Annotated in this window: 43 protein-coding genes and 1 tRNA gene (2 of these 44 cut by a window edge); 19 read left to right on the top strand and 25 right to left on the bottom strand. The window is 43.3% G+C overall.

Features of this window, described 5'->3' with window-relative positions:
* The 11 genes from JMX82_RS09455 to JMX82_RS09405 form a co-directional block, all read right to left on the bottom strand.
* Positions 1-102, bottom strand: partial view of a hypothetical protein gene (locus tag JMX82_RS09455; RefSeq protein ID WP_201540359.1) — the beginning only. The gene continues 396 nt to the left of window position 1, outside the view; the window shows 102 of its 498 coding nt (coding positions 1-102); the start codon lies at positions 100-102; its stop codon lies off the left edge, out of view.
* A gap of 1 nt (position 103) precedes the next feature.
* Positions 104-1,051, bottom strand: coding sequence for a CBASS oligonucleotide cyclase (locus JMX82_RS09450; protein ID WP_201540358.1), 948 nt, complete (start codon positions 1,049-1,051; stop codon positions 104-106).
* A gap of 24 nt (positions 1,052-1,075) precedes the next feature.
* Positions 1,076-2,602 carry a phosphorylase gene (locus tag JMX82_RS09445; protein ID WP_201540357.1) on the bottom strand — a complete coding sequence of 509 codons (1,527 nt, stop codon included), beginning with the start codon at positions 2,600-2,602 and terminating at the stop codon, positions 1,076-1,078.
* Between the two features lie 1,113 nt (positions 2,603-3,715).
* Positions 3,716-5,398, bottom strand: a complete 1,683-nt coding sequence (locus JMX82_RS09440; protein ID WP_045446305.1) for an NAD-dependent malic enzyme — start codon at positions 5,396-5,398, stop codon at positions 3,716-3,718.
* A gap of 453 nt (positions 5,399-5,851) precedes the next feature.
* On the bottom strand, positions 5,852-6,571 hold the full coding sequence (locus tag JMX82_RS09435; RefSeq protein ID WP_201540356.1) for an ABC transporter ATP-binding protein: 720 nt from the start codon (positions 6,569-6,571) through the stop codon (positions 5,852-5,854).
* 76 nt (positions 6,572-6,647) lie between these two features.
* Positions 6,648-7,922 (bottom strand): ABC transporter permease, encoded by a 1,275-nt coding sequence (locus tag JMX82_RS09430; protein WP_227676558.1) that lies wholly within the window; start codon positions 7,920-7,922, stop codon positions 6,648-6,650.
* Positions 7,919-9,160, bottom strand: coding sequence for an efflux RND transporter periplasmic adaptor subunit (locus tag JMX82_RS09425; protein WP_201540355.1), 1,242 nt, complete (start codon positions 9,158-9,160; stop codon positions 7,919-7,921). Before JMX82_RS09425 ends, JMX82_RS09430 begins: the two co-directional genes overlap by 4 nt.
* A gap of 317 nt (positions 9,161-9,477) precedes the next feature.
* Positions 9,478-10,335: an ABC transporter ATP-binding protein gene (locus JMX82_RS09420; protein ID WP_201540354.1), complete on the bottom strand. Its 858-nt coding sequence runs from the start codon at positions 10,333-10,335 to the stop codon at positions 9,478-9,480.
* Between the two features lie 15 nt (positions 10,336-10,350).
* The gene (locus tag JMX82_RS09415; protein WP_201540353.1) at positions 10,351-11,337 is read right to left on the bottom strand and encodes a FecCD family ABC transporter permease; all 987 of its coding nucleotides are present in this window, start codon (positions 11,335-11,337) and stop codon (positions 10,351-10,353) included.
* 47 nt (positions 11,338-11,384) lie between these two features.
* Entirely contained in the window at positions 11,385-12,242 is an 858-nt protein-coding gene (locus JMX82_RS09410; RefSeq protein ID WP_265089316.1) for a heme/hemin ABC transporter substrate-binding protein, read from the bottom strand.
* A gap of 150 nt (positions 12,243-12,392) precedes the next feature.
* Positions 12,393-13,526, bottom strand: coding sequence for a ChuX/HutX family heme-like substrate-binding protein (locus JMX82_RS09405; protein ID WP_201540352.1), 1,134 nt, complete (start codon positions 13,524-13,526; stop codon positions 12,393-12,395).
* Between the two features lie 476 nt (positions 13,527-14,002).
* Here JMX82_RS09405 and JMX82_RS09400 point away from each other — a divergent pair, with 476 nt between their 5' ends.
* From JMX82_RS09400 to JMX82_RS09380, 5 genes are all read left to right on the top strand, one after another.
* Positions 14,003-16,183, top strand: coding sequence for a TonB-dependent receptor plug domain-containing protein (locus JMX82_RS09400; RefSeq protein WP_201540351.1), 2,181 nt, complete (start codon positions 14,003-14,005; stop codon positions 16,181-16,183).
* 102 nt (positions 16,184-16,285) lie between these two features.
* A complete protein-coding gene (locus tag JMX82_RS09395; protein WP_201540350.1) occupies positions 16,286-17,551 on the top strand; it encodes an HmuY family protein in 1,266 nt (421 codons plus the stop codon).
* A 347-nt stretch (positions 17,552-17,898) separates the two neighbouring features.
* Positions 17,899-19,038 carry a siderophore-interacting protein gene (locus JMX82_RS09390; RefSeq protein ID WP_201540349.1) on the top strand — a complete coding sequence of 380 codons (1,140 nt, stop codon included), beginning with the start codon at positions 17,899-17,901 and terminating at the stop codon, positions 19,036-19,038.
* 340 nt (positions 19,039-19,378) lie between these two features.
* A complete protein-coding gene (locus JMX82_RS09385; RefSeq protein WP_201540348.1) occupies positions 19,379-21,667 on the top strand; it encodes a TonB-dependent receptor in 2,289 nt (762 codons plus the stop codon).
* A gap of 112 nt (positions 21,668-21,779) precedes the next feature.
* On the top strand, positions 21,780-23,492 hold the full coding sequence (locus JMX82_RS09380) for a multidrug ABC transporter permease/ATP-binding protein (protein WP_201540347.1): 1,713 nt from the start codon (positions 21,780-21,782) through the stop codon (positions 23,490-23,492).
* A gap of 121 nt (positions 23,493-23,613) precedes the next feature.
* Here the strand turns inward: JMX82_RS09380 and JMX82_RS09375 are convergent, their stop codons facing one another.
* Entirely contained in the window at positions 23,614-25,128 is a 1,515-nt protein-coding gene (locus JMX82_RS09375; protein WP_201540346.1) for a PepSY-associated TM helix domain-containing protein, read from the bottom strand.
* Between the two features lie 356 nt (positions 25,129-25,484).
* Here JMX82_RS09375 and JMX82_RS09370 point away from each other — a divergent pair, with 356 nt between their 5' ends.
* Positions 25,485-27,698, top strand: a complete 2,214-nt coding sequence (locus JMX82_RS09370; RefSeq protein WP_201540345.1) for a TonB-dependent siderophore receptor — start codon at positions 25,485-25,487, stop codon at positions 27,696-27,698.
* A gap of 105 nt (positions 27,699-27,803) precedes the next feature.
* A complete protein-coding gene (locus tag JMX82_RS09365) occupies positions 27,804-28,547 on the top strand; it encodes a siderophore-interacting protein (protein ID WP_201540344.1) in 744 nt (247 codons plus the stop codon).
* Positions 28,548-28,740: 193 nt separating this feature from the next.
* On the opposite strand, the gene JMX82_RS09360 is transcribed toward JMX82_RS09365, so the two are convergent.
* Positions 28,741-29,409, bottom strand: a complete 669-nt coding sequence (locus tag JMX82_RS09360) for a cupin domain-containing protein (RefSeq protein ID WP_201540343.1) — start codon at positions 29,407-29,409, stop codon at positions 28,741-28,743.
* Positions 29,410-29,534: 125 nt separating this feature from the next.
* On the bottom strand, positions 29,535-30,398 hold the full coding sequence (locus JMX82_RS09355) for a universal stress protein (RefSeq protein ID WP_201540342.1): 864 nt from the start codon (positions 30,396-30,398) through the stop codon (positions 29,535-29,537).
* A 298-nt stretch (positions 30,399-30,696) separates the two neighbouring features.
* Between JMX82_RS09355 and JMX82_RS09350 the strand changes: the two genes are divergently transcribed.
* The 10 genes from JMX82_RS09350 (at position 30,697) to JMX82_RS09305 (ending at position 41,379) form a co-directional block, all read left to right on the top strand.
* Complete coding sequence (locus JMX82_RS09350) at positions 30,697-31,230, top strand: DUF2058 domain-containing protein (RefSeq protein ID WP_201540341.1); 534 nt, start codon at positions 30,697-30,699, stop codon at positions 31,228-31,230.
* A 377-nt stretch (positions 31,231-31,607) separates the two neighbouring features.
* Positions 31,608-32,012 carry a hypothetical protein gene (locus JMX82_RS09345; RefSeq protein ID WP_201540340.1) on the top strand — a complete coding sequence of 135 codons (405 nt, stop codon included), beginning with the start codon at positions 31,608-31,610 and terminating at the stop codon, positions 32,010-32,012.
* 271 nt (positions 32,013-32,283) lie between these two features.
* A complete protein-coding gene (locus JMX82_RS09340) occupies positions 32,284-34,470 on the top strand; it encodes an FAD-dependent oxidoreductase (RefSeq protein ID WP_201540339.1) in 2,187 nt (728 codons plus the stop codon).
* 51 nt (positions 34,471-34,521) lie between these two features.
* The gene (locus JMX82_RS09335; RefSeq protein WP_201540338.1) at positions 34,522-35,841 is read left to right on the top strand and encodes an ABC transporter substrate-binding protein; all 1,320 of its coding nucleotides are present in this window, start codon (positions 34,522-34,524) and stop codon (positions 35,839-35,841) included.
* Positions 35,838-37,625 carry an ABC transporter permease gene (locus JMX82_RS09330; RefSeq protein ID WP_227676553.1) on the top strand — a complete coding sequence of 596 codons (1,788 nt, stop codon included), beginning with the start codon at positions 35,838-35,840 and terminating at the stop codon, positions 37,623-37,625. The genes JMX82_RS09335 and JMX82_RS09330 overlap by 4 nt, the downstream gene beginning before the upstream one ends.
* 99 nt (positions 37,626-37,724) lie before the next feature.
* Positions 37,725-38,381: an ATP-binding cassette domain-containing protein gene (locus JMX82_RS09325; protein WP_201540337.1), complete on the top strand. Its 657-nt coding sequence runs from the start codon at positions 37,725-37,727 to the stop codon at positions 38,379-38,381.
* A gap of 64 nt (positions 38,382-38,445) precedes the next feature.
* Complete coding sequence (locus JMX82_RS09320; protein ID WP_201540336.1) at positions 38,446-39,081, top strand: CDP-alcohol phosphatidyltransferase family protein; 636 nt, start codon at positions 38,446-38,448, stop codon at positions 39,079-39,081.
* Positions 39,082-39,105: 24 nt separating this feature from the next.
* Positions 39,106-39,915, top strand: a complete 810-nt coding sequence (locus JMX82_RS09315) for a sterol desaturase family protein (RefSeq protein WP_201540335.1) — start codon at positions 39,106-39,108, stop codon at positions 39,913-39,915.
* Positions 39,916-40,154: 239 nt separating this feature from the next.
* A complete protein-coding gene (locus tag JMX82_RS09310) occupies positions 40,155-40,709 on the top strand; it encodes a carboxymuconolactone decarboxylase family protein (protein WP_201540334.1) in 555 nt (184 codons plus the stop codon).
* Between the two features lie 28 nt (positions 40,710-40,737).
* Complete coding sequence (locus JMX82_RS09305) at positions 40,738-41,379, top strand: DsbA family protein (RefSeq protein ID WP_201540333.1); 642 nt, start codon at positions 40,738-40,740, stop codon at positions 41,377-41,379.
* 194 nt (positions 41,380-41,573) lie between these two features.
* Here the strand turns inward: JMX82_RS09305 and JMX82_RS09300 are convergent, their stop codons facing one another.
* The 6 genes from JMX82_RS09300 to speB form a co-directional block, all read right to left on the bottom strand.
* Complete coding sequence (locus tag JMX82_RS09300) at positions 41,574-42,185, bottom strand: TetR/AcrR family transcriptional regulator (protein ID WP_201540332.1); 612 nt, start codon at positions 42,183-42,185, stop codon at positions 41,574-41,576.
* Between the two features lie 185 nt (positions 42,186-42,370).
* Positions 42,371-43,897, bottom strand: a complete 1,527-nt coding sequence (locus JMX82_RS09295; protein WP_227676537.1) for an aldehyde dehydrogenase family protein — start codon at positions 43,895-43,897, stop codon at positions 42,371-42,373.
* A 181-nt stretch (positions 43,898-44,078) separates the two neighbouring features.
* Positions 44,079-45,485: a YjiH family protein gene (locus tag JMX82_RS09290; protein ID WP_201540331.1), complete on the bottom strand. Its 1,407-nt coding sequence runs from the start codon at positions 45,483-45,485 to the stop codon at positions 44,079-44,081.
* A complete protein-coding gene (gene dld, locus JMX82_RS09285) occupies positions 45,466-47,271 on the bottom strand; it encodes a D-lactate dehydrogenase (protein ID WP_201540330.1) in 1,806 nt (601 codons plus the stop codon). The genes JMX82_RS09290 and dld overlap by 20 nt, the downstream gene beginning before the upstream one ends.
* 50 nt (positions 47,272-47,321) lie before the next feature.
* Positions 47,322-49,046, bottom strand: coding sequence for a 5-guanidino-2-oxopentanoate decarboxylase (locus JMX82_RS09280; RefSeq protein WP_201540329.1), 1,725 nt, complete (start codon positions 49,044-49,046; stop codon positions 47,322-47,324).
* 123 nt (positions 49,047-49,169) lie between these two features.
* Positions 49,170-50,138 (bottom strand): agmatinase, encoded by a 969-nt coding sequence (speB, locus tag JMX82_RS09275; RefSeq protein ID WP_201540328.1) that lies wholly within the window; start codon positions 50,136-50,138, stop codon positions 49,170-49,172.
* A gap of 233 nt (positions 50,139-50,371) precedes the next feature.
* Between speB and JMX82_RS09270 the strand changes: the two genes are divergently transcribed.
* On the top strand, positions 50,372-51,271 hold the full coding sequence (locus JMX82_RS09270) for a LysR family transcriptional regulator (protein WP_060491318.1): 900 nt from the start codon (positions 50,372-50,374) through the stop codon (positions 51,269-51,271).
* Positions 51,272-51,303: 32 nt separating this feature from the next.
* On the opposite strand, the gene JMX82_RS09265 is transcribed toward JMX82_RS09270, so the two are convergent.
* The 3 genes from JMX82_RS09265 to JMX82_RS09255 all read right to left on the bottom strand — a co-directional run bounded on the left by JMX82_RS09265 (position 51,304) and on the right by JMX82_RS09255 (position 55,493).
* On the bottom strand, positions 51,304-53,079 hold the full coding sequence (locus JMX82_RS09265; RefSeq protein ID WP_201540327.1) for a potassium/proton antiporter: 1,776 nt from the start codon (positions 53,077-53,079) through the stop codon (positions 51,304-51,306).
* 214 nt (positions 53,080-53,293) lie between these two features.
* Complete coding sequence (locus JMX82_RS09260; RefSeq protein WP_227676529.1) at positions 53,294-53,629, bottom strand: GlpM family protein; 336 nt, start codon at positions 53,627-53,629, stop codon at positions 53,294-53,296.
* A gap of 193 nt (positions 53,630-53,822) precedes the next feature.
* Entirely contained in the window at positions 53,823-55,493 is a 1,671-nt protein-coding gene (locus tag JMX82_RS09255; RefSeq protein WP_201540326.1) for an alpha-keto acid decarboxylase family protein, read from the bottom strand.
* Positions 55,494-55,754: 261 nt separating this feature from the next.
* On the opposite strand from JMX82_RS09255, the gene JMX82_RS09250 reads away from it, so the two are divergent.
* Positions 55,755-55,829 (top strand) — tRNA-Gly (locus JMX82_RS09250).
* A 290-nt stretch (positions 55,830-56,119) separates the two neighbouring features.
* Here JMX82_RS09250 and JMX82_RS09245 read toward each other — a convergent pair.
* Together JMX82_RS09245 and JMX82_RS09240 are read right to left on the bottom strand one after the other, a co-directional pair.
* Positions 56,120-56,833 (bottom strand): DUF6977 family protein, encoded by a 714-nt coding sequence (locus JMX82_RS09245; protein ID WP_201540373.1) that lies wholly within the window; start codon positions 56,831-56,833, stop codon positions 56,120-56,122.
* Positions 56,834-56,977: 144 nt separating this feature from the next.
* Positions 56,978-57,671, bottom strand: the 3' portion of a protein-coding gene (locus JMX82_RS09240; RefSeq protein WP_201540325.1) for a hypothetical protein. 47 nt of this gene lie beyond the right edge of the window; 694 of the gene's 741 nt are visible here — the last part of the coding sequence; its start codon lies off the right edge, out of view — the gene reads right to left on this strand; it ends in the stop codon at positions 56,978-56,980.

The following is a 57,671-nucleotide window of genomic DNA, read 5'->3' as shown; positions in this document are numbered from 1 at the left end:
ACTAGCTATCATTACTAAATCAGCTTCGATACTTCTTACAACTTTTGCAACATCAGCTATCGTATAAGAACTGGTTACAGTGCTTGAATTAGATACACTCATTTTAACCCTCTACTTTAAAGGTATTACCGAATAATTCTTTCCATAATTTTAAATCTCCTGTTGTGGAAGCATAGTTTGCTAACTCCCAAGCTTCTTCAGCTTTTTCAACAATCTCTTTTCTTTCAGAATCAGTTATCCGTGATGCTACGTTATTTTGATGGTTAGCAGGGTCAACGATTACTACAGGATCATAGAAAGATATCTGCGTTTCCGAACTATTTTCCTTAAAATCAATACGTTCCTGTAAGTTACTCTGAGCAATATATAATAAGAAGGCTCGAAAACGTTCCTCTATGTTTACAGTTGGTCCTTTATTATCTTGTATAGATGCTAATATTAATTCGATATGGAAAGACTTTAGCCCTTTTGGTTTAGCCCTATTCTTCCAACGTTTAGCCATACGTACCAATGTTCGGTAATGCTTATCTTCATCCTTTCTATTTTGTACAAATTTTATATGACATGGTGCGCAGGTAAGACTTTTACCTCCTGTATTTAGGTCATATTGCCATCCATAATCCAAATTATTACTATCTTGAATAACAGGCACAACATCAACGTCAAGACCACTACCAACAAAAGATATGGAAGTAGCTCTTGTCTGAATTTCGAAGTCTTCTACTGATTTAGTCGGATAAATTTTTATTAAAAGCTCTTGAATGAGCTCAATCAATTCCTTAAATGAGTCACTATTGTGGTTCTCATCATCAATATAGAAAACTAGATCAACGTCAATCTGATCCTCATTAGTTTTCTTTAATATTGTATATTTGGCAAAAGAACCCGCTTTTACTACTCTTACAATTCTAAGTTCAGATTGATTTTTAATCTCTCTACGTAGATTTTTTATCAAATTATCAACTTGTTCATGATATTTTTTTCTTCTATCTTCTTCTAAGCGAAGGATATTACTATCGTAGTACTGAAGCTCTTTATTCAATAATGGCATTTTACTTCCTATTAAATTTATTATTTAAACGTTTAAACTTAAACCGTGTTTTATAAAATCTTTAGCAACAATGGCTGCGGCTGTAGCTGCTATATTATGATAATCATCATTTTTATTATCGTTACCATTATCGCTTATGCCACGAATCATTAAAACAGGCGTGTCATTTTGTTCGCAAGCAGTAAATACTCCTTCTCCTTCCATTTCTACTACAGCTACTCTTCCATGTATTTTTTTTAGTTCATTAAACTTTTCTTCATCTCTAAAAAGCTTATTACCACTAGCTATAGTAGCTAGCTTGGGGGTTATAGTTTGGGATTTAGCATCTTGATTATTTATTTTAATATTATGAAACTCTCTTGCATAAGTTAACCTCTCACTTAACTGGTCATTACTACCTATGTATGCATTGATATCTTGTCTGATACTTGTTCTCAAGTTATAGTGTTTTGGTCGAGGCTCTACTTGATTATCTGCAATTAAAGCGGCACCTTCGTATCCTATTATTAATTCAGCAAAAACAACATCTCCAAGTTCAAACTTACCAAGCATTCCCCCAGCAATCCCAAGCATAATTATATTTTTAGGTTGTAACGCCTTTATTAGTGTAGATGTAACTGATGCTGCATTAGGAATGCCTGCCTCACCTAAAATGGCCACAGCACACTTTATTTCTGATGCATCGGCACAAATTATTTTGGTATCCCACACATTTAAATTATTATTCACTTTATTAGCTGCGGTGCTGTCGTCAATATCTAACACTCTCTTTATAGCGGCGAGCTCGACACCAATAGCAGTGATAATCAGCACATCGGGCGGTAAGCTTTCAATCTGGGCTATTTTTTCATTGTAAAATATATCAATAATTCTTTGTGCAATACTTGAATAAGACTGAACACAGTACTCTAAGGATAAAGAATCTAAAAATTGTAAAACCTCAGCACCAGTATGAGGTAAGTATTTTTCAGGATTTTCTTGGAACTCTTCAAGCACATCAAGTGCGCCATTGCCATCATCACTAAGTCCACCAATTTCTAAATCAAGCGCTATGACAGGCAGTGAGCTATCTGACATCTTTGTAGCTCTTCCAAATACGCCTTTACCACCTCCTAGACACACCATTTCAGTGCAAATATGAACCTGTTCATCAACAATGGCTCCTCCAGTTAATTTTTTTCTTTCTATATGAACTCTGGATGCTAGCCCCCTGTTAACCATACTACTAAGTAACCTTCGTTGCTCAGCCGTCGCTTTCTCTTTTAATACCTTATCAGAAGCCACTACTTTTAATCGTACTTTCTCACTTGCATCTGGCAATAATCTGTCGATTATACTTACTATACTCCAATCAAATAGAAGAGGTTTATTATTAATATTTAGACATTCACCCGATAAATAAACAACAAACCCTCCTCCAAACTCAATAACATTTTCTACAAAATTTTCTACAAAATTATGAGCTAACTCAATCTTAGCGTTATCAGTTTTAGACGATATACTACCTGCCAATAGAATATAACTATCCTCAAGCTTGTTAGAACCCACCATTCATCTCCCCTACACACTGAATTGTTTCTAATCCTTACTTAATAGGGGGTTTTTTGTTATTTACAATGGGCTTTTGAAAATATCTTAGGTTAATATTTTATGTGTAATACCAAATAATATAATAAGATACCTAAATTGATGCTCTAAACATCAAAGGCTTTCTGATTCTATTGTTCAATATGCTGGATGCTGATATTCATATACTAATATAACGGAGAACTTAAAAACGATTAGCTTCACTTTATGTTGCTCAATTCAAACTCGTTGAGATATAGGCGATCCGCTGTAAAATGAACACAGAGCTACTGGTATTAAGTTTGCGCAGCCTCTGTCTGCGTAGGCACAGCAAGCAAGGAAAATGAATACCAGTAGCGCATTATAATACTTGTACTTATTTTATTTAGGACTGACTATAGTTAAAAAGCGAAGAACTGTGATCGATTAATATCAATGAGATTGGTAGAACCTTATCCGAGAGCGACGGCAAAATTATAAGCTACCCAATTGAGTTTGATGATGATAATCATTATGTAATAATTCTGGCATGATGTGTCCTCATTGTCCCCTTTGGAATTATTATTTAGGGGTGACAACTATCCTGCCATAGGGGGCTATATTACTTCTCTCTAAAATACTATTAGCTTCTAGACTGATAATTAAATATTAATGTAGCTCTATCTTTAAAAAGATCAATTTTAACCAAATATTACAATAAACTTTCAAATAAAACTCATCTAACTAATGGGATTTATTTAAACTGCATCCTGAATTTTTTGTTGGTATAACCGTTGGTATAAGATAGAATAACATAAAATATTTTATTATAAATCAATAACTTAATATTGATATTTGGTTGATACTGGGCCCACCAAATTCAAACCCTTACAGGCATTTACTTGTAAGGGTTTTTTGTTGTCTAGAATTTAATAGAAAACAATCATTGAACTATGCTGAAAAACTGGTAAAAGTAAACTTGCTAATCTAATAGATTGGATAGCAGTAAAAAAGGTTGCCAACACTATATGTAATATAGCGTTAGCAACCTTTTTTCATTTAGTGTTTTACTTCGATAATGTGCTTAATATTAGAATTTGTTATATCTAATTTCTAACATTAGAAAGAAGTACGGCGATAATTACGATATTCAGGCAACCAAAAATTCGCTTTTAATCGACGTTGTAAATTCTCCGCTGTGATAGGTAGTGCTAGCTTATCTTGAGCCGCTTGCAATGCCACTGCATACGCTATTTTTTCACTGATCTCTCTGATGACTTTAATAGGCGGTAGGATGGCACCAGGTGCTTTTTCGTATTCCATTGAGATATCTGCAAGGGCTTGGCTTGCCGCCATGAGCATATTATCGCTGATACCCGTCGCCCGTGCTGCTAAAACACCCAGACCAATACCGGGGAAAATATAGCTGTTATTACACTGAGAAACCTCGAAAGACTGACCTTCAAAAGTGGTATGAGGGAAAGGGCTACCTGTTGCAACAATTGCCTTACCCTTGCTCCAATTAGTCACTTCTTGCGGTGTTGCTTCCACACGAGACGTGGGGTTTGAAAGTGGTAATACAATAGGATGCTCAGTATTAACACACAAAGATTCGATCACCTCTTGGGTGAACAGACCTTTTTGTCCACTGACGCCGAATAATACGGTTATTTTTGCTTGTTTAACCACTTGCGCTAAACCGAGTTTCTTACTTTTATCCCAGCTTTCAATAGCGGATTCTTTTTGTACTAACGGTTCTTGGAATTTTTGTAGCTCCGTCATGTTATCAGTAAGCAGGCCATAGCGGTCAACCATAAATACTTGGCTGCGAGCCTGCGCCTCCGTTAACCCTTCACGCTGCATTTGGCGAATAATATGCTCAGCAATACCACAACCAGCAGACCCTGCGCCTAAAAATGCTATTTTTTGTTGGCTAAGCTTCTGACCTTTATTTAAGCACGCTGCAATCAAGGTACCGACTGAAACGGCAGCAGTACCCTGAATGTCATCATTAAAACAGCATAATTGGTCACGATATTTATTCAATAATGGTGTCGCGTTCTCTTGGGCAAAATCTTCAAATTGTAATAATGCCTCTGGCCAACGACGTTTAACGGCTTGAATAAATAAGTCGACAAACTCATTATACTCATCACCAGAAATGCGTGGGTTTCTCCAGCCCATGTACATAGGATCGTCAAGTAGCTGTTGATTATTGGTACCGACATCCAGCAAAATTGGTAAGCAATAAGCTGGGCTAATACCACCACAAGCGGTGTACAACGCCAATTTACCAATGGGAATACCCATACCACCAATACCTTGATCCCCTAGACCTAATATACGTTCGCCGTCAGTGACAACGATTACCTTCACGTTTTGCTTGGTGGCATTTTGCAGCATGTCATCGATTTTATGGCGCTCAGGATATGAGATAAACAAACCGCGTTTACGACGATAAATTTGCGAGAATTTTTCACATGCTTGACCAACCGTCGGAGTATAAATGAGCGGCATGACTTCCTCAATGTGCTGCTCAATTAGATGGTGAAATAAGGTTTCATTGGTATCTTGTATGTTACGCAAGTAAATATGCTTATCCATATCATTAGTGAATGAGCGTAGTTGATGATAAGCGCGTAGTGATTGCTCTTCAATTGTCTCAATGTTATGAGGTAATAGCCCAGTTAAATTAAAGCTATCACGCTCTTCTGATGAAAAAGCACTGCCTTTATTGAGTAAAGGAGTCTCTAAAAGAGCGGGCCCTGCAACGGGAATATATAAAGGACGCTTGTTTGACATAATGTAATCTTCTTATTAAAGGCATATGAGTGAAAGCCATACTGAGTGAAAGCTATGCTAGTGCTGCATTATACATAGCATCTACTGGTATTTAACAATAGATAACAAAATCATTTTGAATGAACATGGCTCTAAAGGTGATGACACGGATACATTGACCTAGAAATATAGATATATTTAGCTTTTACCTTAAATTTTTATAAAAAAGGGTTTTTGATTATTGGGTGTTTTCTATGAGATTTCATACAATCGAAGCCGCTACCTTTATTGATGTCACTATAGTCGATTCAATTTAAAAGTAGTACAAGGCAACCGAGTGTAGATGTATATTAAATACTTCAAGCGAGGCTAACGCTGTAATGCTTTTATAGTGGAATGACTATATTGACGGCGGTATTGATAGAAATCTTTGTTAAGCAGATAAGTAATCCGCCAATATGACTTTTATTATCACTACGATATTTTTTGATTATTTAAACTATCACTATCAATACGACCATCGACCAAATTAATCGTGCGATCACAAGATGCTGACAAGCGTGGATCATGGGTGACAAGCAATACCGCGCAATCACGTTCCTGATTGACTTTGCGGAACAGCTCAAACACCTCCCCTGCCGTCACGGTATCCAGATTACCTGTAGGTTCATCAGCCAATAGCAATGCCGGTTCAGTTATCAAGGCACGTGCAATCGCAACACGCTGTTGCTGGCCACCTGATAGCTCGTTAGGTTTACTGTCAGCGAAGCGCTCTAACCCAACCGCTGCCAGTAGCTCGCGCGCTTTTTGGATAGCAAGCTTATTTGGACGACCCCTTGTCAATGTTAGCGGCATTAAGATATTGTCTAATGCGCTAAACGCTTGAATCAGATGATGAAACTGAAAGACAAAGCCAATACTACTGCCACGCAAAGCGGTGCGACCAGCATCATTCATAGCACTGGTCGCTTGACCCAACAGATATAGCTCACCGCTGGTTGGCTGATCTAGTAACCCTAGTACATTTAGCAAAGTGCTTTTACCTGAACCAGAAGGACCAATCAGGGCGGCAAAGTCGTTAGTGCTGATAGTTAAGTCAATACCGTGCAGCACCTCAATCTCATTAGGTTGACCGATGTTATAAGACTTTTTTAGTGCCTCTAAACGCAGAACTTCGTGAGATTGACTGGACATATGAGTTGACGTCTTATTAAAAGGATTGACAGAAACATTGTTAAAGTCACTGTTAAAAGTGTCGCTAGAATCATGATTAGACATAACGAATAGCCACCACTGGATCAAGTGCTGCTGCGCGCCGCGCTGGAATAGCGGCTGCTATAACACCAGTTAGTGTGGCTAACGACATAGTCACTAAGATCAGATTTATTGATATGGGAATTGTAAATATGTCGGGCCCAAAAGTATTAAAAGACCAGACCAATACATAGCTGACACCACTACCGACAATAGAGCCTAACAAGCCAAATATAGCCCCTTGAATTAAGAATATTCGTAGGATTTGCTGACGAGTTGCACCCATGGCTCGTAAGATACCAATCTCGCGCGTACGCTGAACCACACTGACCGACAGCACACTGGCAATGCCAAAAGCCACCGAAATCGCCACAAAAACGACAATCATATTGCTAGATAAACTTTGAGCCGTGAGACCACTCAGCAGTTGGGCGTTGGTTTGAATCCAGCTTTCTGCTTGCAGTGAGGTCAAACGACCCACTTGTGCAGCGATTTCCTCCGCCTCAAAGATATCTTCAACCGTCAAATCAATGACTGTGATACCGCCCGGTAGGTTGAGTAATGACTGCGCTTGTTTTAGGTCTAGATACACGTAGCGCGCATCAAGCTCTCGTACGCCGAGCTCAAATATACCAGCGATATTGACTACAGCGCTGTTGTTACTAAGGTTGCTACCAAGGCTGTTACTCAGATTATTGCTGCTACTGCTGTCTTGACCCGTATCCAAACGTAATTTGCTGCCGACCTCTACACCCAAATCTTTAGCCAGTTCACTACCAATCAATACATTATCTGCGCCCACTCGCAGCTCACCACTGATTAAGTATTCATCAAGTGGGATAATGTTCTGATAGCGCTCTAAATCAGTACCTACTAGTATCACCGACTCTAATGCTTCGCCACGCCGGACAAACCCAGGCCCAGACACGTTTGGCGATACGGCAGTTAACAAGGGCAGTTGATCTAGCGTGTCAGTGATTTGCTGCCAATTATTAATAGAACGTAGCCGCTGTGGACGCTTGTCTTCTTGTATCAGTTGCAGTGTATCCTCAGCAGACGGCGCTATTAGGTTGACTTCGTCTGACGCTACTAAGCGAATATGTGCCTGACTGCCGAGGGTGCTTTCAATAAGGTTGGTCTGTAATCCTTGGATGAGTGCGGTGATAAATATAATAACGGCAACACCTATCGCCACTCCCAGAGTAATCATCAACGACTGTACTCGTCCCTCGCGTAAAAAACTGATGGCAATGGTGGCATCAATCCATAGTCTACCGAAAAAAGCCGTCAATTGACTGTCTCCGCTGCTTGGCTCTTATCACTTATAGTCTTCATCTTGTCAGCATCAGGAGCGGCAAAAGGTGCTGCTTGAAGCGCAGTTCTAACTCGTGCGCCATCAGCCAGTGAGACTGTCGCATCAACCAATATCTCATCACCTGCGCTCAGTCCTGAGAGCACCTCTGATGCTGACAGCCCGCGTAACCCTAATTTCACTACTTGACGTTGTGTTTTACCATCACGCAATAATAATACTTCGGCGCTGTCTTCTTTAACATTGGCTAGTGCATCATTAGGAATGACTAAGGCTTTTGCGCGTTGATCCGTTTCGATATTCACTGATACCGTCATATCTTGACGCAAAAAATCAGGTACAGGATCGACGGACAATCTCACCTCTACCGTACCGCGTTGCGGATCTATACTTGGTGCAATGAAACTAATACGTACGGGGAACGGTTTATCCGGATAGGCATCAGCAATAGCGACAGCTGGTTGCTGCAAAGCCAATCGAGATAAATTACGTTCATCAAGCGGTACTCTTATTTCAGTTTTACCATCGAGGGCAATAGTAAACAAGCTCTGACCTGGCTGTACCAAATCGCCTATTTCTACATTTCGGGTTAGAATAGTGCCTGATACTTTGCTACGTACTTGCGCTTTATTGAGCTGAGCCTGCAATGCTGCGATACGAGCACGTAATAAATCTTCTTCAACACCACCAGAGGAGAGTGCATTCGCTCTCAGGCGTGCATTTTCAAGGTCATTGCGTGCTTGGGCTTGGGCTTGAATCGCTTGCTCCATTTCCTCATCAGAGATGGCCGAGATAGCACCCAATTCGCGCCTACGCTCGACATTACGGTCAGCTTGCGCCAACGCTACTTCGGCATTGGTCAAGTCCACCATTGCTTGTGGACGAGTGCTACTAATCAATTCCGCCAACTCGGCTTCTGCTTGCCGCACTTGGGCTGCAACGTCATCGGAGCTTAGTACCAACAATAAATCTCCTGCAGCGACTTGTTCGCCTTCTGCTACCCGTCGCTCTAATACGACACCTGATATCTCGCTACCAATGTCAGTATTTGATACGGCAACGACCCGTCCAGTCGCTACGACCGTCTGCACCAAAGGCATCGAAGATATTCTATAGCTTGGTAATAGTGGGCCTTGCCACCAACGAAAGGCAAAAAAGCCCGCAACAATGATGAGCAGTAGTGCGCTAACAATCAGTTTATAAGGAATAGAGCGCAATGAGTTTCTCCCGTTCAGAACAAATACCTAGTGGTTTACAGTTTCTACTAAATTCGATCGTTATGCGAGTTTACTGCAAAATTTTTTAGGTTTAAAATTATTTATTAACTGAAAATCATCCTGTTGGTATGGTTATATTAAGCATATTTGCTTCACTACAATAGTTAAGATGTAAAAAAACCCTTCATGCTATTATTTATATAGCATGAAGGGTTTTTTACTGCCGAATAAATCAGTGCGATAGATACAGATTAAAAAGCCAAGTTGATCATCAAATGCCTATCGTAAAGTCAAAATAATAACTCAAGTGCTCAGAATCATACAAACACCAAGCCATCTTCAGTCTGATGCACCTTAATATCGACATCATAAACATCACTTAATTGCGAGCGTGTCATCACCTTACTAGGCGTTCCTTGTGCAACAACTTCTCCCCCATTTAATAATACCACTTCATCAGTATAGCGATGCGCATGGGTCAAATCATGTAACACAACTAAGATACTTTTGCGTTGATGTCGCACCAAATTATGCAAATAATGAAGTAAAAAACGCTGATGGCGAATATCAAGATGATTGGTCGGCTCATCAAACATCATGATTTTAGTGTCTTGCATCAGTGCACGCACGATAGCCAAGCGCTGTTTTTCACCGCCTGATAAGGTTTGCACGCGGGCACTGACCAAACTTGATAACTCAAAATCCTGTAGTAAACGTTGCGCGCGCTCAACATGATGGCTATTTGGGCGCTGATACCATGCAAGATTTGGCGAGACTCCTAACAGCGCATAATCCAATACCGTTAACGGCAGCTCAAAACGCTCATGTTGTCCAACCCAAGCGATATGACCATCATTCATGACCTCGTTGATTGGCTGACCGTAAATCGTAATGTGACCATCCGTTTTAAGCGCGGTTCCTGTGTGTTGACCTAAAACCGTATGCAGCAACGTACTTTTACCTGCGCCATTTGGTCCGATAAAGGCGACCAGTTTTTGGCTTGGCACGGTTAGTTTGTCTATCTTTAACAATGTTTTATGACCGTGCGAGATATGAATATCTTGCATCGACAACAGCTCGCCTGCATCACTACTCTTGATATTACTACTATCTATATTGCTTTCTCGATTTGCTAGCGATGTCTTTGATGTAGCCGTAAAATACGAATGAAACATAAATACTCTCTCCAATTAACGGCGGCTACTACGTACAAACAGCCAAATAAAGAATGGACCGCCAAGCAACGCTAAAACGATGCCAACGGGCACATCCACTGGATAAGCAACATGCCGCGCCGCGCCATCAATGACGAGTAATAATATCGCCCCAAGCCAGCCAGACCAAATCATGAGACGCATACGTCCGCCGCCAAACAGAATAGCCAGCAGGTTTGGTACCATCATGCCAATAAAACCAATGACGCCTGCTAAAGACACCGCTGCCCCTGTTAATAATGCCGAGGCAATCACGACCAAACAACGAACCACACCCACCTTGATACCCAAGGACTTAGCGGCTGCCTCACCGAGCATCAACCCGTCCAACTGGCGACCTAACGGTAATAAAATCGCTAAGCCTAAAACCATAGAAATAATTGAATATCGCAGCGGTACAAAGCCCGCTTCTGCCATACTGCCTGACAGCCAATTGGTAGCGGAGCGCAGCACCATGTCATCAGACATGAATAAAATCAGGCTGACGACAGCGGCACAAAAAGCACTAATGACAAATCCCAATATCAGCAAGCCCATCTGCCCACCACCCAAAAACCGATGACAAGCGAGAATAAATAAACAGACCAATACGCTTCCGGTAAACGCCGCAAGCGGTATTCCAATGCCGCCAAACCCCAATGCCAGAACCAAAACAACACCAAGCGCTGCGCCACCTGATGTACCGATTAAGCTAGGGTCCGCTAAAGGATTTTCAAATAAAGCCTGTAATGCTGCACCACTAACTGACAACGCCATACCAACCAGTAATGCCGTCACCACACGCGGATAACGCAGCTGCCAAATAGTATCGTCAAGATGGCTAGGGCTTGACCATTCGCCAAAGCCAATACCAAGCGCCAACCAAATTAGCAACAAAGATATGACAGCGGCAGTAATATAGTAGATGCTAGGTTTATGTTTTCTAGTTTGTGTAGAGATAGAAGCAGAAATCGTATTTGCCATGTGAGATGTCATTTTTTTGAATATGAGATAAAGTATTTTTTCTTAGGCTATTTTGCTACAGCGTTCAGCTTTTTTAAGACGTCAGGCGAATGCAAGCCATAACGCAGAAAGTCATCGGCTGGCCAAAAGTGTACGCCGCCCTTCTTGCCTGCGGCACTTGCTGCAATCTCTGGACGTTTACTAAATTTACTGACCCCGCCAACCACTGCCTGATTATGATCGGCAATAATAATCACATCGGGTTTGGCGGCCAGCCAGCCTTCACGGGACATAGGTTTTAACCCCGATACGTTTGCAGCGTTAATCCCACCAGCTCGGCGAATCAACTCATCCCCTACCGTACCCTTACCTGCAACAATACGACCATCGTAACTTAATAAATAGCGCTTACCAGTTTTTGCCATTGGACTCATCCCTGTATTCCAACGCTTCGCAAGCTGCGACCCTTCAGCTTTTTTATCAACGTAACTGCCGATAGATTTAATACTATTGGCAAAGGTGCTTACCTCTTCTTTGGGCGCGACATTGACGGCTTTAACTTTTAAGCCGTTTAAGCGCTGATAAATACTCGCAGGCTGCACCATATAACTGCCGAGCACTAAATCAGGCTTGACCGCCAACACTGACTCGGCAGTGATATTACGGTGCATACCCACGGCTGGTACATTCTTTAACGCTGGATTATGATTGGTCGCATCTTTACCGACCAATTTATCGGTCGCTCCTAGTGCCACTACGACGTCTGCAACATCGGGGCTCATTGCGACAATACGATCATAAGCTTGGGCAGAAAGTGAGGGCACGGCAAATGCGCCAATAATGGCAGCAGTGCTGATAGCACGACTCATCAATTTTTTATTTATCACTGCGTGAGTTATTACTGTTTTTGATAATGCAGAAGACATAAGCATTCCTAATTTGCTAACGTAAAAAATGACACTATTAACAGAACCATTAACGTGTATTAAGCATCCCAAATAACTCACACAACAGCTATGGCTTATCCGTTATGTTAGTGTCAATATCGCAAAATTTGCTGATTTTTTATGACGGGTTTACACGCTCTCTTCTTCAGCCATAACCACTGGTGCTAAGGCTTCTGCATATGGATGCGCTTCGATAACCGTCGAGACAATTTGCTGCCATGCTTCAAGCTCAGGCGTGCCTTCAATTCGCTGACCAAACACGCTAAAGATACTGATGCCGTGACCATCAAAACCTTCGATACAAGTCACGATGCCGTCTTTGGTTGGGCGCTTAACGCTCCACACTTGCGCCAATGCTTTGTCTTTTAAATGCAGCGTAAAGTCATTATGATCTTTATCTAAAATATTGAACCAATCGCCCATACGCTTGAGTGTCTGTACCGTTCCTGTCTGAATCTGCACCAGACCACTATTACCAACAAATATCATAATCGGACATTTGACATCGCGTGCTTGCTCAAATACCGCTTCGACCGCGCTAATATTAAGCTGCTGCGTCATCTGCTCTGGTGCTTGACGGTAGCTACTAGCACGATCTATATCGAGATTTTTTAATAATGAATGAAACTGATGCACATCTGTCATTGCTTGCCAGCCTTGCTGTAGCTGCGCACTCTCCGCCTCGCCCAGCGCCTTGTAACGCCAGTCATTTATCGGCTCTTGTGCCTCTAACGTCAGCGTCTCATTATTCACCGTTTGCTGCTCCTCCTGAATAATTGCTTGCCAGCGCGCAATATTCTCAGCGCTTAACTCTCGTAGATAGACTTTGTCGATAGCAGCACCTTGGGCGTTATAGAACTGAATACTATAAGACGGTTTATCCGCGCGGCTGGTATCCGTTACCGCCAGCATATGCCGCCATTGCCACATAAAAAATCGCAAATCTAGACCACCCACATTGAGTGCCAATCCCATCTTTTCGCCAAGCTTAAGATTATGATATGGCGCGGTTTTTTCATGCACGGCCAGCTCGTTTCTAACAATACTTTCCATTTCACCAAAGTTTTCAAATTGCTTTAATACAGTTTTGCACTGATCACCCATATACTGGCTATAAGGGGATGCTAACATCAGTTCAAACTCGCTGATGCCTAGCGCAGCCGCTCCTTCTGTGGGAAATAACATCGGTGTTTTTGCTTTTAATGCTTGGTACTGTTGCCACAGCTCAGTATTTTTTTTGGTTAACGATAACGGTTGACTCATGATGGTCTCCATAAAATGAATAGCAGTAAAAAAGCCAATGATCTTGGCTATATAGTATTGAGATATGAATATCTTCAGAAAATAGCAGCGACGATGATGATTGATGTTTGATAAAACCAATGCCTGCTGTACTACAGTGCTTGCAAGGATGCAGCAAGAGTGTATTTACCAAGCAGACTTTTGGCAATTATCGCTTCTATTTCATCATTTATAATTCTGTCTTTAGGCTTCGGACGAAATCATTATGGCAACATTTTCTCACTTTGTAAATAATAATAATTATCATTTACATCTTGATAATTATTATCGTTTGAAATACTATGTCTGGACTTTGTTACTTAATCTAGTGAATCAAGTAACCAAACCTTTAATAATTAATACTATGAAACGGTCGCTTTAGATCGCTCTTTTTGTAGCAAAAGGTCTTTAAGCAACGCGACTTTCTTACTTTCTCTTTTACGATGGCTGTTTTATTTATGTCAATTTTAGCGTTTGATTTATCGTTGACTCATACGGGACTAGACACCCATCCCTCACTGCTGCGTCGTAGCCCATTAGCCATAAGTGTTGCATTAGCATTGTTTGCATTCACGTCAGTTTTAGCCCAAGCAGCGCCAATTTTCGCAGAGACGAATGGTGATATGACCGACGATGCAGCCATGCCGAGCACACGTTTAGACCCTATCGTGGTAACGGCAACTCGCTCTGAGCGCGCTTTAAGTGATGCGCCAGTTGTCCTGCAAGTACTTAGTCGCCAACAGCTTGATGACAACCATGCGCATACTTTAAAAGAAGCGCTGGCCTTGTTGCCCAATGTCTACTTACGTGAAGTCCACGGCAAGACAGGTTACGAAGTCAGCATGCAAGGCTTCACAGGTGATCAAGTATTAGTGTTGATTGACGGTTTGCCGATTACGGCAAGCACTGGCTCGACAGTAAACTTGAATCAATATATGAATATGGATATTGAGCAAATAGAAGTGGTGCAAGGAGTGGCATCAGCGCAGTTTGGTAGTGCAGCGATGGGCGGCGTCATTAATATCATAACCAAACCCATTGGCGCGGCGACAGGACATATCACCACCGAGATTGCCAGCAATGGGCAGCAAAATCCCTCTGGTAAAAAGCTAGATGCTAATAAGCGCTATGTAGAAGCCAGCGTGGAAGGGGCATTGGATAAGAACCAGCGCTTTCACGCGCGTCTATCAGGCTCGTATCTGGACAATGATGGTTTGAGCTTAGACCATGAAGCATGGCCCAGATTAAAAGATGCCAGCGAGCAATCACAAGTCAGCGCCCGCCTCAGCTACCGCCCTGACGGTAACGACACATCAGGTAATAACAATGACCGCAACGATAGCCGACTGGTCAAAAACTCTCAATATTGGCTAGAAGCCAGCCACTATAAAGAAGACGATATCAGCCGTTTTAATTATTATGTCGCGCCGCGCTATTTGGCACAGCAAAGAGATGAGCATATTACTAAGCAGCGCTTTAGTATCGGTGCACGCGCTGATATCGCGCCGCATGTCGATGATCGCAGCAGGACTTATCGATTGTCCGCTCAAGCGCTGCATGAGGAATATCAAAGTGCATCCAATACTAAAACACAGCAAGCCATCACTAGTGCCCGTGATACAGAGATTAGTACGACGTTGGCACAAGCCCAGATCGATCTACCTGAGCTATTGCTATCCGATAAGCACCTTCATCTTATCCAAGTCGGCGGTCAGGTTCAGCAAGACAAGTTAAGCCAAACGAAAAACCAAGTCAGCGAGCTTATCAGCGATGACGTCAGCCGTGATGTCGGTGAGCTGTATCTACAAGATGATTGGCTGATCGGCGATAACTGGGAAGTGTTGAGCGGTGTTCGCTATCAAAACGATGAAGACTTTGGTGGCCATACTGCACCAAAAGTGTCACTCAAATACAACCATTTGGATGCAAGCGGGCGCGACCATGTCTTTCGTAGCAGCATTGGCGGTGGTTATCGCGTGCCCAATCTAAAAGAACGATACTACGTCTTTGACCATAGCAATTTGGGTTATAAAGTCATGGGCAACCCCGACTTGCAGCCTGAAACCTCAACCAGTTACCAGATCGGCTATCAAGGTCAGCTGAGCGACACCATGAATTTGACGGTCAATGGTTTTTATAACGAGATAGATGACCTGATTCAGACCGATGAAGACAATGCGAGCTTTGAGGGAAATATCGCCATTTATAAATATATGAACGTCGATAGTGCCAAAACCTATGGCGGCGATATTGGCATTGATTGGCAAGTGGACGAGCGCGCCAAACTACAAGCCAGCTACGCTTACCTCAAGACGCATAACAATGTCACCGATACCGAGCTGACCTATAAGCCCAATCACAAAGCGATGCTGGCACTAGATTATCAGCTTAATGACAAATTACAGCTGATCCCGCGCCTCAATTATGAATCCAAACAGCTGATTAGTACCAGCGAGCAAGCATATTCACCGTCTTGGTGGACGCTCGATAGCAAGCTCAATTATGACGCCACTGCAAACTTGAGCTTGTATGCAGCGATTAATAATATCTTTGATGTGCAGCGTGATGTCACCGATACCAGTGACTACCGTCCCATTGATAATCGCGAGTGGTTACTTGGCGCCAGCTACCATTGGTAAGCTTTTGATTCACAATCATTCTAAAGCAAGTGTATTTGTACCGCTATTTTTACCCTTATTTTGTACCCTCTATCTGAAACCACAACCATCAAGGAAGCTGATATGACCCCCATTTCCCCAGCAGTTCACACCAAGCCGACCAAATTGGCATTATTTTTCAGTAGCAGTATTTTAGTATTCAGCATGACTGGCTGCGGTGGCGGCGGTGATGGTGCCAGTAGTGGCAGTAACGGTAATGGCGGCACTACCCCGCCTGTGAGCAGTGCTAGCTTTAGCGAAACGGCTACTTGGCAAGTCACCAATCTAGCGCCTAATACTGCGACCTGTTATGACTTTGATGCCAAAGCTGAAAGCTCGTGTGCTGAGGATAAGTGGGATATCAAGTTTGATAATCAAGCGCGTTCGGTCAAGCTTTGGTCAAATAGCGGTGATTCTGGTGCTGGCAAAGGTGGTGTTTTTGGTTTAATCGATTGGTCAGATTTGAGCCGTTATAGCAATGCAACTCAAGATCCTGATACCAGTCGTGATATTACCATGCACTACAATGAAGACCGTAGTGGTGGTATTTTTGATGCACAGCCTTGGTTTGAATACAATTTAAAAGACAACCATCAGCTTTACCCGAACAATCGTGTCTATCTTGTCACTACAGATAATAGCAGCGCCATTACAGACAGCAGCGTACAGCAGCCTATTTATGCCATGCAGATTACCAACTACTATAATAATGCTGGAACCTCTGGCTACCCTACTCTGCGCTGGATTGATACGGCGCTACCGAATAAGGTACAGACGAAAACCATCGATGCCTCAAACAATGATAACTGGGTCTATTTTGATCTAACCACAGGACAAAGTAGCACCGATAAAAACAGTACTTGGCAGATTGGTTTTAAGCGTAATAGCGTCATTTTAAATGGTGGCGATTCTGCGATTGGCACTAATAAAGGCAAAGTTGGTGGTTTCTTATCAAAAACACCAATAGGGTATTATGATGATAAAGGTGAGCCCATTGTCAGTAAGTTTATGACCGATGGTAGTGCGGCGACTTTAACCGACCTTACCAACACCGCTGTGTACGATAAACCGATGAGTGCCAGAAGCTGGGTCATTGATAGTAAAGGCTCGGATCTCAATCCTGCTTATACGGGTAATTTCCCGAACCTAGACTTTGGCTGGTATACCTACAATGGCATGACGCATCAACTAAATGCCAAAGCGGTTGACAGCGCTCAAGGCGCGCTCATTAGATCCGCTGAAGGCAATAGCTATGCCCGCGTGCGTTTAGATAAAATCAATTACCCTGATAACTCAGCGACGACTGCGACCTCATGGGAATTTAAAATAGACATTCAACCTGCTCCTTAACACTCTACTGTTCGACTTTAGCTCGCCCAACCTATTTTTGTAAGCTATCAAACCTTGCAAAAATAGGTTGGGCGATCACGTTTATACACAGTTTAAGAGTCACCACTGCCAATTATTACAAGAAAAATATTAGTCACTCGATAACACCTGTCCTTTTATGATTGTAAATAAATTAACCTATGGTATATTATCGTAATAAAAATATAGGTGATATTAATAATCATTAACATTTGCATGTTTTATACTTATTAACTATTACATTTCCATCTTGCCCTTAACCAGCAGCCAATCATTTTAAAAAAAATTTTGCTGAATAATTATTTGAATTTTGGCTTGGATGACATTTTATGGCTCAACCACTTACTCAGTACGATTTTGATAAAACACCGCTCGACATGGCTGACAAAGCCCAGTTTATGAGTCATGTCAATGAAGAGCATCAAGATGAACTCGCGATGTTTATCAATGCCTTTACTAACACGGCAGTGAGTGAGCACGAGATCGCCTCGATAGCAGAGCTGTATACTGATGGGATATTAATGGATGTCACAACCGCCCATCATGACGACGATACCTTAACAAACAGCAGCAAGCTCAGCCGTCAATATTTTATTGATTTTACAGTTCCTATTAGTGACTCTATGACGCTACAGGAGCAATATATAACGCTATTGCAAACCTCTGCCAATAAGCTTGGCAAGCGCACGATCAAGCTTCAAGAACAGCGTTTTACGGTCATTAATGGCTATTACGCCAGCCCCAATATGTATCGACTGCTGGTAACCGCACCCGATAGTACGCCACTCTCTCATCCGGGCTACGCGTATTTGTTTGAGCTGGATGCGGACGGTCTATCTGCTAAAAAACACCAGTCAAAAGACCATTCAAGAGATAGCAACAAACCTTTGCAGCGCTACTATACCTTACGAAAAGCATGGCGAGATTTGATCAGCTCGTCCGTCCAAGCGTGGATAGACGTTTATATTCATGGCGATACGGCAGGAGGCAATTGGGTGCGCGCGCTTGACTGTGGCACTCAAATCAAAACAGTACGTGAATATCCAGAGAAGATAGAACATCTCAGCACTGGTCAATGCTTACTCATCTGTGATGAAACCTCCTTACCTACGGTGGCCAATCTATTGGAAAACTGGCAGAATCCATTGCCGCCCCTCGTCATTGCCATCACTAATGATCCAGACGATATCCGTTATCTACATACCCTAACGCTCAGTAATCCACTACGCCATAATGCGCATTTTTTGCAAGATAATGTGTGCCAGCTGGTTAATACCCAAACAACTGATATTACTGAGCAAATAATGACATTATTAAATATACAATTTGCGCGACTGCCTGTCAAAATTGACAAAGTATGGGGCGCGCTGGAAGCAGCGGATATCAAATCATTACGACAGCAACTAAAGGCAAACCTTGGGCTATCACGTCAGGATATGGTCATTAAAGTCTACTGGCGTGCGCAATAATCATTAGGTTTTTTATAAGTGGCATTTTCTATAAATAGCAAGCATTTAATAAGTAGCATTTTTTGTAAACAGCAAACATTTAATAAGTAGCAAACATTTAGTTATAAGCAGAAAGCATTTAGACACTTACCAACCACTTGTGCTGACTGCTAAATTGAGCGATTAGCAATCTTTGCTGCTGGTGTAGCGCGACTAATCAACTTTAGACGACTTAATTTTTTTCCTAACGAAAACGTACACTTAATACGATAAAAATATATTGAGATTTAATCCAGTAATATATTGTAATGAAAATGATTATCATTATAATAAGCATTTAATCTATGTGCTGGAAATATTCATGCAACTGTCTCGTTTATACTCTGCTTTATTTCGCCCTACTCTATTGAATATGTCTCGCCATCCCTTGTCATTAAAATCACTGTGCTCATCTTGTCTGTCCACATCGGTAATACTACTGGGTGCAAGCCAAGTCGCGTGGGCACAAACAGATTTAAGTGCTGACGCTCAATCCGATACCCCAAGCGTGGTACTCGATGAGATTATCGTGACCAGTAGTGCTGATGCATCAGCCGATGGGTTGCCAGATGCCTATGAAGGTGGTCAAGTAGCGACAGGAAGCCGTGTCGGAATCTTGGGCAATCAAGACATCATGGACACGCCATTCTCCACTACCTCATATACCAATGAGTATATCAGCAATCAACAAGCCCAGAGTGTGGGCGACCTGCTCAAAAAAGACCCGACTGTTCGTGTCGCTAGAGGCTTTGGCAACTTTCAAGAAGCGTACTTTATGCGCGGCTTTGTCACAACCTCTGATGACACCATGTATAACGGTCTATACGGCATATTGCCAAGGCAGTATATCGCAACGGAATTGTTCGAGCGTGTTGAGGTTCAGCGCGGGGCATCCGCCATGCTCAATGGCGCAGCACCCAGTGGTGGTAACGCCGGTGGTACGATTAACCTGCTGCCCAAACGAGCTGGTAATGACCCGCTACGTAAGGTGACACTCGGTTATGGTCAGGGCGATCAAGGCAAAGTTGCCGTAGACGTCAGTGATCGCTTTGGTACTGATGATGCGTTTGGCGTTCGCTTTAATGCTGCTTATCAAGATGGCGACAGCGCGATTGATGATGAATCTTCAACACTGGGTCTGGCAGCGTTAGGATTAGACTACAGAGGCGATCAGTATCGACTATCAGCTGATTTGGGCTGGCAAGACAACAAACTCAAAGAGACCCGTCCTAGTGTCACACTTGCTGGTGTTTCTAGAGTACCAAAAGCACCAGACGGCTCAAAGAATTGGGCGCAGCCTTGGACGTATTCAGATGAAGAAGATGTCTTTGGTACCATTCGAGGAGAATATGATTTTACTGATAATATTACCGCTTATGGTGCTTACGGTGTGCGAAGTGGTGAGGAAGAAAACTCACTGGCCAATCTAACCGTCAACGATGTTGATGGTGCAGGTACGTTTTATCGCTTTGATAATTCTAGAAAAGATTTGGTACAAAGTGCTGAGCTCGGTCTGCGTGGTAAATGGCAAACAGGTGAAGTGGCTCATAATTGGGTACTAGCAGCGGATCTCTATGACCAAGAAGAAAAAGGCGCGTTCGCCTATGATTTTGGTAATCAACCCGTGACCAATTTGTACCATCCCACCGACTACGCTGAGGTCCCTTTTACAAGCACAGCAATCTTCGGTGGTAACTTAGACGATCCGAAGCTAACCAACGAGAAGCAATTCCAAAGCTTTGCGCTAGCCGATACCATATCACTGTTCGATGACAAACTAAAAACCACTTTAGGCGTGCGTCATCAGAATTTAAAAACCACCAGCTATGATCCTAACACTCAGGCTAAAACGGCTGATTACGATAAAAGCGAGTGGACACCAAGCGTTGGAATTGTCTATCAACCAAGCATGGACTGGTCTGTTTATGGTAACTATATCGAAAGCCTAGCGCCAGGCGCAAGGGCACCTCTGACTAATAATGGTGGTGCTGTCACCAATGGTGGTCAAAATTTAGACCCTTATGTGAGTGAGCAAACTGAGGTTGGCGTTAAGTATGATAACGGTCTGATTGGCAGTAGTTTGGCGGTATTCCGCACCGATGAGCCGCGTGCTTATATCAATGACTCAAATACATTTACCGCTGCTGGAGAAAATCGCCATCAAGGGGTGGAATTGACTGTATTTGGTAGCCCAAGCGAAAACATGCGCTTCAATGCTGGTGTTACTTACTTAAAGGCTGAGCAAAAAGACACGGGCGATGTGACGTTCGACGGCAACCGAGTCATCGGACTGCCCACGCTACAAAGCAACGTCAACCTAGAATATGATATTGCGGCAATTGAAGGAATGACGGTGACCGGCGATATCATTCACACAGGCGCACGTTATGCCAATGCTGCCAACAGCTTAAAAGTTGACGGTTATACCACGCTAGATCTAGGTGCTCGCTACAAAACCATGCTCGCTGGACAAGACGTGACGCTAAAAGGCGTGGTTACTAACGTGACAGGAGAGGACTATTGGCAATCAGTGGGTGGTTATGCGGGTGCTGGGTATTTAAATGCTGGTGAGCCTACTGCCCTAAAAGTATCAGCGACTTTCGACTTTTAAGACATGCAGATTAAACCACGTTTATAAGACTTAAATAAAAGGGATTAGGCACAACCTACTCCCTTTTATGTTATCAAAAATACGCAAAAAACCATTCTATTATTGAGCCATTATGTCCTCTCACGCCACCGTTTCTTTATATCAGATGATTTGGGCACACTATCGCCTGCCCTTTCTTAAAGTTATTTTCCTTAATTTGGTGAATGCGGCGGTCAGTGTGGGCATCATTGCCTATATCAATCACACCTTTATCAGTCAGCCTGTTTTTAATACCTTATCGTGGGCGAGCTTGGGTCAATTTTCAGCTTTGGTGGTGCTGCTGTTAGTCACGACCTTCGTATCACAATATGCACTGACTCGTTTGGGGCATCAGTTCGTCTACGAGCTTAGAACCAAGCTGGTCAAACAAATCATCGACACCAAAGTTCCACAAATAGACCATTTGGGTAGCGCACGGTTACTCGCCAGCCTCTCATCAGATATTCAATCAATTACCGTCGCCTTTGTGCGTATGCCAGAGCTGGTGCAAGGCGTTATTTTATCGGTTGGTGTCGCCCTTTATTTAGGCTGGTTGTCGCTGCCATTATTATTGATTGTCATGTTTTGGATTGCGATGACGATTTGGATAAGCACCATTTTAGTGAAGCATGTCTATACTCATTTAAGAGATCTCAGAGAGATCAATGATCGTTTATATGAGGACTATCAATCCATTATAGATGGTCGCAAAGAGCTGGCGCTTAATCAACACCGCGCTGAAAATCTCTATAAAAATGATTTCTTAAATCATGCCAAGTCTTATCAAAATCGAGTGATTAAATCGGATACATATCATTTATCCGCCGTGAATTGGTCGAACATTATGATGTTCGCAGCGATTGGTGTGGTGTTTGCCGTGTCAAATTATCTTGCTATTCCAATGGGTATTGCCACCACTTTCTCCTTAACCATTCTATTCATGCAATCACCCATCCTCCATGCCGTCGGCGCATACCCGACCTTACAAACGGCACAAGTGGCGCTGGATAAAATACAATCGTTGGAATTGGCGGAGTACCAACCAACCTTTACCACGGATATTGTGGTCAACAACTGGCAGTCCATATCATTCAATGATATTGGCTATCGTTATGCAAGTATTGATACCGATGCAAACGAGGTAGTGGTTAAAGAAAATGAGCATGCTAGCGATATCCTAAAATCGGTTAATCTCACCTTAAAACGTGGCGATGTGGTGTTTTTAATCGGGGCGAATGGTAGCGGCAAGTCTACGCTTGCAAAGATTATTACAGGCATTTTCACCCCTAGCATCGGTGCTGTAAAAATAGACAGCCAGCTCGTTGATTCACAGAATAATGCTGATTATCGACAGCTTTTTTCTGCCATTTTTAGCGATCAGCATCTCTTTAAACAGCTGATTGGTAGAGAGGGACAGCAACCCGATGAAGCGCTCGTAAATACATGGCTGCATAAATTGAACTTACAAGATAAAGTCAGCGTGACTAATAATCAATTATCGACCGACAAGCTCTCACAAGGACAACGCAAGCGCTTGGCCATGCTCATTGCCGTGGCTGAACAAAAAGACATACTGCTACTCGATGAATGGGCGGCTGACCAAGATCCTGCCTTTCGCCGCGTGTTTTATCAAACACTGATACCTGAACTCAAAGCCTTGGGTAAAACGCTGTTTATCATCAGTCATGATGATGGTTACTTTGAGCATGCCGATCGATTATTACTGATGAAAGAAGGCAGACTCATTGAGTTAAATGCTGAAGAGCGGCAACGTGCCAGTGCCGATGCCATTGCTATGTTGGCGTAAATACTGGCTTAGTAAAAAGTTAATGGCGAACAATAAAAAATCGGGGCATCTTTTAGAAAGTTGCCCCGATTTTGTGTAAATAAGAATGACTTTTTGAATGGCTCTCTTATTTTATTTAATTTTAAAATAATAATTTCTGTAAAAAACCAACCCGTGAAATGACTAAGAAATCTAGTAATCCGATAGCGACAATCGCGATGATGGCGGTCGGGAATATGATTGCCACTGCTAACAAAGGAATGGCAAACGGCCACCATATAGAAAAACTGAGACCACGCGCTGGTGGATTCAGTCCAACCTTTTCACTGGCATGACGTGGACGGCGTTGCCACCACATGATGTAACCGCTCACACAAATAGCAATAACCGATAAGCAAAATAGGACATTGACCAATACGCTCCACCATCCAAGCGTCCCCATATGAATAGCAATGCCCGCCGCCATAAATTTACCAAAAGCATTATAATCATCAAAGCGGATATCTGCCAAAATATTGCCCGAATAACGATCGATATGTACCGTACGATCAGCCATTGGATTTTTCATATCATAGCTCATTGAGTCTTGGCTAATCGTCCAGACGCCCGTACTACCCTGTGGCAGATTTAATTGGTAACGTCCGACAAAACCAATCTCACGGGCAAATCGATCTACGGTATCAATCATAATCGGTATATTGGACGCGATACCATCCTTGCCAGCGACAGTGCCAGATGCTGGCATTGGTGTCAACTCAAGCACCCAAGGCACATCTTTGGTACTACCCGTATTTAGTGCATCACCATGCGTGGGTGCTGTGACGGGTGTTGCTCCATGAACGTGCGGCGTGGCTTCAGCGTTATTCATATCCATACCAACATGATGTTGACTGTGATCAATAGAAAGCGGCATTGGCGCAACGCCCCATTTGCCCGCAGGAAACTGACTCCATGCCTGTACCATACGCTCGCCCCAGATGCCTGCCCATGCCATTCCTGAAATACAGAAAAACAGTAGCAACACAGATATCCAACTGCCCAATGTCGCATGAATGGTACGTATGAATGAGCGTTTTTTCTTATTATTTACAGCATCATTGGGGATAAGCATGGCCTTGAGTGATTTGCGTTTTTGCCACCACAGATACCAACCCGTTAGAATCATTAAGATGGTTAATGACGCAGTGGTTTCTTGGATATAGTCACCGACTTTGCCCAATAGTAAATCAGCATGAATATCATTAAAGGTATAGTACAGACCACTATTAGTCGGTGTGCTTTTAACGATATCAGCCGTATAAGGATTCACCGCCACCATATTCTCATGACTGGCTGACTTAACTTGAAACAAGGCAACGGTGTCCGTATCACGAGGCGCGATATATTTCACCAGCGTGCTGTCAGGTAAAGTGTTCAACGCATTTTTAGCTTGCGTAGAAATAGGGGCGGTAATTAGTGCTGTCATCGCTGAATCTGGGATGATAATAGTGAGGCGATCGTCATCACGACCTGCAATGTTAGACATCAACAGCATGCCAAGTGCGCTGCAAGCTAGGATAATTAAGAAAGGTGCTATAAACATTCCTGCATAAAAATGCCAACGCCATACCGTAAAATAGCGTTGAGTATTGGTTGATTGACTTGTATGTCTGTTCATAAATATGACCTTTAACAATCTTTGGTTGCTCAATGAACGACCTAGACTTATTAATAGTAGTAATAAATCCTGTCTGCCGGTTGATCTAAAAGTTTATTCCAAATAGACGGCTGCATCATACGAGAAAAGCCCTGTAAGCACCATTACTTATAGTCAAAAATTATCGTCATATTAGGGCGTTTCTTCAATTTTCATGTTTGCATCATAGTCATCTTGATGGGCTAAAAATGGGGCTACTTCACTCGACATCTTACTAACAGCGCTTTGTTTGTAAATTTTTAATGATAATGATAATCATTAATGTTATTATTCCTTTTCTTTCGCTTTCGGCATTTGATAACTTACAAGGAAATATGATGCGTTTTATCTCAACGTCTACATCCATTCGTCAAAAACGTTTAACTCTCGCGGTGCAACTGGGATTGGCAATGGTTTTGAGCCATGCAGCTTATGCTGAGACAATGCCGAATAACATCGAAAATAGTGTTGAGAACGACGTCGATAATGATGTTAATAATGATGAGACCGTGACACCATCGACCACCCTGGATACCATTACTGTCTATGCCAACAACTACCGTAGTACGGGCACCAAAACAGCATTAGACCCTAATGATGCACCCATGAGCTATACGAGAATCGATCAAGCGCTATTGCAAAAACGTCAAGCAGACAGCGTCAATGCAGCGTTACGTTATGAGCCAGGGGTGAGTACTGAGAGTCGCGGTACGGTGTCCATCTTTGATGAATACAATATTCGCGGTTTTAAGACTTACTCCAATTTTTACGATGGATTAAGACTGCCCTACGATGGGGCTTGGAATCTGATGCCGCAAGTCGATATCTACGCAACAGAAGCAGTGGAAGTGGTCAAAGGGCCAGCATCCTCACTCTATGGCTATGCATCTCCAGGTGGCATGGTCAATCAAGTCGCCAAAACCCCAAAAAGCACTCAAGCATCTGAGGTACAGTTGCGAGTGGGTAATCAAAACCTAAAAGAAGTGGCGGTCGATACGACAGGACCTATCTCAGACACGCTCAATTATCGACTGGTGGCGTTAAAACGACAAAAAGACGGGCAGATGCAAACCACAGAAGAAGAACGTACCCTGATCAATCCGTCACTGCAATGGCAACCGACAAAAGATGTGTCCGTTCTTGCCAATCTGTTTTATCAAGATGATCCAGAAATGGTGCCTTCCACCCCACTGCCTGCCGTTGGCACTGTCTACCATGCCAGCTATGGCAAACTGGGCAGTGACGCCTATGCCGGCGATGAGTGGAATCACTTCAGCAAAGAAGTATTTATGCCAAGCGTCACTGTGAACTGGGATATTAATGATAAGTTGACGTTCAAGCACATTCTGCGCTATACCGACGCCGAGGCGCAGCAGCGTAATATGTACAACAGCGGGTTTGTAAGCGGTAGTGATAAGATACTAAATCGCGTGGCCTACACCACCGATGAGAGCATGAGCAACTGGACCACAGACAATCAGCTAGCTTATAAATTCGATACTGCTAATACTTCACATAACCTACTGTTTGGCGTTGAGTATCAAGAGACAGACAGTAGCGCCACTTATTATGATGCTGGCGCAGATGGCACGCCAAATCTTGACTTATCCAATCCAGATTACTCACAAATCAATGCTGATACGTTGCCTTTAGAGGCTTATCGTCAAAATGAAGACGTTGAACAAAGCCAGCTTGGTTTTTATGTACAAGATGAGATGAAATGGCAAGATTTGACAGTAGTAGCAGGCTTACGTCACGATAATTTTGATAGTAGTACTGAGCAAACCAAGGCTTCTGAAGGTGCCATCTATAGTGATAGAACCATTGACAATGATGCCTCGAAAACCAGTGGTCGTCTCGCAGCTATCTATGACTTTGATAATGGGCTATCTCCTTATGCTAGTTATTCTCAGTCGTTTCAGCCAGTGGTCGGTAGTAACTTTATTACCAATGCGCCATTTAAGCCAACGACTGCCGATCAGCTAGAGGCTGGTGTCAAATATCTCTCTGCCAATCGCGCCACACAAGGAACATTAGCAGTATTTGATATCACTCAAAAAAACGTCGTGGTGGCTGATGAAATCAATTATAGAAGTCAAACACAAACGGGTGAAATTACCTCCAAAGGCTTTGAAGTCTCAGGCAGCCATATGCTTAATGATTGGGTAGATATTGCCGCCAGTTATAGCTATACCGATGCTGAAATTACAGAAGATGAATTCAACCCTGAGGTGGTTGGCAATACCCCTGCGCAAACGGCGAAGCACAAGGCAACATTGTGGGCAGATTATTATGCTACTGACAAGCTCAGTCTCAATGCTGGCGTACGCTATGAAGGCGGTATGCAACTTGACAAACAGAACTCAGACGAATTACCAAGCGTGACTTTGGTAGACATTGGCGGCAATTATCAAATCAATCCGATGCTCACTGTCGGCGCGAGTGTCAACAATCTCTTTGATAAAACCTACGTCGGCGCTTGTTATGATATTAACAATTGCTGGATGGGACCTGAGCGCCAAATGTCCGTCAGCCTAAAAGCCAATTTTTAGGCAATGTAGAACTTACCATTACTAGAGAATATCAATCTTATAGAGTGGTCTCATCTCAAATGATGACCTAAACTATCAAATAGTTAAATGAAGGAAAGTATTAATATGGCAAAATCTACCCCAAGAATGCTAGATGTGATTGGCAGTAAATACCTCACGCCACATATGTGCCGTGTCACGCTTGGCGGTGCTGGACTGACTGATTTTCCGGCAGATCAAGAAAGCGCGTACATTAAGCTGATATTCCCTCAAGGCGATGAGGCTCGACCATTGATGCGTACCTATACCGTCAGCGTTCAACGAGATAATGAGATAGATGTCGATTTTGCGTTGCATGAGACAGAAGGCCCTGCTTCAGCATGGGCACGTAACGCCCAAGTGGGTGAGCAAATATTAGTAGGCGGCCCTGGACCAAAGAAGCTGATTAACAATGAGGCTGATTGGTTTTTATTGATCGGTGATATGACAGCGCTGCCGGCAATTACCGTCAATCTTGCCCAGCTACCTGCTGACGCACACGGCTATGCAGTCCTTGAGATTACCACTGAAGCAGATAAGCAACTACTCAAGAAGCCAGACAACCTTGACATTCATTGGGTGATAAACGCGCATCCAAATGTAGAAACTAGCCCATTACTTGATCGCATTAAAACGCTTACGTGGCTAGCAGGACAACCTGCGGTTTGGGCGGCTTGTGAGTTTCATAGTATGCGAGCATTACGTCAGTACTTCAAAGTTGATCGCCCAATACCCAAAACGCATTTGTACATATCTAGCTATTGGAAAGTCGATAGCACAGAAGACCAGCATAAAATTGTCAAACGAGAGGATGCCCAAAGTATAGAATGATGAGCAATTATGGTTTGTATTTTTGAACTGTTTTGAAAGCGGTTTGAGTAATGATTGATAAATTTTGCGTTACTAATCATTACCCCACTGCTTATATACTTTTGTTGGCTAAATAAAAGTATGGTGACAAAATATAGTGACATTGTAGAATATGAGCAGCTGGTGAGCTGCTCATAAAATGTGATCACTACCCTTACAACCCTATCACTTGCATTAAATGCCCTGTCTTGAGATACACCGTAGCTCCTTCAGATCCTGCTTGTATTTGCGCATGCTCACCTGCTGGCAGACGTATCCAGCCGCTGCGCTGATAAACTTGACCCTCATCTATCAACTCGCCTGCTAACACCAGTATTTCTGCACCGCCACAGACTGCCTCATTAAACAGTAACTCGCCTGCCTTGATACGCTGCAAACTCACTTGCTCATTATCACCTGAGAATAGAGGACAAACATCACGGCTGCCCTGCTGTTGCCAATAAGCATTATCTTTAGTATTGATAGCCACATAATGAGGTTCATTAGCTAGCATTTGACGTAGCTTGACGAAAATCACTGCGCCTTCATCACTATAGGGCTTGTGTCCTGAAGTCGGTGGATTGCGCAAATACCAACCTGCTGGGTAATGTTTGTCATCTGCAGAAAAAGTACCTGACAATACTAAAATCTCTTCACCACCCGGATGTAGATGATGCGGAAAATAAGAATTGGGCGCATAGCGTACAAGGCTAGTGGCACGTGCTTTTTCTGCACCCACACGGTCAAGCATCACGCGCTCTACCCCATTTTGTGGTGACTTAATCCACTGGTGTTGCTCAGGTATAAGGGCAGCGCGGCGAGTAAAGTCTGCATTAATAAGCATAAAATCATGTCCAAAAATAGTATGATAAGATGATCCTTTAGCAAACGTCAGATATGATTATTGAACGTTATCGACAGCTGAAGGCGCAATGATTGCACCTCGCTATTATAAACCTTACCGAGTTTTCAACGTACTAAAATCACAGGAGATAGCGTGCTGGCGATAATTTCTGTTGTGGTACTACCAAGAAATAATTGTTGCAATTTCGAATGTCCATAAGCACCCACCACCATCATATCAATGTTGTTTTCTACCTGAAACCTTAACAAGCCATCGACGGCATCGGAGGCAGATAAATGATGTGCCGCTACGCTAAAACCTGCATCCTCCAATTGTGCCGCTGCGGCGCTTAAGCTTTGTTTTGACGCGTCGTTATGATTGCCTATCATGACGATATGACCTTGCAATCCTTTTAATACAGGACTCCTCGCAACCATCCATGCTGCTTTAATAGCCGTTTTGCTACCATCAAAAGCTATCATATATGAGCTGGGTTCTTTGAACGTCTCTGAGCAAATCAATATAGGAACGTCAGATGCGCGGGCAACGGTTTCGATTTGGCTACCGATATTAATACGGCTGCTTTTGTGATCTTCACCTCGGCGTCCCATGACGATGGCACGATTTTCTGCTTTAAAATGCTCAATGGCAGGTAACAGCTTGCCGCGACGTTGATAGATACGAATATCGACCTCAGTAAAGCTGCCTTGGATATGGCTTTTTGCGTCTTGCACCAAAGCATTGCTATAACTGTTCACCACCTTCGCTCTTTGCTCGTCTAACTGTGTCAATTCCTCCAATAAAAACTGGCGGCTATTGACTCCTATTGCGCCTGACAAATCGCGTCTGGTCGAGGCTGGAACCTCACTCACATGCAACAACGCTACGGGTAAATTTAACTTACTGGCATACCATGCTGCATAGTCACAAACCGATTCAGTCACTGCCGAGCCGTCTATACAGGCTAAAATGTGCTGTGATGTTGTCATATTCCGTCCTTAAATTTAACGATTTAACCCTATACAGCTTTCTATACCCACTATAAATATGGTCACCGAAAAACATGGTTACCAATGAACATAGTTACCAAAAAATATAACGGCAAAAAAAGCGTATCCATTGCCTTGATAATAACCAATTTAAACGGCTTCAGCCAGCGATGTGTGCCCACTTCTACCATAATTAAAAAAAGTCTTGTCATCGTCTAACAACATGCCGTAGCGAATTTTGCTACAATGGTTTTTTTAGCATTTATGATTTAAGTATCCTTATCTAGGTGATGGAATTATGGCAAAAAATGCCCTACAGGCTCAATTATTAAAAGCGGGATTGGTGGATAGCAAAAAAGCCAAGAAAATCAGCAAGCAGACTCAGCATGCCAAGCGTACTGGTGACTCAGAAAGCATGGAAGCGAAAAAAGCGTTGGCAGAAGCCCAAGCGAAAAAATTAGAGAAAGATCAAAAGCTCAATCAAGAAAAACAACGTATTTTAGAAGAGAAGATGCTCAAGGCCAATATCGTCCAAATGATTAAGCAGCATCAAATTGCCGATACCAATGGCGATGTCAATTATCAATTTGTCGATAATACTAAGGTTAAAAAAATCTTTGTCACTCAAAAACTATATGAGCAAATCGTCGCCGGTCATGTGGTGATTGCACGCTTAGAAGAAGGCTATGCACTCCTTCCTCGTCCGTTGGCAGATCGCATCGATGCAAAAATGGAGGGCTTCATGGTAGTGTCTAACGATACATCAGAAGAAGTACTAGCAGAAGATGATCCTTATGCCGCCTATGTGATTCCAGATGACTTGATGTGGTAACCGCTTAATTTCATCATACTTATGATGTCAGCCAAAAGCCTTTCATGGACTATATCAGTCTATGAAGGGCTTTTTATTGTACGAAAAGCGCCCACCTTTAACCCAGCATTGCTGCTTTGGTTGAAAAACGTAACGATGCTCTGGAACGGTAGCATGCTTGATGCTACGAACTTGAACAACCATTCAATAACAACTACAATGCGGTTTATTGACTTACTGAGCGTTAGTATTTTGTCTAATTTTGAGTAATCACTCAAAATAAACACTTTATTCATGCTTACTGCCTGACAATAGTAGTCATTGCCAGATATTTTATTGATTAGACTTACCAAGCTCTTTTGCACTCACTTTTAACGCTTATTAAGAAGAAATAACTTATGCCAAAACATCTCCCTCTTTCACTGTTATTGCTTCGACTGGGTATTTTCATTGTTTTTTTAGTCTGGACTTTAGATAAGCTTATTAATCCTGATCATGCCGCCGGCGTCTTTTCTAGTTTTTATGGTTTTGAAAGTATAGGCGACACTGTTTTCTATGTCATTGGCGCGGCTCAATTCATCCTCATTCTGTTTTTTGTCACAGGATTATTCAAAACTTGGACTTACGGCATCATCTTGCTACTTCATGCGATTTCGACGTTCTCAACCTTCGGCTTATACCTCAAGCCTTTTGATAACTTGTTGTTCTTTGCAGCATGGCCGATGTTGGCTGCGTGTTTGGCGCTTTTCTTAATGAGAGACTGGGATACCTTAACCTTGGGCAAAAAAGTTTCTTTAGCCTAAACATCAGTCATGTTTGTCGTTAGATTGGGCTGGATTGAACATGCAAGAATATAAATACTAGCCTACGAAACTCAAGCTCTATACTATGAAGACTACTGAGTGAGCTGTTTTATCGTATATAAATGCACAAACAATGCAAAAACAATGCAAAAAACTTAACGCAATTATCGTTACCACTAACTTGTCATTACCACTAACATGGTCAAGGTTCTTAATCATAAAAGAATGACGATGACTTTAGCCTTCGCTCTACTACTTAGCCGGATATTTTATGATTAAAAGAATATTGTTAATACTGTTAATATTAATATTAGCAGCAAGCTTTTTCTACTTTGACCTCAATCAATTACTGACGCTTGACGGCTTAAAAGGCTCAATGGCACAATTTAACGACTATAAAATGCAATCACCATTATTGATTATCGGTGGATTCTTTTTACTTTATATCGTCGTCACCGCCCTATCCTTACCGGGTGCCGCTATTTTAACCTTGGCAGCTGGCGCATTATTTGGTTTATGGCAAGGCTTATTGGTCGCCTCATTTGCCTCCAGTATTGGTGCGACACTCGCCTTTTTAACCTCACGTTATTTACTACGTGATACGATTAAACAGCGCTTTCCTGAGCGCTTAGCAGCCATTGATGCTGGCGTTGAAAAAGAAGGCGGATTTTACTTATTTACCCTACGCTTAGTGCCGATATTTCCTTTCTTTTTAATTAACCTATTGATGGGTGTCACCGCGATTAAAGCGAGGACATTCTACTGGGTAAGCCAAATCGGTATGCTCGCTGGCACCTTCGTATATGTCAATGCAGGTACGCAGTTGGCGCAAATCGACAGTTTGTCAGGGATTTTATCGTTTAATTTGATTGTCTCATTTGCATTGTTAGGTTTTTTCCCATTAATCGCAAAAGGCATATTAAATATGCTAAAAAAACGCCGCGTCTATAAAAACTATAGCAAACCTAAAAAATTCGATCGGAACATGATCGTGATTGGCGCAGGTGCTGGCGGGCTAGTCACTAGCTATATCGCGGCGACCGTCCGAGCAAAAGTAACCTTAATCGAAGCGGGCGAGATGGGCGGTGACTGCTTAAACTATGGCTGTGTACCCAGTAAAGCCCTCATTAAAAGCGCAAAAGTGGCAGAACAAATGCGCAATGCTGAACGTTATGGCTTGGAGAATACACCACCAGAGTTTTCATTTAAGAACGTCATGACCCGCATCCATAAAGTCATCGCTGACATCGCCCCAAATGATAGCGTCGAGCGTTATACGGACTTGGGTGTCGAAGTATTAAAAGGCTATGCCAAATTCATCGACCCGTGGACGGTAGAGATTGCGTTAAACGATGGCGGCACGCAAACACTCACCGCACGTTCCATCGTTATCGCTACTGGTGCGCGCCCATTTATCCCAGATTTGCCGGGTTTGGAAGAAACCGGCTACGTGACCAGCGACACCATATGGAATAAATTTACCGAATTAGAAGCAGCACCGAAAAAGCTGGTCGTCCTTGGTGGTGGGCCAATCGGCTCTGAGCTGGCGCAAGCATTTGCACGCTTAGGCTCCGATGTGACCCAGATCGAAAGAGGCGCGCGTCTCATGAAAAAAGAAGACGTGGAAGTCTCTGAATTTGCACAGAAAGTCCTCGTTGAGAGCGGCGTGAATGTCTTAACCTCGCATCAAGCGATTCGTTGTGAAGCGCGCGATGGTAAAAAGTTCATTATCGTTGAAGCGCAAGGCAGCAGTACCGTTAAGCAAGACCGTCAAAACAAGCAAGAAATCGCGATTGAATATGACGAATTGCTTTGTGCCGTTGGACGCAGTGCTCGCTTAGAAGGTTATGGTCTTGAAGATTTGGGCATCGAAACGGAGCGTACCATCGAGACGGATGACTATTTAGAAACCCTCTATCCCAATATCTACGCGGCAGGTGATGTCGTTGGCCCTTATCAGTTTACCCATGTGGCCTCTCATCAGGCATGGTACGCTGCCGTAAATGGTTTGTTTGGACATTTAAAGAAGTTTAAAGTAGATTACCGTGTGATTCCGTGGACAACCTTTATCGATCCAGAAGTCGCACGCGTGGGCTTAAATGAACAAGAAGCTATTGAAAAAGGCATCGATTTTGAGATTACCCGCTACGACTTTAAAGATTTAGATCGCGCGGTGACGGAAAGTGCCAATCATGGTTTTATCAAAGTCATTACCTCTAAAGGCAAAGATAAAATACTTGGCGTGACCATCGTCGCTGAACATGCTGGGGATTTAATGCCAGAATTTATACTGGCGATGAAGCACGGTTTAGGGCTGAACAAAATACTCGGCACCATTCATATGTACCCGACATGGGCAGAGGCTAACAAATACGCGGCTGGTGAATGGAAACGCAATCATGCGCCTGAAACGGTATTAAACTGGCTTGAGAAATATCATACATGGCGTCGAGGTTAGTTGAATCTTTATCAACTGCGCTGAAAACATATCATCATAACGGAAACTTAAATGTACGTTATTAAATCTCTACCAGCTTTGCCAACGTTAAAAAATCTAAGCCGCTATAGCGCCTATGCTATAGCGCTTAGCGTTTGTGCAGTTATTTCTTCAAGCATATCAGCAAGCACTGCCTCACCCACTACTGGTAACCTTAATCAAAATTTATCATCTTGGCAGCAAATAGAGGCGCAAGGTAGCAATCAAGACGTCTACTTTTATGCATGGGGCGGTGATCCACAGATCAACGCCTATCTACAGTGGGCTGCCAAGCAAGTCGATGATAAATATAATATTAACTTGGTTCATGTCAAACTGAGCGACACCAGTGAAGCAGTTAGCCGTGTACTTGCAGAAAAGTCCGCCAACAACAATGATAAAGGCAGCGTTGACCTCATCTGGATAAATGGTGCCAACTTTGCCACCATGAGTGAGAATTCGTTATTACTGAAACAATGGGCGAACAAGCTCCCTAACTTTGCCTTGACCGACCCAGAGAACAATCCTGCCGTTAACTTTGATTTTGGTGTGCCGACCAATGGCATGGAAGCGCCATGGGGACAAACTTCGTTGACTTTTTATTACGACAGTTTATCAACTGACAAGCCACCAACCACCTTAAATGAGCTGGTCAATTGGACCGCGCAAAATTCTGGGCGTTTTAGCTATCCAAAGCCGCCTGACTTTTTAGGCATGAGCTTTTTAAAATATGCCTTAGTCATGCTGCACGAGCAAAATGATGCTAAGACAGGCGAAAACACCAAAGCACAGCTCAACCTGCCAGCCACTGAGCAAAATACAGATATGGTATTAGCCCCTTTATGGGCATTTTTAGATGACTTACATCCCAGTCTATGGCGTAAGGGTGAGCAATTTGTGCAAACGGGCGCGCACATGCGGCGTTTGGTCGATGATACCGAGCTGAGTTTGGCCTTTACTTTTTCTGCACCTGAAGTGCCCGCGGCCGTGCAGCGTTATGACTTACCCGAGAGCATTCGTAGCTTTGCAATGAGTGATGGCAGCTTAAGTAACACCCATTTTGTGGCCATTCCTTATAACGCCAGCCATCCGCAAGCCGCGCAGCTGGTCGCCAACTTTTTGCTGAGCCCAGAAGCACAGGCTAAAAAGCAGACTCCTACTATATGGGGTGATAAAACCGTACTTGTTCTCTCTACGCTCAGCCCTGAGCAACAAGCGCTATTTAAAGAAAATAAACCACACCCTAGCTCCCTGCCCTTTGATAGCATCAAACGTACCGTGAGTGAACCACATCCAAGCTGGGTTGATGCCATTATGCAAGGCTGGCAAGCGCGTTATGGGGTTAGCCCATGAGTACAGATTACAATAATAAAACGGCAAAGGAAAAAGTCCATTCTGCAACAATTACTGGCATAACCGCGCCTTATAAAACAGATCTATTTACGCGTATCGTCTCCTTGAGTCCGACATTTTTACTGCTGCTACTGATATTACCGGTACTCGGTGGTTTGGTGTGCGTGCTGTTACCTGCCTTTAGCTGGGTGCCTGCACTTGAGCAAACGACTGTTAGTCTACAAGGCTTTCATGATCTTTGGCAGACGCCCGGTCTTACCCAAATGGTCGCTTTAAGCATCGCTACTGGATTAATCAGCACGCTATTCGCTTTTTTCATGACCTTGATGATATTGGCAGCATTTTTTAATAGCGTTTGGCTGACTCGTATTGAGCGTTTGCTGAGTCCAATCTTGGTCATTCCTCATGCAGCAGCAGCCATCGCCGTTGGTTTTTTAATTGCGCCTTCTGGTATGTTTTCACGCCTTATATCACCATGGCTAAGTGGCTGGGAATTGGCTCCAGACGGTATATTTCCACATGACCCCTACGGCATCAGTATCATTTTGGGTTTAACCTTAAAAGAGCTGCCGTTTTTATTACTCATGGCGCTAGGCGCTTTGGCACAACCTGAGCTTGGTAAAAAGCTACGTCAGCAGTATAAAGTCGCGTTAAATCTCGGCTATTACCCCATTACTGCCTTTTTTAAAGCGGTACTTCCTGTCCTCTATCCTTTTTTACGTCTGCCTATCTTAGCCGTGCTTGCCTATGCCAGTGCCAGTGTCGAGATGCCATTGATACTCGGTCCAAACACGCCGCCAACGCTTGCGGTCACGATTATGCAATGGTTTAACGATGTGGATTTAAACCTACGTATAAAAGCCTCGGCAGGCGCGTTATTACAGCTGGCGTTGACGGGTGGTTTAATCGGCTTGTGGCTAGGCGCTGAGAGAGCGATAAAAACTTGCTTTAATGGTACGTTGATAAACGGCAAGCGCAACTATGCCGATGCATTATGGCAAAAAATCACGGCAGCGTTGACCACTTTGGTGATTGGCTTTATCTTGCTGGCGCTCATTGGTCTGCTAATGTGGTCAGTGGCTGGTTTCTGGCGCTTTCCCGCCGTCTTGCCAGAGCAATTGGTATCATTGCATTTTCAAAGCGCCTTTACACAAATGGGTACACCGTTATTTAATACCGTTACTATCGGTATCGTGAGTACGATATTTGCCATTGTGCTGACTTTATTATGTTTAGAGGCTGAGCAATTAAGTCAAAAACCACTTTCAACATTTACCAGTTTAATTATCTATTTGCCGCTGTTAGTGCCGAGCATTGCTTTTTTATTTGGCTTAGTATGGCTACAGCAACTGCTGAATAATCAAACGGCGTTTTTTAATGTGGCATTTACCCATCTGCTCTTTGTGCTGCCCTATGTGTTTTTATCGCTTGCTAGCAGTTATCGACGTCTAGACCCGCGTTTTGCTCATGTAGCGGCAAGCCTTGGTGCGACGCCAGCCAAAGTATTTTTGCAGGTCAAATTACCACAACTGTTTGCCCCATTATTGATAGCCATTGCTCTTGGTTTGGCGATTAGCTTCGGTCAATATTTGCCGACATTATTAGCAGGCGGTGGACGAATCGCCACTATCACCACAGAAGCGGTGACCCTTGCCAATGGTGCCAGTAGGCGCACCAGTGCGGTGTATGCCATCATCCAAATGGCGCTACCATTAGTTGGTTTTATGTTGGCTTGGATATTGCCAAAGTACTTCTTTAAAAGCAGTAAAAATAGCAGCCGTTAAAACGTTTTTTAAAATATATTCGTTTTGAAGAGCACTGACTTTAAATAGCACTAATTTTGAAAAACAACTCACTATAAAAACGCAGATAAAGGGCTCTTGATGCAATCCTCTTTACAGATAAAAAACTTGCAGTTATATCGACAAGGCGAGCTATTACTGAGCCTAGATGAGCAGATTGCTGGTGGTGAAATATTGACTGTCATGGGTCCCTCTGGCAGTGGTAAATCTAGCTTATTGAACTGGCTAACAGGTACTTTACCAAACGGTTTTAACGCTACTGGTGAGGTTTGGTTAAATGATAAAAATGTAAGCCATCTGCCGACGCACCTGCGTCATATTGGGGTACTGTATCAAGACGCTCTACTATTTTCGCATTTATCGGTTGCCGGTAATATTGCTTTTTCGATGCCTCAAGACAATAAGAATAGCGCTGAGAAGCTCAATAAAAAACAGCGCCGTGAAAAAATAGAGCAGGCACTTGAACAAGTTGGTTTAGCAGGCATGGGAAATCGCCATCCTGACAATTTATCGGGCGGACAACAAGCACGCGTGGCGCTACTGCGAACCTTGCTCAGCGCACCAAAAGCGATACTACTCGATGAGCCTTTTAGCAAGCTTGATACCCAACTTCGAGTAGATACGAGGCAACTGGTGTTTGAGCAAATCCGCACTCATAAACTTCCCGCCATCATGGTCACCCACGATTATAGCGATGCTGAAGCCGCAAACGGTAAAGTCATTCATTTAGAACTGTAGTTTTAGAGTTCTAGTTTTATACATAAAATCTTAAACGTCAAAGCGAAATACAAAAGGCAAGCGCATGCTAGATAAATTTCTTACGCCCATGATTAAGCCGATACTAAGCCCTGTCGTCGTTGTCTTGCATAAACGCGGTATTACGGCTGATCAACTCACGGTGGCAGGCTTTTTAATCGGTATGTTAGCCTTGCCGTTACTCGCATTTGAGCTTTGGTATGGCGCACTGGCAGTCATTGCATTGAATCGTATTTTTGATGGTCTCGATGGCGCTTTAGCCCGTTATGCAAAGCAAAGCTCTAGCGCAGGCGGCTACTTAGATATTACGCTCGACTTTCTCTTTTATGCAGCAGTTCCGCTGGGATTCATCTTGGCGAATCCTGAGCAGAATGCCATTGCTGGCGCCTTATTACTCGCCACCTTTATTGGCACAGGCTCTAGCTTTTTAGCGTTTGCCATTGCTGCGGAAAAGTTTACACTGGATAAACCACAGTTTAAATATAAAAGCTTTTATTATTTAAACGGTTTGACTGAGGGCACCGAAACCATCGCACTGTTTGTCGCTTTTTGCCTGTGGCCACAGCACTTTGTATTACTTGCCAGCATTTTTGCCACAGCCTGCGCGATTACGATTTTTACCCGTATCCATGGCGGCTACCATACCCTTAAGCAGCTAGAAATAGATAAAAACAGTATATAAATAGAATAAGTTAAGAGGCAGCTAATGACTAACGAAGTATGGTGGCGGCTTGGGTTCTTTTTGAGCATTTTAGTGATTATGATGCTGATAGAATGGCGCATGCCTGCACGTCAAGCACCGATCAAAAGCAGCAAACGCTGGTTCGCTAACTTTGGCTTGGTTTTTATCTCGTCAGTTATTGCTCGTCTAGCGGTGCCTGTCGGTCTAACGGCTGCGGCGCTGTATAATCAGCAACATGGGATTGGTCTATTTAATATCATCAAATTGCCAAGTATCCTAGTCATCATACTAAGCTTGATATTGCTCGACATCATCATTTACTGGCAGCATCGATTATTTCACCGCGTACCTATTCTATGGCGTTTACATAAAGTCCATCACGCTGATGCACATGTCGATGCCAGTACAGGGCTTAGATTTCATCCCATTGAAATCGTTTTAAGCATTCTAGTGAAGCTCGTTGCCGTCAGCTTATTGGGTGTTCCTGCCATCGCCGTATTGATATTTGAGATTGCGTTAAATGGCTTAGCGATATTTAACCATGCCAATATTCGCCTGCCACCTGCGCTTGAAAAACCGCTACGCTTAATATTGATGACGCAGATTTTGCACCGTATTCACCATAGCCAACGCGTCAGTGAGACCAACTCAAATTATGGCTTTAGTGTCATTTGGTGGGATTGGATTTTTGGTAGTTATAAGGGTAAAGCAAAGCAGTCTGATAATGAGCTAGATATTGGGCTAAAAGAATACCCAGCAGCCAAACAAAATGCCTCGCTATGGGGATTGTTAACAATGCCATTTAGCAATAACTTGGTTAAGAAAAACAAATAACTGTCGTGATGCCGCCTAGCTTTGAATGTAAACGAAATTTACAAACAACTTGAGCATTCACTCAAATATTATTTGAACGATTGCTCAAAATGGATTATAGTGGCTGAAGTTGTTGAGCGACTCACGAAAATCTCACTTATTAAATTGAGTACTCACTCAAATATATAATAGGTTTTCAAGTCGCTTCTACACACTTACTTTTATAACAATTCACTAATAATTATCCGAAGGACTTTCACATGACTGAATTTACTCTACACGACAAAGACACAGCCCCAGCAGAAAGTAAAGATTTGCTTGATGTATCTATCAAAGCATTTGGCAGAGTCCCAGGTCTACATGCCGTCATGGCTGAAGCACCTGGGCTATTAGAAGGCTATCAACGCCTGCATCAGTTGTTTTTAGACAGCAGTTTCGATGATGAGGAAGTCACGGTCGTATGGCAAACCATCAACGTCGAGCATGAGTGCCATTACTGTGTACCCGCTCATACTGGCATCGCCAAAAGCATGAAAGTAGATGACGCCATTACTGATGCATTACGTAATGAGACACCTCTGCCAACTGAAAAACTAGAAGCATTACGCGACTTTACGCTATCGGTCGTTCGTGATCGTGGTAATGTAAATGATGACGCAGTGCAAGCGTTCTTAGATGCAGGCTTTACTAAACGTCAGATTTTAGAAGTGGTTCTTGCAGCGGCTCAAAAAGTGATGAGTAACTACACCAACCATTTAGCCAACACGCCAATCGACAAGCCTTTCCAAAAGTTTGAATGGCATAAAGCTGTCTAATTATATAAGAACCAAATAAGGAGCCACTATGAGTGATTTAAAAAAACCATTACGAATAGATATCGTGTCAGACGTGGTCTGCCCTTGGTGCGCTATTGGCTATAGTCAACTAGCCGAGGCATTAAAACAAACCAACACTCCGCACGAGATTCACTGGCATCCATTTGAGTTAAATCCTAATACGCCGCACGAAGGACGAAACTATCGTGAGCATATCATGGAGAAGTACGGTACGACTGCTGAGGACATTCAAGAGAACCGAGCTAGAATGACCGAAGCAGGTGCTGAAGCTGGATTTGATTTTCAGTTTACCGATGACTTTCGTACTTACAATACTTTTAATGCGCATCAGTTGCTGCATTGGGCCGATCAACAAGGGCGTATGCACGAGCTAAAGCAAGCATTGTTCGTCGCACACTTCGTCGATAATCAAAATATATCAGATTATAGTGTGCTTGCCGATGTTGGACTGGATCGTAGCGAAGCACTAGCGGTCTTAAAAGATCAGCGATTTGCTGCAGCGGTAGAAAAAGAAAAGCAGCATTGGCAGCAACAAGGCATCCAAAGTGTGCCTTCTATGGTTTTCAATGAGCGTCATTTAATTAGCGGCGCACAAGGTATTGAAAATTATAAAAGCATTTTGCAGCAGTTAGCTGACATGCCAGACTAAATCATCTGATTAATGATTGCGTCTTCAAAACTAAGAGTTTTAGAAAAGCTAAGGGTTTTAGCGTTACTGTATAGCCCGAGACTATACAGTAACGCTAAAACCCTTTTTTTCATAACAAAAATATTTTAGCAATCAGCCTTACTTAATCGGCAATAACCCTTTAGCAGTGCTTATTTGCAAATAGTCAACATGCACTACTCGCCAACAGGCTCATCCATACGCAGCGCTTCTATAGAGAGCGCCATATCTTCAGCCAACGCTTGCACCGCTGCACTCTCGACATCACGCTGCGCAAAAGCACGCAGCCCCATCACTTCGGCCTGCAAGCGACGACCTAACCTAGTCGGATCCAACTTACTATCCAATTCACCCAGCCGCTGTGCTTCGGTAAAGTAATTTATAAAACGCAGCTCCATACCTGCCAGCAGCATTTCAACTTTTTGTAGCGCTGTCTGCTCACGAGCACCAAGCTCCAGTAAGCTTTTGACCAACATGCAAGCCTGACTCGGCAGCCCTTTATCACGAATACCGCCCAGCTGACGCACGAAAGCGGCTAACCCCAACAGCGGCGATTGATAAGCGCCCATTACCCGCTCAAGCTCACTCAAACCTAGGCGAGCATAGTAGTCTAACGCTTCTTGAAATAATCCATCTTTACTGCCAAACGCAGCATAAATGCTTCCTGGACGCATATCGAGCGTCTCTTCTATGTCTTTTAACGAAGTAGCATGAAAGCCTTTTTGCCAAAAAAGCTGTAACGCGCGTTCTAAGGCATCCTGACGGTTATAAAGTGCGGTACGTGACATAGTTTTTCCATATCAAAAGCTGTAATCTCATATAAAAACAAGCACAGCGATAAAATTTGAATGATTGCTCAATTTTATATCGAATGGCATTCTTAGTCCAGTAAAGTTAATTTACAAAGCAAATATCTTATTTAGCCATTGGTAACAATGTCAATGGCTAAATAAGATATGAAAGCGCCCAACGTTTAATGACTAAATAGCACATGCTTGCTTTTTTGATACGCAGACAAGCCATCTACGCCCAGCTCACGACCGATACCACTTTGCTTAAAGCCGCCCCACCCTGACTCTGGCAGTACAATTTGTTGTTCATTGATCCAGATATGACCTGCTTGAATCTGTAGCGCCATCTCTACGGCCGCCGTTTCATCAGCGCTGACAATGCTCGCGGCCAAAGCAAACTGGCTATCATTGGCTAAAGCAATCGCCTCTGCATGGTCGGTAAACGTTTGACTCACTAAGACCGGCCCAAAAACCTCTTCTGTCCATAATCGACTGGTCACTGGAACATTAGTATAAATGGTCGGCATCGCAAAATACCCTTGCCGATTTAAGACCTCACCACCTGTGAGACAAGTCAGGTTTTCGGCAGTCGCAATGTCGAAATATTTTTTTACCTGATTCAGTTGCTGCTCACTAACCAGTGGACCCATTTGCGTGTCAGTGTCAAAGCCATCACCAATTTGCAAATTTTCTGTCTTAACTTTTAATGTATCGAACAACGACTGAGCAATGCTTTCATGAACGAGCAGTCTTGAGGTGGCTGAACAGATCTGACCGGCATTGGTAAATATGCCACCGATGATTAAATCACAAGCGTGGTCGATATCAGCATCTGCACATACGACGATGGCTGACTTACCGCCCAGCTCTAGACTGATATCCTTGATACCTTTTGCCGCTTGGCTCATTACCTTTTCACCAACGGCGTTGCTACCAGTAAAAGAAATTTTGTCGATTAATGGATGGCAGGTCATGGCAGCGCCCACTTCAGCTGCACCCGGTAAAATATTAACGACTCCTTTCGGTAGTTTAATAGCAGACAATATATTGCCCAGCATCAACTCTGGCAATAATGTCACCTCGGAGGGCTTTAATAGCACCGTACAGCCTGCAGCCAATGCAGGAGCTAACTTCCAAGCAGTGGTCACCATTGGAAAATTCCACGGGACAATAAGGGCGCAAATACCAACAGGCGCATACGTTTTTAGCAAGCGTATGCTTGACTCGCTGGTAGATACCTCCGACCAAGTCGCTTGTTCTGTGATGAGATTGGCATAATAGCGATAGCAGGCAATGGCATCGCTCACGTCTATTTTTGCCTCTTCAATGGGCTTACCATTATTTAATACAGACAATCCCACCAATTTGTCAAACTGCTGCTCCATCGTCTCGGCAATGGCATTGAGATACGATGCGCGCTTGCTTACAGCGGTTTGCGACCAAGATGGATACGCCGCAGAAGCCGCATTGACTGCCAATTCTACCTGTACCTTGGTACACAATCGAGTGGTAGCGATGATTGTTCCCGAATTCGAATCATAACTTGAATCATGATTCGAATCATAGCTATCAGCGTCAGCAGTATCGGTAGCAGGCGCTTCAATAGTCATCCATTTGCCATCTATATAAGCTGCATTTAACATCACTTCATCGTGAACCGTTTGGATGGCGCTTTCTCTCGTTAAACTGTTAGCATTCGTCATTTCCATGATGGTCAATCACCTTATATGGTTTGATATAATTGTTGTTATACCTATTGTCTTTAATTGCATTTATAAGTGTTTCTATAAATCATTCGCTAAATAATCAGTTTATTCTTTAGTTAGATAAACCGATTATTTAGCACATTATCTCGTTATGCTAGAGGCTGGGTTAATATTGGCTACATGGCTAATAAAGTAGATGCGCCACTGAAGTAATCACCACCAAACTGATCAGAGTACGAAGAATAAAAATCATAAACAGCTCTAACACGTTAAGCTTGATGTTTGATTTCAAAATCAGCGCGCCCACTTCAGACATATAAATAATCTGAGTAATAGAACATGCACCAACGATGAATCTTGTCATCTCACTCTCAATACTTTTGCCGACCAAGGCTGGCAAATACATATCCGCAAAGCCCATAATCATCGCTGGAGCCGCCTCTGCTGCCTCTGGAATCTGTAACAAATCAAGCAGCGGTACCAACGGTGCAGACAACCATTTAAACACAGGCGTATATTCGGCTAAGCCCAGACCAATCGTACCAATTGCGAAAATCACGGGGATTAGCCCAAAATAGATATCGAATAAATTCTTTACACTACGTTTGAATACTTGACCCAGACTTGGCATTGAGTGCGCGCGCGTCACAGCACGATTGACTGCCCACTGGTAAGTTGTGTACTGAGCAGGAATCCCTTCATCGAGCATACTTTTGCCAGAATGATAGGTATCAGGCTTTAAGGAGAGTGGCGGTATACGCGGCATAATAATCGCAGCGATAAAGCCCGTCAAAGCAATGGTCAGATAAAAATAAACAAAGTTATCGTCCACGCCGATGGTTTTGGCGACGACATAAGTAAAAGCGATCGAAGTCACCGAAAAAGTCGTCGCGATAATCGCCGCTTCACGCTGGCTATAGTAGCTTTTATCATACTCCTGCATGGTCACCAGTAGACCGATAGAAGCCGCGCCAAACCAAGAGGACATCGCATCTACCGCTGAGCGTCCTGGCAACTTAAACAGCTTGACAAATATTTTGCTCGCCAGTGTGCCCAAAAACTCCATCAAACCAAAATCCGTCAAAAACGGTAACGATAAAATGGCGAAGAAAAACAAAGGAATCAAAATCGGAATCAAATCTTCGAAAATGACGCCGCCGGTATTACGATTAATAATAAATTCAGGGCCGACTTGCAGATAAATCATCCAGACAAACACCATCCCTAACAATCGGGCAGTGAGCCAAAACCAATCAACATCGAAGAGTTTTTTGACCATAGCGTCTTCATGCAGGTTGGGCTTTAACACCTTCACAGCCAGCGCCCCAAGAAAGGATGTCGTCACGATTGCCATTGCCACATAAACGACAGAACCGCCCAACAAAGCTTGCAAAGCGTCCGTTAACACACCCAATAAAATCGTAACCTTTCCGTCCCATTGAAACGGAATAATAAATAGTACAATGCCCAATGCTGAAAACAATAAAAACTTCCACATTGACGCACGCCACTGCTCTCCTTGCGGCGTTTCTGAATCGACAACATCGTTTCCTAATATTGGTTGCTGCGACTTATCGAGATAATTCGTCATTTAATTCCTCCTTGATGGGCGACGATCGCCAATTTTTCCATTTTGCTGTCTGACCAATGCCTGGATTTAGAGAATTGGTCGGATCTAGTTTTTTATAAAAAGTATGTAGTGCAGGTTTTGCGGTATAGACATGACCCACGTTGTGTTCAGCAGGGTACTCTATACGACGTCGATCATAAAACGCCAATAGCTCATCCTTGAATTTTTTTGCATCCACTTCAGGGTGTAGCAGATAATCTTGATGCATGACATGGCAAAAAAAATGTCCCAAATAAAAGGTTTTACTGACCTGCTTTTGTAAGTTAATAGGTAGCACTTCATCCCAATCTACGGCATTTCTTGGTAAGGCAATGTCGGTAGATAATAGCTCGCCAAACCTTGTGTGGTTAAGATTGTGATAACGGAACATGGCAGCAGTTGCCGCACTACGGAACACCAATAATGCTTGGGATTCTACTGCTGTACAGAGATGTACGACGCCTTGATGATGCTGCATATGAGACTGTAGAAATGCTTGGGCAGCGGCAATATGACCATGACTGCCGTTATCATTGCTATTATCATCGTTATTGCTATTCGCGACATTAATGATTAAATGATAACGATAGGAGCACGCCTGCTCAGCCAAAGAATTGGGTAATGACAGCGGCATAAACGTACTAGCTATTTGTAGCAGCCGATCTGGTAAAGTCTGAGGCAGTCGCCATTTATCCAAATAATAGCCAATCTTGGCTTGTAACCGATACAACGCTCCTATTTTACTGGCTGGCAGTTTTCGCATACTCAAACAAGTATCGCGACCATAGCGCATGGTAATATCGTTGTAATCTTGATGCATATATTCTGCCAAAATAGGCAGGTTTAGCTCGCTTTTTAACCACTGTTGCCTGAGTGTGGTCAAAGTATCGGCGTCATTGGTCGAGATATAAAACGTTTGCTCTTGAGTCGGTTTGGCAAATGTCGCGACTCGAACTGCGAAGACGATGACTTTGCCTGCTGAACCAGAGGCTTCATATAATCCGTTAGGGTCATTATTAAATCTAGCAGGTGTGTCTGCCTCGCAATCGCGCACCTTGTGTTGATAATGGTGGTTGGTACAGGACTTCCTGTTGGCACTCTCTGGATTTTTATTGAACGTGCCAGTTTGTAAGTTTCTAAGCACCTCTTCTGGATCTGCACCTAAATCAATGCCTAAGTGATTGATTAATTCAAACTCACCCATGGCATTACGTTTGGCAAATAGTGACATCTCGGTATACGCCAGACCACGCTGCACCAACATACCGCCAGAGCTGTTGCAAATACCGCCAATCACCGAAGCACCAACACAACTAGAGCCCAGCACTGAATGCGGCTCACGCCCTAATGGCGCAAGCTGAGACTCCAACTGCTGGAGGCTAGCCGCTGGCAAAGCAACCAGCTCTGCTGCATCATTGAGCAGATGAACACCGCCCAATCGTTGCGTAGAAATCACAACGACTGGTCGATCGTACTCTCCGTACGGTGTCGAGCCTCCGGTCAACCCTGTGTTAGCAGCCTGTGCAATAACAATCACATCAGCCGCCGCACAGAGATTAATGACGCGCCATAGTGCCACAAGAGAGTCTGGTATCACAACTGCCGCGACAGCATCCGTGATAGAAGCAATCGCCCCTTGTGTATACGACTGCTGCTGGCTGGGTTTGGTCAATACATTGGTCGCGCCAACAATCGCGGATAAATCCGTTAATAAGCTTGCCAGCGAGGTGCTCAAGCGACCAGACGAGCGGTTAGCATGTGGCATCATAGACGTTCTTCCTTGAGCGACCAGCCTTTATTATATTTGACGTATTAACATTAGCTAAAGCAGGTAAACGTTTTACCCATTTCAATCAAAAAATCATCAGCTTCATCAACTTCATAAATGATGGGTTGCTTACCCTTGATATCTTCTTTTAAAGCATCGAGCAATTGCTGTTTGGCTGTGATTCTACGATAACCTGCACCAAATCCTGCTGCCAGCGGCTCAAAGTTCGGCGTCTTAATATTAACCCCGATTAGTGGCAATCCACCCTCTTCCATATAACGACGAATCTCGCCATAGCCTTGGTTGTTCCACAGCAGCACAATCAATGGCAGTTCAAGCTCGGCGGCGCAGATAAGTTCTGCAATCGTAAACTGAATACCGCCGTCGCCAATCAAGCTGACCACTGGACTGTTGGAACCAATCATGGCGCCAATGGCAGCAGGCAAACCATAACCTAACGTGCCAAATCCAGTCGATGAATTAAACCATCGACGCGTCGCCAATGCCTCAAAACCAAGATTGCCGCTATAGACAGGCTGCGTTGAATCACCAACGAAGATGACGTCTTTTACTTCATCTCGAATCAATTGAAGTAGCGCATTTTGCCCAGCAAAGTCTGGTGTCATTCCTGCTAATAGCGCTTGTTTTGCCTCATTTACTCGTGATACCGCTTGATTATTTAACACCTGACCCTTTAAACGACTACATAGACCACTTACCGCCATTTGCGCATCGGACAATACTGCGATATCGGCTCTAAAAGGACGCTGTAATTGCTGAGCATCACAGTCAATGCGAATCAGCATACCGTTGATTTTGAACTGGCCGTTAAAGAACACATCATAATCAGTTTCACCCAGCTCAGTACCAATCGCCAATACCCAATCAGCCTCAGCAATAACGGCGCGACCTGCCTCTAATGACTGATTGCTACCCAAACTTAATGGGTGGCTAGGTGGCAGCAAACCTTTGGCATTGATGGTCAAAAACGTCGGTGCATCGATAAGCTCTGCTAGAGTCTGCGCGTCATGATCGACATCGACGCAGCCACCACCATAAAGTATCACTGGATTTTTTGCCGCTTTTAGAGATTCAACGATCAAATCTAATTGCGCAGGATTGGGCAGCGGTCTCATTACTTGAGGTAACGTTAAACCATGTGCATCAGTTGAATTTTTTACAAAGTTATTTAAATAATCAGAAGGCTTTGCGACATGGCTGGCATCGGCGGTAATCACATCAATGGGTAACTGGATATGCACTGGCCCCGGACGTGCGCCATTAAATAATGCAAACGCTTCAGCGATGACCTTGGGTAACGATTCAGGCTGCCAAATAGTTTTGCTCGTGAGTGCAACCTTACTGACCATGCCTTGCTGATCGTGCAATTCATGCAAGTGCCCTTCACCGCTGCCCGTATCTGCCACTTTATTAACACTAGAAATCACTAGCATCGGGATGGAGTCTGCCAACGCCTGCGCCATGGCCGTCATGATGTTCGTCATACCGGGACCTGTAATAATAAAGCAAACCCCCACTTTACCAGACGCGCGGTAATAGCCATCAGCCATAAACCCCGCACCTTGCTCGTGACGCGGTGTCACGTGGCGAATTTTGGTGTTTGGCAGACCACGATATAGCTCGACCGTATGCACACCCGGAATACCAAATACGGTCTCTACCCCATAATACTCTAGCCACTGTACGAGCAACTCACCACATGTCAGAGACGGCGTGGCGGGTGCTGAAGAAGATGTTTGAAGCGTTTGCGTCATGAGTTAATCATCCTAAAAAGTTCAATCGCGTTTAAATAAGTTGTTCAGTGTTAAACCCAAGCTGCCCTTTAATCCCTTATAAAAAGCAGCTTGATAAAAGCAGTTTGCGATTATAAATCATTCTTAATACACCGCCTTTACCTTATCGTCATAGCGCACACCCGGTAAGATACATAGCATCTCAAACAGTAAGTTTGCCGCCAATACAGAGGTGTTACCAAAGGGGTCGTAAGGAGGAGACACTTCTACTAAATCGCCACCAACCACATCAAGTCCGCGCATACCGCGAATGATTTCAATCGCTTGCGTTGAGGTCAAGCCACCGATTTCAGCAGTGCCCGTACCCGGTGCAAAAGCAGGATCAATTCCATCGATATCGAAACTTAAATAGACGGGGCCATCACCGAGCTTTTCGCGTACTTCTGCCATCAATGGTGTCAGCGACTTGTACCAGCATTCCTCAGCAGGCACCACACGAAATCCTTGCTGGGTTGACCAATCAAACTCTTCGGCGCTATAACCTGTACCACGTAAGCCAATCTGTACCACGCGGTTGCCATCGATTAAGTTCTCTTCGACAGCGCGGCGGAACGGTGTACCATGAGCAATTTTTTCGCCAAACATCTCATCGTTGATATCTGCATGCGCATCGATATGCACCATGCCGACAGGGCCGTGTTTTTTGGCAAGCGCACGTAAGATAGGCAAGGCAATGGTATGATCGCCGCCCAAAGTCAATGGAATAGCACTATGATTCACGATTTTATCAGTATAGAATTTTTCGATGATATCAATGCTTTTTAGCAAGTTGAAAGTATTGATAGGCACGTCGCCGATATCAGCAACTTGTAAAGATTCAAAAGGCGCTGCACGAGTGGCGACATTATAGGGACGAATCATGCGTGATTCATCACGAATTTGTCGTGGACCCAATCTCGCACCGCTACGGTTTGACGCACCAATATCTAAAGGCACACCCACAAACGCCACATCTAACCCTTCTGCATCAGCTTGAGTTGGCAAGCGCATCATAGAAGCAAAGCCGCCAAATCTTGGCATATCGTTGCCGCTTAATGGTTGATTGAATTTCATAAATCACATCCTTGTTTCAGTTTGTTTAAAATAGGCAATTTTTTATATGCTTTGACAATACCTAAATATTTGAAGTCAGACCATGGTAAAATTTAGAAGTAAACTTCTGGTTTTTCGTAGTAATTTAGATTTAACCGTTATTATCAGAAGTTTGATATAAATTTGATGTTAGAAAAGTGATAAATAGAAGATTCATTTTGATAGACATCATAGCTACTGAGGAATAATGACCGATGCTAGATGAATTGATAAAAATAGACATCAAAACCTTGCGTAGTTTCATGGCGATTGTAGAGTGTCAGGGCGTGACAGCCGCACAGTCTCGCTTAAATGTGACGACCTCTGTCATTAGTGGTCATTTGACCCATTTAGAGGATCGCTTAGGCATGACGCTTTGTCATCGCGGACGCGCGGGTTTTAAGCTGACAGAAGATGGCGCAGCGGTTTATGAAGCCTGTTTGAGTTTTACTGAAGCGGTTGCCAGTTTTCAGCATCAACTGCACTATATTCGCCAATTGGATTCGGTGCGTGGCGGTCATATCCGACTGTGTCTCATTGACCAGATGCCGACGTTTTTTTATGATGCCTTGCGCCAATGCTTGGCTGCTAGCTATCGTGACAATCCCCTTATTCACTTTTCTATCGATGTGCAAAGCCCTGAAAGCATGCTAGAGAAGCTGCTAAGCAACGAGAGTGATATTGGTGTGGGATATTTTGGCAGTTTTCCACCACTACTAACTTTTCAGCCAGCCTTTATTGAAAAGCAGGTGGTCTGCTGTGGACGCGAGCATCGATTGTTTTATGAATCAGAAGGGTTAACTTTTGAGGATTTGGAACAAAACTATCCATGGATAAAACGAGGCTATATTACCGATTTGAGTATCAATCATGTCCGCCCAAAAACCTTGAGTGCCACTACCTATCATATGGAGGCAACCGCGCAGCTCATTCTGGCGGGTCATCATGTTGGTTACTTGCCTAATGATTTAGCCAAGCGTTATGAAGAAATGGGGCTGATGAAAATATTACTGCCCAATGAGGCCAGTTACGAGGTCAAGCATCATTGGGCTTATCGAGAAAACTTACACAAACAAGTCGCCGAGTTCTTAAGTCAAATGACGCGTCTTTTGTGAATAATAACGGCAAATAGCTACCCTGCTGTTAATCACTCTAGATGCTTTAAACCAATCGTTCTAAGCTTTCCTTTGTCATCCACCTCTTTTATGACCAACGACCATTCGTCATTGATGTCGACCGTATCACCCGATACTGGCTTTATCTCTAAGCTGTCATTAATATATTCAGCGACCGTTTGATCCCACATACTTTTGGCGCTGTCCTCAGATTTGGATTTGAGTTTATCGACAAGCGACTCAGACGCCATAATACCGGTAAAAAACGGCAAATCTCCAAGCTTCACGCTTGGAGATAGCAGCCAATCGCCATAAAAATCATCCATGGCTTTATGGTCAAGGGTCGTATCATTGAAAATCTTAGCAATTTGGGTGGCGTGGTTCCCTGTCATCGCATACCACACCCTATCACCGCATTTGAGCTTGGTGTTTTCATCAACAATGATAATATGCTGCCTGCGTACCAAGGCAAAGACACTGATTTCATCAGGGCTTATGCGCTTAGAGATGGCCATTGGATGACGATCAATCGCAAATGCCCCTGACTTTACTTCAAACTCATATAAAGTAATGCTTGCTTTGTCAGATACCCAAACCTCATGCTCTTCTTCTGGGTCTTTGTTACTAGGAATACGCACTTTGAATAAATTTGCCATAAAAGGAATGGTCGTGCCTTGTAAAATCAAAGACAAAACCACCACGCCAAAAGCAATATCAAACAACATAAAAGCGCCATCTATTCCCGCCATCACCGGTAATATGGCAAGCGTAATAGGAACCGCGCCGCGCAGACCTACCCAAGAAATAAAGCCGATTTCTCTGTCTTTAAATTTAAAAGGTTTCACACTGGTATAGACCGCAATAGGACGGGCAATAAAGATCATAAAAGCAGCAATCGCGACGGAGTAATACCAAACATCGATCACATGCGATGGCGTCACCAATAACCCTAGTACCACAAACAATACCGCTTGTGACAACCACGCAAAGCTATCCATCACCCGCATCACATGCTCAGTTGAGCGCACTTTATGGTTGCCAATTAGCACACCAGTGAGATAAATTGCCAGAAATCCACTGCCGCCAATCAGATTAGTCGCGGCAAAAACTGCCAAGCCCGCAGACATGATCAAAATGGCATACATACCCTCTGCCAAGTGTATTTTTGGTAATAGCCTTGCCAATAAATAACCAAACAGTAAGCCCATGCCCAAACCAAAGCCAAGTTGCTGTAATAACAGCCCTAAAAAGCCTAGTATTGTCTGTCCAGCGGGATCAACATTTAAAGCGATTAATCCTGTCACCAGCAAAATAGCCAAAGGATCGTTCGCGCCCGATTCTAGCTCCAATGTAGCCTGTACACGATCGTTAAGTTTGACGCCGCCATTACGCAATAGCGAAAACACCGCTGCTGCATCGGTTGAACCGACAATGGCCGCCATCAATAAACCAAGTCGCCAATCAACATCGAGTAGCCAAGTGACGAATATACCCAGTATCATTACCGTCGCAAGTACGCCCCAAGTGGCTAAGGTAATAGCAGGCTTGAGACCCACTCGAAATGACTTAAAAGACGTGCGTAGCCCACCATCTAACAGGATACAAGCAAGAGCCGCCTGCCCAACGAAATTAGCAAGCCCGTATTGGGCAAACTCGATACCTAAAATGCCATCTTCGCCAGCCAACATCCCTACGATCAAAAACAACAGCAATAGCGGAACGCCTAAGCGCGCCGATAACGTACTTGCCATAATACTGGCGAAAATTAACAATGCCCCTACGAGATAGATGATATTTAAGGTATCCATCTTTTTTTAAGCCCTATTTTTATAAATTGTAATGAATGGAGTTATCGCGATCATTCTAGTTTTAGTTTGCTACAGGTCACACCATAAAATCGCTCTTAAGCATAACATCTACGACCGAATCTATAAAAACTATCTGTAGAAATATGTACCGAATTTTATATATACCTTTGATGTATTGCTCTTTGACAGAGTTTACGTTTTTTTCTAACCGCAACTAAGCCTGAATGTACTGCCATGTAAGGACCAAAATCGCTGCGGCTATTGTCCAAGCGACAACGCCGAACAGTAATGCCTTATATAAGCTGACGTAACCGATGCTAAAAAACACCACAAAGGTATAAATAAGGTGCGGTATGACACCGAGCATACTAAATATTAATGCGACTTTTAAATCAGCGGGGCTACGCTCAGTACCAACAATAAAGTGACTGATTAACGTAAATGTGGGGAACAGTGGCGCGAGTGCTGCCAAATAAAAAAATCTGGTTTGCGCGAATAATTGAATCGCCAATACCATTAGAGCACCAATAAGCATTTTTAACCAAATCACGACGGGGTCATCTCCTATGGAATGATAAGGGCTGGAAATAGCCCAATCCACCATGATACTAAAGTCTGCAAACCGACATAAGAGCCATCGCTGATTAATTAATCTATATGATAAAAAAGTGCAAAAAACCCCATCTAGCAATGGTGCTAAATGGGGCTGTTCATTTTTATGAAACGAGTTTTTTATTACTCACTCAATCATTTTTTGGCTTCAGTGCGGCACTGATATCGGCGAGTAGTGGCGGGATATCATGCTTATCAGCGATGACCTCCAACATAACCAATTTGTCTTTTACAGCCGCTGCTTGCGTAAGAGCTGCTTTTAACTCGCCTGCTGTTTCTGCTTTTAGCAGCAGACTATTATCATCGGTGGCACCAAAAGCTTTTGGCATCATCTGCCAGTTACACTTAGGAATGTCATTATAGCGCTGGTTTTCACCATGAATCGCCCGCTCCACGGTATAGCCATCATTATTAATCAGTACAATCACTGGATTGATATGCTCTTGAATCATCACCGCGATTTCTTGAATGGTCAATAATGCTGAGCCATCACCAATCAATAAGACACTGCGCTTGTTTGGCGATGCAATAGCCGCACCCAAACTTGCTGGTAACGTATAACCAATCGAACCCCACATTGGTTGTCCATAACAAGTCACGCCTTCTGGTAAACGCACATCACTGATTCCAAAATACGCCGTTCCCTGTTCTGCAAACACCAAATTATTATGATCTAGATGATCGGCAATGATATGCCATAGATCATCTTGAAGAATAGCCTCATCGTCCTTACCCTGCTGCTCATGCGGCTTGACTTCTTTACAGAACTGCTTTGGTACAATATTAATATCTGAGGTCAAGACTTCATGTAGCGTTTTTAGGGCGTCTTTTAGAGCAATGGGCGCAAAGTTTTTGCCAGCAATGCTCGCGCGCTCATAATGCAAATCAACCACTGTATTTTCATCAATATCTTGGCTAAAACCTGCCGTCGTGGTATCGGTATATTGCACACCGATTTTTATTAAGCACTCACAGTTTTCGACTGCATCCTTGACCACGGGACGTGATGCCACGCCAGCATAAGTCCCTGCCCAGCGCTCACTATTCTCGTCAAGCAAAGTTTTGCCCCACGATAAAGTCGTATAAGGAATATCTGTATCGGCAATCAATGCCTTAAGCTGATTTTGCAGCCCTAAACGATGCACCATCAAATCTGCCATCAGCGTCGTGGTTTTGTTTGGCAGAAACTCTATGAGCGCTTGTTTAAAATCTGCCAATGCTGCTTGACTGGTGATGTCTTCTTGGCTATCAACAAGCTTTGTAGTCGGTGGATAAATAGGTTGACGAGCAACGTCAGGCGATAGTAACAGATATCCTGGGCGATGTTTTTTAAGAATCAGACGAATCACACGGTCGATTTCTGAGGCAGCATTTTCAGGAGTAAGCTGCGCTCGTGCTACCGTGACCGGCTCTACCATTTTAATAAAATGATTGAACACGCCATCACCAAGTGAGTGATGGATGCGGCGCTTCGAATCTTGTAGAGCCGTACTTGGCGCGCCCACGATATGAAGCACTGGTGCATACTCAGCAAAAGAGCCTGCGGTCGCGTTAATCGCTGACAATTCTCCCACTCCAAAGGTCGTCACCATCGCCGCAAAGCCGCGCTCACGTGCATAGCCGTCCGCTGCGTAACCTGCATTTAACTCATTGTTGTTACCCACCCAGCGCAGCTTATCAGAGGCAATAATATTGTCTAAAAAAGTTAAGTTGAAATCACCAGGTACGCCAAATATCTCTGATGCGCCTGCTTCTGCGACACGATCAAACAAATAATCAGCGATGGTATATTGTTGACTCATAGTACTTATCCTTAAGTGTTATCTTTATAAATCATGAAAATGATTAATATGGTTAAAGTCATTATAAAACTGTATTCCAGCCTATTTATAGAAAGCAAAGCTTTTGGAATATAGATTACAACAATCTGTTATATCACAGATGAAGGCTAGGATAATATGCCAATTTACTATCTTTTACTTTTTTTCATACTAACTGTTGACACGTTCAAAAAACTGCGTATAATACGCCTTCATCAACTGACGATAGTTAATTGATAATTAGCGGGAATAGCTCAGTGGTAGAGCATAACCTTGCCAAGGTTGGGGTCGAGAGTTCGAATCTCTTTTCCCGCTCCAAATACTTAAAAAGCCTCACTTAACAGTGAGGCTTTTTTTTGTCCAATTTTTTAGAATTATAGTCATACTTAGGGCGTGTCCTCAATTCAATCGATAGTTATCTAAATGGGTTAAAAATGATAAGCGTTCTGTTGAAATATATAACACTAAAATCAATCAGACTAAGGTGCTTGATTTTTTAGGCATGAAAAAGCCAAGACAAGCTTGGCTATTCTCATATATCATAAAGTCACTTGGTTAGCATAAGTTTATCTTGATAATTTTTACTACATAAATTACCGCTCTAACGATCAAACCCAACCCGCTTCCAAAAGCTGCTCAGTATTACTTATTTTGAATTCATGATATAAATTAAAAAATACTGCGGGGTCTTCAATGTTATCGAGCAACTCGCGTTTATTGAGCGCCACAAACATCGCCAGTGCATAAGCCGCACAATGGATAGACTTTTTAGGATTAAACTCACGATCCGTAAAGGCTTGATATTGCATAACTTCTTCATGCAAATGCGGGTTTTGCTTTAGGGCATTCACATAGAGCCAATCATAAAATGTGGTCAATGGCTCTACGCTCCACTCCATGCCAAAATAATTATAGCCAATCAGTTCACCCGAGGTCATTAAGCGCTCGTCCTTTCTGGCTTGTCTTGGCGGCGCACTTAACAAGTCAGTATAGGGACCACCATCCTCAAAAACCATACTGCTTTGAAAGGCATTTTCGACACTGTACTGCTGCCCATCTTGTTCATTTATTAGCTTCAAGCTCAATGGACTCAGCGGAAAACTCAATTTATTGCCAGACTTGCTCGATAGCTCAAGGACATGACTAAAGCCATACTTTTTGCGAATGACTTGATGCATATCATTGATGGATTTTTTCTTCTGGCGACTGGCAAATCCCACATGCCGCTCAAATCTAACCATGTCTGTTTTTACCAGATTGTCACTGTTGGTTCTCGGCATAAATACGGGTCTGTGTTCTACAGCATCTTGTCTTTGATCCACAGAATTCTGTGTTTGTTGCATAGCAATGTGCCTTATATCAATAGTCTTTTATAGCTGATCTTATATAAATATTCTTTTACAACGGCTCTTATAAAAATTGACGTTAAAACGTGTTGTTCTGACATCAATTTTACGGATAGCTACCTACTCAGCCGCATCTAATAACTTGTTAAGCGCCTCTACCATGGCATCATCTATGATACTGTCTTCCACATAGCTTATTACTTCGTCTATGGTGGTCAAATCCATTTCCCGAATACCCAAACTCGCTAGCTGCTCATTGATCGAGTCTAAACTGTCATTATCTTCAGTGTCGTCTAATAGATTTTCTTCGAAGCGTCCTCTAACGAACCAATACATTTTTTCTAGCACGGTTTCTTTTTTGGTTAAAGTAGAATAACCGTCACCATAAATAAACAAGTTGAAATGATAAGGTATCTCTACCTCATTAATGAAAAAAGTACGCTTACATTCTAGTGTATAAGCTTGAATATCTTTGTCTTCAACGGATAGGTCTTCAGTGGCTTGGTCATCTTTATTGTTTTCATCACTGTCTTCATCGTATTCAATCGCTTCCTCTATCAATCCACCTAGTATTTGATAGTCGCCTACTTTGACCTTATGATTGTAAATGATAGAGGCGTCTGCGATTGCGTCGAAGATAATGGCACTGACATCTAACGTATGATCGTCAATATCATAGAAACTTTTTAGCGCGGGTAGAAACTCAGTCAGCTTTTCTTCAGGTACTGGAATAAGAAACTGCTGCTCATATATTTTAATCATATCTTCAGGCGCATAGGTATTGGCAGTGTTGGTCTCGTTTCTACCAGTTGGT

The organism is Psychrobacter sp. 1044, from assembly GCF_904846525.1.
GTDB lineage: Bacteria > Pseudomonadota > Gammaproteobacteria > Pseudomonadales > Moraxellaceae > Psychrobacter.
This window is presented reverse-complemented; position numbering and strand designations above follow the sequence as displayed.

Excerpts from the sequence above, each read along its gene's own strand:
- JMX82_RS09450 (WP_201540358.1), bottom strand. The coding sequence starts at position 1,051 with ATGCCATTATTGAATAAAGAGCTTCAGTACTACGATAGTAATATCCTT.
- JMX82_RS09445 (WP_201540357.1), bottom strand. The coding sequence starts at position 2,602 with ATGGTGGGTTCTAACAAGCTTGAGGATAGTTATATTCTATTGGCAGGT.
- JMX82_RS09440 (WP_045446305.1), bottom strand. The coding sequence starts at position 5,398 with ATGTCAAACAAGCGTCCTTTATATATTCCCGTTGCAGGGCCCGCTCTT.
- JMX82_RS09435 (WP_201540356.1), bottom strand. The coding sequence starts at position 6,571 with ATGTCCAGTCAATCTCACGAAGTTCTGCGTTTAGAGGCACTAAAAAAG.
- JMX82_RS09420 (WP_201540354.1), bottom strand. The coding sequence starts at position 10,335 with ATGTTTCATTCGTATTTTACGGCTACATCAAAGACATCGCTAGCAAAT.
- JMX82_RS09415 (WP_201540353.1), bottom strand. The coding sequence starts at position 11,337 with ATGGCAAATACGATTTCTGCTTCTATCTCTACACAAACTAGAAAACAT.
- JMX82_RS09410 (WP_265089316.1), bottom strand. The coding sequence starts at position 12,242 with ATGTCTTCTGCATTATCAAAAACAGTAATAACTCACGCAGTGATAAAT.
- JMX82_RS09405 (WP_201540352.1), bottom strand. The coding sequence starts at position 13,526 with ATGAGTCAACCGTTATCGTTAACCAAAAAAAATACTGAGCTGTGGCAA.
- JMX82_RS09400 (WP_201540351.1), top strand. The coding sequence starts at position 14,003 with ATGTCAATTTTAGCGTTTGATTTATCGTTGACTCATACGGGACTAGAC.
- JMX82_RS09395 (WP_201540350.1), top strand. The coding sequence starts at position 16,286 with ATGACCCCCATTTCCCCAGCAGTTCACACCAAGCCGACCAAATTGGCA.
- JMX82_RS09390 (WP_201540349.1), top strand. The coding sequence starts at position 17,899 with ATGGCTCAACCACTTACTCAGTACGATTTTGATAAAACACCGCTCGAC.
- JMX82_RS09385 (WP_201540348.1), top strand. The coding sequence starts at position 19,379 with ATGCAACTGTCTCGTTTATACTCTGCTTTATTTCGCCCTACTCTATTG.
- JMX82_RS09380 (WP_201540347.1), top strand. The coding sequence starts at position 21,780 with ATGTCCTCTCACGCCACCGTTTCTTTATATCAGATGATTTGGGCACAC.
- JMX82_RS09375 (WP_201540346.1), bottom strand. The coding sequence starts at position 25,128 with ATGAACAGACATACAAGTCAATCAACCAATACTCAACGCTATTTTACG.
- JMX82_RS09370 (WP_201540345.1), top strand. The coding sequence starts at position 25,485 with ATGCGTTTTATCTCAACGTCTACATCCATTCGTCAAAAACGTTTAACT.
- JMX82_RS09365 (WP_201540344.1), top strand. The coding sequence starts at position 27,804 with ATGGCAAAATCTACCCCAAGAATGCTAGATGTGATTGGCAGTAAATAC.
- JMX82_RS09360 (WP_201540343.1), bottom strand. The coding sequence starts at position 29,409 with ATGCTTATTAATGCAGACTTTACTCGCCGCGCTGCCCTTATACCTGAG.
- JMX82_RS09355 (WP_201540342.1), bottom strand. The coding sequence starts at position 30,398 with ATGACAACATCACAGCACATTTTAGCCTGTATAGACGGCTCGGCAGTG.
- JMX82_RS09350 (WP_201540341.1), top strand. The coding sequence starts at position 30,697 with ATGGCAAAAAATGCCCTACAGGCTCAATTATTAAAAGCGGGATTGGTG.
- JMX82_RS09345 (WP_201540340.1), top strand. The coding sequence starts at position 31,608 with ATGCCAAAACATCTCCCTCTTTCACTGTTATTGCTTCGACTGGGTATT.
- JMX82_RS09340 (WP_201540339.1), top strand. The coding sequence starts at position 32,284 with ATGATTAAAAGAATATTGTTAATACTGTTAATATTAATATTAGCAGCA.
- JMX82_RS09335 (WP_201540338.1), top strand. The coding sequence starts at position 34,522 with ATGTACGTTATTAAATCTCTACCAGCTTTGCCAACGTTAAAAAATCTA.
- JMX82_RS09330 (WP_227676553.1), top strand. The coding sequence starts at position 35,838 with ATGAGTACAGATTACAATAATAAAACGGCAAAGGAAAAAGTCCATTCT.
- JMX82_RS09325 (WP_201540337.1), top strand. The coding sequence starts at position 37,725 with ATGCAATCCTCTTTACAGATAAAAAACTTGCAGTTATATCGACAAGGC.
- JMX82_RS09320 (WP_201540336.1), top strand. The coding sequence starts at position 38,446 with ATGCTAGATAAATTTCTTACGCCCATGATTAAGCCGATACTAAGCCCT.
- JMX82_RS09315 (WP_201540335.1), top strand. The coding sequence starts at position 39,106 with ATGACTAACGAAGTATGGTGGCGGCTTGGGTTCTTTTTGAGCATTTTA.
- JMX82_RS09310 (WP_201540334.1), top strand. The coding sequence starts at position 40,155 with ATGACTGAATTTACTCTACACGACAAAGACACAGCCCCAGCAGAAAGT.
- JMX82_RS09305 (WP_201540333.1), top strand. The coding sequence starts at position 40,738 with ATGAGTGATTTAAAAAAACCATTACGAATAGATATCGTGTCAGACGTG.
- JMX82_RS09300 (WP_201540332.1), bottom strand. The coding sequence starts at position 42,185 with ATGTCACGTACCGCACTTTATAACCGTCAGGATGCCTTAGAACGCGCG.
- JMX82_RS09295 (WP_227676537.1), bottom strand. The coding sequence starts at position 43,897 with ATGGAAATGACGAATGCTAACAGTTTAACGAGAGAAAGCGCCATCCAA.
- JMX82_RS09290 (WP_201540331.1), bottom strand. The coding sequence starts at position 45,485 with ATGACGAATTATCTCGATAAGTCGCAGCAACCAATATTAGGAAACGAT.
- dld (WP_201540330.1), bottom strand. The coding sequence starts at position 47,271 with ATGATGCCACATGCTAACCGCTCGTCTGGTCGCTTGAGCACCTCGCTG.
- JMX82_RS09280 (WP_201540329.1), bottom strand. The coding sequence starts at position 49,046 with ATGACGCAAACGCTTCAAACATCTTCTTCAGCACCCGCCACGCCGTCT.
- speB (WP_201540328.1), bottom strand. The coding sequence starts at position 50,138 with ATGAAATTCAATCAACCATTAAGCGGCAACGATATGCCAAGATTTGGC.
- JMX82_RS09270 (WP_060491318.1), top strand. The coding sequence starts at position 50,372 with ATGCTAGATGAATTGATAAAAATAGACATCAAAACCTTGCGTAGTTTC.
- JMX82_RS09265 (WP_201540327.1), bottom strand. The coding sequence starts at position 53,079 with ATGGATACCTTAAATATCATCTATCTCGTAGGGGCATTGTTAATTTTC.
- JMX82_RS09255 (WP_201540326.1), bottom strand. The coding sequence starts at position 55,493 with ATGAGTCAACAATATACCATCGCTGATTATTTGTTTGATCGTGTCGCA.